Here is a 57,671-nt window from a genome sequence, read left to right on the forward strand (position 1 = left end):
TGGCAGGTGGCTGGTATTCAGCAGACTCATTAATTTGCGGATTTTTAAACGCTAAAAGCGAGATTAATATGCAACGATGGTTAAGTAAGAAAACAGTTTTTAACCTGCTAACGCTGGGCTTAATAAGCAGCTTTTTGTTGCTGGGTGCTTGTTCAAAAGCCCCGGTGACGTTAACCAGTGCTCAAATTGTAGGCAGCTTGGATAAAGGTTCGGGTAACTTTGACCGCGTCTTGCAAATTTGCTTTAAAGAGCCGTTAAAAAGTGACTACTTTCATAAGGTGGTCATTATCACTAAAGAAGATGTAAAAATTACGGGTGAAGGCATGTTGCGCCCACTTGCGTCAGATCCTGATAACAAGTGTCACTTGCGTAACGTGTACTTGTACATTCATAAAGATTCGCCCGTAGATGCCCGTCAACTTATTAAAGATTATGTGGTGCCAGGTAATGTGCGCCAAGTGTTGGTTCAGGTTTTAATGATAAACCTGTTGGCAAAGAGTTGCCGATTGCCGAAAAAGTCTTTAACGATTTGTAAAAGTATAGTTAGCTTTTAGTTTTAGTTTTTATCTGTTTGACCAGGCCTGGTAGCTTTACCAGGCTTTTTTTTTATTTTTTAACGGCTGTTTTATTAAGAGACCTTTGCACGAATAAGGTGTCAAGATTGCAATAAATCAGTGAGAAACAAAAGAGCTTAAAAGAGGTGATGCATGCAAACTAACCAAAGCTTACTGGCCTATGCCTATGGCGTGCCGCTGGTTCAGGGAGTGTACAAAGTATTGCCCGAGGACTTTAGGGTTGAAGAGCAAATTGGCTACCCATTAAGCGGTGACGGTGAGCACTTATGGTGTTGGGTTGAAAAAACCGGTGAAAACACCGATTGGGTGTTACAGCAGTTGGCTAAGTGGGCCAATGTGCCTAGCTCGCGGGTGGGCGTGGCGGGACAAAAAGACCGTCATGCCGTTACGCGACAGTGGTTTAGCATTCAGTTACCAGGCCTGGTCAATCCGGATTTTGCAGCGTTTAATGTTCCAAACGTTCGCATTTTAAAGTGGCTGCGTCATGGACGAAAGCTGCAAACTGGCGGGTTGTCGGGCAATAAATTTACCTTAGTGGTGCGCGATGTGCAAAATCACGTGCAAGACGATACTCAAGACGACGTGCAAGGCAGTGCGCAAAGCAATGTGGTCAAGGTGCAAAACCTCTTAGACACACGTTTAGCGTGTATTGCCCAGCACGGCGTGCCCAATTATTTTGGTGAGCAACGTTTTGGCCATTTTGGGCACAATTTAAAACAGGCACAACGCCTGTTTGCCGGAGAATTAACCCGCGTTAAACCCAATCAAAAAAGCCTGTATTTATCGGCGGTTCGTTCGCAGCTCTTTAATCTTATGCTGAGTGAGCGCGTGGCCGATGGTTCTTGGAACCAGCTGCTGGCGGGCGATGTACTGCAGCTCGAAGGTTCTAATAAATGGTTTTTAGAAGACGGCAGTGCCAACTTAGCGCAACGTATGCTTGATTTAGATGTGCATCCTACTGGGTTACTGGCCTCTGATGGTGTTAGTCAAGCTGAGCATTCGGTTAAGGTGTTAGAAGAGCGAGTTTGTGCCCAGTATCCCGATTGGATTAAAGGCTTAACACAATTAGGCTTAAAATCAGATAGACGTGCTTTGCGCGTTAAGCCGCTGGATTTTAGTTGGCATTGGCTACCAACGCCTGATAAGAATCTTATGTTACAGGTTAGTTTTACCTTGCGTCCGGGCAGTTACGCCACCATGGTGCTGCGTGAAATTATGCACACCCTAGACGCACAAGCCCCAACGCACGCAGCCAATGCTTAACCGCTAATACCTGATTGCTAATACCTGAATTGCTAGGGCATGTTGCGCTCGTGGCGTTAAATATACGGATAAGCGTTTGTGTTTTATGTGGGGTTGATGCAAAATAATTTTTCATCCCAAATTGTTTAATCTTTGGGTCATCATAGAGCCATTTAAAAATGGCCGTTTTAGATGCTGCTTTACAGATGAGTCCATTAATGAAAGCGATGCTTAGCCACTTAAGTCTATTGGTAACTTCTTTTTTAACGCCTGCGATTGGCATGTTTGCGATTGTGTGGTTTTTGGTGGTGGTGTTGGCATCGTGGTATTTGGTACAGCAACATCAGCAGCGTCAACAAGAAGCGGCGGTTATTTCGGTCAAAGGTTTGTCGAGTTTAATTCAAAGCAAAGTAAACAACTATCGCCTTGTTTCCCGTTCAATTTCTAATCATCATCAAGACCGTATTTTGATCTTTCAGAAGGTGGAGGGTATCCATACGAGTTTTCAGAGGTTTCCGAAGAGATTTTTACATTGTTTGCTGATGCACAACAATTTGTAATTTTAAATGATCTTGGCATTCCGGTAATTGGCAGCCCCAATTATTTACTGGGCCCGCGGTGTCTAGAGCAAATTGATAATGTGCTAAAGGCCGAGGATACGCCCAATGTTTTAGAGGTGCATGAACACAATGGACAGTACCGACATTACGATATTATTACTAAACTAGAGCGCGGCTCGCAGCAAGCCATGCTGTTAATTAGTTTTTCTTTAGACGGCTTTAGTCATCTGTTAGACGACTTTAGCACGGCTGAAACTGAGTTTTTGTTAGTCGATTCGCATTCAATTGAAAACGTAATTTCAGCTACTAGCGCGCATATTCCGAGTATTCAAGGGCGTATTTTGCCCAGAATGTTGGCCTCTGAGCCCATTGCAGATACCGCATGGCAGGTGGTCGGGTTGCACAAAGTAGGCTCTTTAAACGGTTACGAAAAACAGGTGCTGTGGTTGGCAACGTTGTTGTTTGTAATGGTGCTGGTGGTGGTGGCGTTGGTGTGGCGACACTTTAATAAAGTGACGTTAGCGCGCAAAAAACTGCAAGAATCCTCACGCCATGACGCCATGTTTAACGCCGGCCCTACTGTGCTGTTTGAAAAAGATGCACAGCACAATATGGCCGTGCGTTACGTGTCGCCCAATGTAAACACCCTGTTGGGTTGCGATGCGACCAGCTTAATTGAACAGCGCGGATTTATGGATTTGGTGCATCCTGACGACATTGATGCCGTGAGTGTTTTGATTAATCAGGCCATAATGGCCGGCAAAACCGAGGTGGAGTTAGAATACCGGTTAATGCATCAGGTAGATTGGAGCTTTAGATGGGTTTACGATTTAACCCATATTTTATACGACGCGGCAGGTCAAGTTGTGGGTTTGCAAGGTTATGTAACCTCGGTGCACGAGCAAAAGTTAGCCGAACAACGCGCCAACGATTTAATTGAAAACTCACCCGACGCTATGGTGGTAAGCAATGAGCTCGGCGAGATTATTTTGGTCAATCAAGCCTTAGAAGAAACCTTTGAATACACGCGTGCCGAATTAATAGGTCGGTCGATTGACTTGTTTGTGCCCAACAGCAAACGCGATGCTCACGTGCGGTATCGCCAACAGTATTTAAGCATGCAAGACGTTAAACGCTATCAAATGGGGCAAGAGCGTGAGTTGTTTGGTGTGACTAAATCGGGAAGACTTATACCCGTTGCGGTCGATTTAAGCCGCATGCAAACTCCCGATGGGGTGTTGATTTTAAGTATTATTCGCGACATTACCGTGCAAAAAGCCGCGCAAGCGCAAATGCAAACGGCCAAAGAAACCGCCGAATCGTTAGCCAAAGCCCGCAGTCGATTTTTGGCCACCATGAGCCACGAAATTCGCACCCCAATGAACGGCGTGCTGGGCATGACCGACTTATTACACGACACCGCGCTAGACACTACACAACGTAATTATTTAAATGCCATTAAGCAAAGTGGCCAGGCCTTATTGGGCATTATTAACGAGATATTGGATTTTTCAAAACTCGATGAGGGCGAAATGCGCCTAGAATCTCAGCCGTTTGATTTGTACGATGTGGTCAACGCAAGCGTGCAATTGCTGATGCCTCAAGCGCACAATGCCAAAGTAGAGGTTAATTACCATTTTGAACACATTTGCCCCAAACAGTTTAACGGCGATGCCGGGCGTATTAGACAAGTGGTGCTTAATTTATTAAGCAATGCAATTAAGTTTGCCCAAGAAGGTCAAGTAGATGTAGGTGTGAAACTGCTTAATTTAACCCCAGAAGGCGCGCAGATAGAGCTGTCTGTTACCGATAACGGAATAGGCATTGCGCCAGATTATCAAGCCAAACTGTTTGATTTTTTTACCCAAGCCGACGATTCAACCACCCGAAAATACGGCGGCACAGGATTGGGCTTAGCCATTACTAAACAGTTGGTAGAGCTAATGGGCGGTACGATTGGGGTAGAATCTGAGCAAGATAAAGGCAGTACGTTTTGGGTTAAGTTGCCGATTTTACTGCATCAAGTGTCTGAAAGTACCGACAGTAAATCATTGGATGAATCGGACGCGTTAAGGGCTTTAGAAGAAGCAAACAGTGTAGACGGTGTAGACAGCATGGATAATGTGGACAGCTCGGGCGTTCAAGTTATTGAAAGCGACAAGCCATTGCTAAATCGCAGGGTGTTGTTGGTAGAAGACAATCTTATCAATCAAATGTTGGCGGTAAGCTTGCTTGAAAAACTCGGAGCCACGGTAGACGTCGCCAATAATGGCTTAGAGGGTTTAGAAAGCTGGCGCTTGCACGGCAAAAAATATTGTGTGGTGTTAATGGATTGTCAAATGCCACTTATTGACGGTTATGAGGCCACCACGTTGATTCGTCAAGAAGAAGAGTCGAGCGATGAGAAGTTTCCTATTCCTATTGTGGCCTTAACCGCCAACGCCATGAAAGAAGATAGGGAGATGTGTTTTGCTGTGGGAATGAGTGACTTTTTAGCCAAACCCATTAACATAGCCCAGTTTAACGCCGCGGTCGTTAAGTGGGCTATTATTGGATTTAACCGACATTAATTGCGATGCGGTTTAAGCGTTTAACCAGGCCTGGTCATTACGGTTAAGCACCACAAAAGCCCCGTCATTGCGGGCTTGACCCGCAATCTACTGCGGTTACGGCGTTAGATGCCGTGTCGTGGCACGGCATGACGGTAATGTGGATTGAAGATGAGCCAATCAAGATAACCAGGCCTGGTTAAATCCACTTTTCAAAGATGTTTATACAGTTCTTTGGGGTCAATCAGCGGATTGCTGTTTATGGTGGCGGTTTGGCCGTTTACGGTGGTGTAAAAACAGCTTTTGCGGCCGGTGTGACACGCTGGCCCGGTTTGGTCTACTAGCAGTAAAATGGCATCGCCGTCGCAGTCTAAACGCAACTCTTTTAGTAATTGCACTTGTCCCGATTCTTCGCCTTTGCGCCAGTAGTTTTGGCGTGAGCGTGACCAGTAACAGACCCGCCCCGTTTGCAAGGTTTCGGCCAGCGACTGGGCGTTCATCCACGCCATCATTAATATTTCTTTGCTGTCAAACTGCTGGGCAATGGCCGGAATTAAACCGTTTTCGTCAAACTTAACCTGGTCTTTTAAACGCGCCCAATCAATGTGTTGGCCTTGTTGTGCGTTTTCGAGTTGTTTAAAGCCAACGGCGTCGGCAGCCAACAAATCAAGAGGCTGAGTGGGGTTTGACATAATAAAGTTCCAAGTAAACGCACGCTAAAGGCGCGCTAAAAAAGTGTGCTAAGGCTTACTTACCTTGCGCTTTGGCAAACGCGGCGGCAAACGGGTTGTTGGTAATGGCTTGGCTTTGCGCTTTGGCGGCGGGTTTAAGCGCCACATCGGATTGTTTGCCTTTTAACAATAAGGCGTTAAACAGTTCAACCGTGGCGCGGGCGTCGGCCAGGGCGTCGTGCGCGTCGCCCGGAAAAGGTCTGCCCAAGGTAAGCTCGAAAGCGGCGGTGAGTTTGGGTGTTTTGTAGAACCAGTACATGCGTTCACTGTGCCAACGCATCGCGCCCATTAAATCGGTGCTTAGTTGGGCGGCGTCCAGCCAGGTGTTGTAGTCGAGTTCAAAGGGCAAGATTTTTTTCTCGGCACTTTTTTCAAGATACATAAAATCGCTTTCGGTGCTGTAAGCCAACACCACATCGGCGTCTTTTAATACCGCGTGAATGGCGTCCCAGGCTTGCGCCAAGGTGGGTTGGCCTTGCACCATGTCGGTGGTAATGTTGTGTTTTTCGTTGTCGGGAATGTCGTAACCTGGGTTAATCAGCTGGTTAAACAGCTCGTTGCCTTCTAAGTCGCAGGCCGACAATTGAATAATGTCGGCGTCGGGATCGGTGCAAATATTGGTGGCTTCGATGTCGATGCACACCACCTTTTTACCTTTTAAACTGTCGTTAAGTTCTTTGAGTTTGTACAGCGCGTCGTTGCGGCGTTCTTGAATTAGACCAACCACTTCGGACTGACAAAACTCTTGCAATAACTCTTCTATTTTTTTGCGTAATTTGACCATCGATTTGGTCAAGGCATCGCGCACAGCCTGCTCTTCGGAGCAACGTTCAATAAATTGGGCAATGCTCAAAGACTCTTCTTCAATCATGACATTCGCCAACACCGCATCGACCAATTTGGGGACGTTAAAATCGTAGGTTTCCAGCGCCGGAATCACCACATTGGCGTTGAGCAACGATTTTTCGCCTTTGGCGGGCGAGGCCATGATTTCGACCCCTTTTATATTGAGTCCATCGGATGCGGCGACGGCCACAAGGTACTCTTTAAGGGGTTGATTGCGTTTGTCGATTAGGATTAATTGGGCATGGCTCATGTGGGATTCATTTTGGCAGTTAAAAGAAGGCGCTCATTTTAACAGGTGTGGCTAAGAGTACGAAGTTAATTGTTAAGGCGCGTTTAAGTTTGACCAGGCCTGGTGAGTGAGTTTGCCGTGCCACAATTACCGTCATGCCGTGCCACGACACGGCATCTGCCCCGTGCGCCGTATCGGCAATAGATTGCGGGTCAAGCCCGCAATGACGTGGTTTTTGGTTTTGAATTCAACTAATAATTGTAATGACCAGGCCTGGTTATACATTAAGGTGCTTTAAAGTCTACCCAATGAATGAGCGAAATCTGGCCGTCGTGGTCTTCCACCAACGCCGTACACGATTCAACCCAGTCGCCGCAGTTGTAGTAAGTAAGCTCGGGGCTTAGGGCGCGAATTTCGGCGTGGTGAATGTGTCCGCAGACCACGCCGTCCATGCCTTTTTCGGCGGCGGCTTTGCCCAAAGCGTCTTCAAAGGCCGAGATAAAATTAACCGCGCGTTTCACCTTGTGTTTTAAATACGCCGATAACGACCAATAGCCAAAGCCCATTTTATGGCGCAGATGGTTGTACCAGCGATTGACGTGCAGCATGGTTTCATACAGACCGTCGCCCAAAAAAGCCAGCCAGCGATGACATTGAATCACGCCATCAAATTGGTCGCCGTGAATGCACCAGAGTTTTTTGCCCGTTGCGGTGGTGTGTTGGTATTCGTCTACCAGATGAATGTTGCCCAAGGTTAAGCCCGAGTAACGGCGCAGCATGTCGTCGTGATTGCCGGTAATGTAGACAATTTTGGTGCCCCGTTTGGCGCGGGTTAAAATGCGCCGAATCACATTGGTGTAGCTTTGTGGCCAAAAGACTTTTTTGCGCATACGCCAACCGTCAATAATGTCGCCCACCAAAATGAGGGTGTCGCAGTCGTTGTGTTTTAAAAAGTCGCTTAAAAAGTCGGCTTTGCAGCCTTTTGAGCCTAAATGGGTGTCGGATATCCAAATGGTGCGATAGTGGTGTACGGCGGTTTCGTCTGGAGCAAGCCCGCCATGCGTTTGGGAGCCATCAGGCTCTGGAATGGTTTGATTGTGTAATTGAGTCACTAATTTAATAACCGACTGGGGTTCAAGGTGCATGCAGACTCGCTTAAATTTCGTGTGATTGAAGCAGTTTGGGGCCAAAGGTACGCATGATTTTGGCCAGGCCTGTTAAGGTGGTTTTTTGTACCCAGGGCAAATGTTTAACGTACAGAGCCGTGTATTCCACCTCGGGTTTCCCACCTCGTCGCCGTTTAAACTCGCCAGCACCCGAGCTTAGGTTCATGGTTTGACCGCGTTCAAACGTGATTTTTAACAAGGTTGCCATCAGCAAACGATACAGCCCTAGTTCTTTGGGTTGTTGCGTGTCGTAGCCCACAATGGGCGTGGTAATAATGTCTTGCTGGGTAAGCAGACCGATGGTGGCGATGATGCGACCTTGCGGGTTTCTAAAACTGTAAAACTCAACGAGTTGCTGTTGGTGCAAAAATTCAAAATATTGCTCAGTAAAGTTGGGGTTGTAAGCCGAATGTTTTTCAATAAATAGCTGATGAAAACACTGCGCCATATCGGCAAAGTCTTCACTTAAATGTTCGTGCGGCAACACTTTGGTTAAAAGGGTTTTACGCAACAAGCGTTGGTCGTTTTGGGTGTTATTGCACTTCCACCAAGTGGGGTTGTGTTTGTCAAACAAATACACTTGGCGAGCTGGCATCAAAATCCACCCTTGCTGGGTTAAGGTGTGCATTAACTCAGGGTTGGTTTGGACGTTGAGCGAGCGAATAGAAAAATTATGTGAAGGATAGCGGTCAATTAAATTAAACGTTAGGGTTTGCACTGTTTCGGGTGACCATTCGGGCAGTAGATTGGTGGACACCAACCAATTGTTAATAGACACCGAACGGTTGATTTTGCCAACTTTTAAAACCACCGATGTAACGCCAATCACCCCGCGCAACACAGCTTCTAACAATGGGTTTTTAAGCACGCTTAATTCATTGCGCGCATACGTAATGTAAGCGGTGTAGGCCGAGCAGACATAGCTGTTGTCGTAATCGGTGCTGTTAATGGTTAAGGGCACATCATCGTTGCCTACACGCAGGGTTTGCAGCTCGGTTTTAACATTGGCGATGTTGTTGCTTACCCCGGTAAGTTGAAAATAATGCGTCCATAACTTGGCCAACGAGGGACGCGGAGGCTCTGTTTGCGCTGAATCGGTTTGGGCAAAATGATACGGCATGCCAAAAGAATTATTGTGCGTGGACATACACATGCACCCCGCCGTAAATTCCTGAACGGTCTTGCTCGGTAAACTCGTGGTTTATGTTCGTGTCGGTGCGCCAGTGGCTTAATAATGCGCTTGGTAAATTTTCTTCTAATGGAGAGGTAATACCCGCTGTTCTAAACACAACGCGCGCATTGGGTTGAGCAGTACGATTAACTTCTTGCCACAGCTCGGTCAGTTGTTGGGCGTCCATCCAGTCTTGCGCGTCTAAAAACAAATACGCGTTTAAGCTCTGCGCGGGCATGGCTTTTAAGCGTTCGGTCATAGACTGGTGAAACACCTCTACATTGCTTTGCCCTTGGCTTACGGCTTTAAAATGCGGGGCTTGCAAATAGCGCGGCACAGCTTGGAGGTGTTCTATATCGTATTGGCGATTAAACGCCTGCCATGCAAAATAGTTGGTTTTAAGGTCAAACTGACACGCCAAGCGTCGAGCGCGCGTTTGCAGTAAAAGGTGCATGCCTTGGTTTTGCTGGTTAGATTGTTCAACCATTTCGTTAAACTGCGCGGGCGGAATTCCTAGGCTGTACAAGACCACTGGGCGGTTGGATAAAAACTTTATTAAACGGGTTTCAAACACCGGGGCGACATGCTCATCAAACAGGCGTGTTTGCTCGGCCAAGGTACGCGCTTGCATCACTTTACTGATGTCGTAGCCTAATTGGCGCGAGGTCCAATGAATTAAGCCAATAAATTGCCCCAATAAGCCGTGGTTGTAAAAGCCATCGGTAAAAAATTCAATGCGCTTTTTGCCCCAAACGCGCTCTTTGCCTTCCCAATAAGCCAAGGTTTGTGAGTCTAGGTTGGGTTTTAAATAGGCGTGGTAATGGTCTATGTTTTTGGGCAAATTAGCGCGGCCAAAAAAGTCAAAAAACGCTTCAAAATCAGGTAAATGTTTTAACGCCGCGAGTTTTAAACGAATTAACGCAATGTGCGCTTCGTTTAAATCGACCACGGTAATGTGTTCGGGTTGCACGCTTAAATAATTGAGTGCGTTGCAGCCACCCGAAGAAATAGTAAATATTCTTGAGTGTGCATTTAGGTTAAGTGCCGCAATATCCACCTCGGGATCTTCCCAAATTTGTGGGTACACTAAGCGATTAAACCAACGGGCAAATAAGCGGTTTTGTAAGCCTTTGAGTGAAAAAATTGAGGTGTTGTGCACCGCATTGTCCAGCAAGTTTTGGGTAGAAGGCGTGGCGGTGGAGGTGTTAAGGCTATCGGCTGTTTGTGAAGTAAGAGAGCGTGTAAAGTTCATAAGAGTGCACCATTAAATTAAGTGGCTCTATGCTAAAACCCACCGCTAAATATCGTGTGAACTTTACATAATAGTTACGTAACAGAAATATGACGAACCTGAGTTTTTCAACTTAACTTAACCAGGCCTGGTAGGCCTGGTTAAGTTAAGTTAGGTTAATAGAAGTGCCTAAAAGCTTACCTCTCTTTAAGTTAAGGCTCGCTAAATTCGTAGTAGGGTTTAAGTTGGCCTTCAAACGCATAGGTAAATTGATACGCTGTTTGCGGTTGCGATGATGGTTTTTGTAAGCCTGTAATATGAGTGGGCGTGTGGGTGGTAAGGCGAGCGGGTGCGGTTAAGGAAATATTTTCTTCAACAATCATGGGAAAATAGCCGTCAAAAAACTTACGCATATACGGCCCACGCTGCACCGCAAATCCGTTGGCTACGCGAATTAAGGTTTGGCTTTGGCCTTTAATGCAAATGTGCGCTCCGCGACTTACATTAGACAGCACCACCACGTTTTCTTGGGTAATGGCCTGTTCAATGCCTTGTGACGAAACAACGTTTAAATTGCGGGTGCGCTGTGCGTTATAAGCCACCTCGACTTTAGAAATGGGGTCAAGCTGATAGTGGCATTGCGAAAAATCAATCCAGCCGCTGGCCAAACTGTTGTGGTCGATTTTAAGGTCGTTTTTAAGCCAATAACTCTCTTTATTGGCTTTGTCACTCCACGCAAACCCTTCGGAGGCCACATGAGCCGTAACCGACTTTAAGCCAGAATCGTCTAATAGCCAGGCTTTTTCAGCCTCGGTTAAGCCTTCTAGACTTTGACTGATTTCAATTTGAGCCATAGCCACAGAATAAGGCGATAGTAACAAAAGGCTTAGAGCAATTTTAGCCACTCTAGCCATCTTAGAAATCTTGGCAGTCGCAGTATCAGCCGTCGCAATGTAAGTAAAAAGAGTCATAAAATAAGTCCAGGTTTGGTGTAGTTGTGCATTTACTTTAGCACAATTGTGTCTTTCTGTACCGCGCTTGCACTGAAAATGTATAGTTTTTGGCTGGTTATTGTATAATTTTTTTAAAGGAGAAACACGATGAAAAAAATGAGTAATTAAGATGTTGCCTAGAATGATAAACAAAACTCTATTTGACCCCGATCCCGCATTGTCACGACAGCCACAAATTGTGGCGAGCGTATTAACGTATTTGGGTACGCTGCCTTTTTTATATGGTGTGTTGTGGGCGTTAAATGTGGTGGCAACGCCGCCTTTGCCGTTTTCGATTGAAGCGGCTTTAATGGGTTACACAGTGGTAATTATTAGCTTTATTGCGGGGATTCACTGGGGTTTGGCGGTGAGTTTTTACAGTCACCGTTCAACGCAGCAATGGCACAGTAATGCTAGGCCATTAGACGATGACACCGAATTTTGTAGCCTAACACGTCAGCAAAACTCAAAGCATTTTAGCGAATCTAATTTTTCGATTATGGCGTTATTTATCAGCTCTAATGTTATGGCGTTGTGGGCTTGGCTTATGTTGCTTTTATGGTTTGTGTCAACTCAACAGGCCTGGTCAAGTTGGCTAAGCTGGTTGGGCTTAGCCATGGCGTTTGCAGTATTGTTAACGGTTGATTACGTCTGGGCCAGAGTCAATGATACGCACTCATGGCTTTGGTTGTTACGCTGGCAAGCCAGCAGTGTGGCCATTGTGTCTATGTTTGCAATGGCCTTTAAAACGGCTTAAAAACGAACTGCAAAGGTCTTATTAGGTCTGAAATGTTAAACGTTAAGTGTTTAGCGTTAACTTAAATCGTTAATTTAAACCTTTAACTTTTCAACAGAAATAATTAATTCCTCGGTCGCTCTTTTCATTTGCTCTGTCGTGGCATAATTTTCTTCAACCAAGGCGGCGTTTTGCTGAGTTACATCGTCAATGCTTGAAATTGCTTTGTTAATTTCAGCAACGCCTTTGGCTTGTTCGTGCGAAGACTGTCCAATTTGTATAACCACCGAGCGCATTTTTTGAGTTTCGGCGGTAATTTGCTCAAGATAGGAATTAACGCGGTTTACTTTTTCTACACCGCCCTCAATGGCTTGCGATGTTTTAACCGTTAACTGGTTAATCTCTTTTGCAGCGTCGGCTGATTTGCCCGCTAAGTTACGAACTTCACCTGCCACAACGGCAAAACCTCGACCATGCTCACCGGCTCTGGCGGCTTCAACGGCGGCGTTTAAAGCCAGCAAGTTTGTTTGAAACGCAATAGAGTCAATTAAGCTGGTTATATTTTGAATTTGCGACGATGCGGTTTGAATATCATGCATAGCAGATTGTGTTTGATGCATGGTTTCGTTAGCGTCATTTAATACAATAACTTGGCTTTCGGCAATGGCAACAGCCGATTGCGTTGATTCAAGATTGCTTTGAACCTGAGACGATGTTTGCTCCATAGCGGAAGAGGTTTCTTCTAAAGAAGCCGCTTGTTCTTGGGTTCGTTCATTTAATGACAATGTGCCAGAGGCAACAATATCAACCGCCTCATTAACATCATTTGTAACCGATTTTACATGGTTAATGATTTCTCTTAGGCCCGTTACGGCTTTGTTTAGCGCCTCTTTTGCCTCAAGAATTTTGTATTCATACGGGTTGGTAATAAGCGTTCTAAAATCGCCTTCGGCCAATCGTTGTGCGGCAATCACCACGTCATCAAAGCCTTTTGATAGGTTCACCAACGAGTCGTTAATAATATTAGACAGCTTTTTAATATCGCCCTTTGTTTGCGACTCAATTCTAAGTGAAAAATCGCCTTTAGACACTTGCAACATAACGTCATCAATCTCTTTAAACACCAGCGATAAATCGTGCATGGTGTTTTTAGCCGATTCGACAATGTCAAAGTACTGGCCTTTTAAATCATTTGAATGCGTATTGCCAAATTGACCTTCGCGCAAGTCGGTTAACACTTCGTTAATGCGTTTAAAAGTGTTTTGCAGACCGTCTACGGTGCTGTTAAGTTGGTTTTGAATGACTTTAAAATCGGCTTTGTATTCTTGGTCTAATCGAGTGGTTAACTCGCCTTTTAAAATATTGCTAAGCGACAAAGACACATCATTAAACGCTTGTTGAAACTTGCTTACCTGGTCGTTATAGGCAAGCGCAAGAGCGGCCATTTCATTGTTGCCTACGCTTTCAACGCGAGCAAATAAATCGCTAGAATCTACCGCCGCTTGAATCTGTTTTTCCATGCGAGCAATAGGACGAATTAATAAAAGCCAGGTTAAAAACAGCAAAGACAAAGACGTGATTAAGGTCGCGGTAATGACACTGTAAAAGGTGTTTTTTACCACCGCTAAATTTCCATCCAAATACGTTTGATAAGTCGATGCATTAAGGCTGGTAACCGAGTAGCCAATAATCTCACCGCGAATGTCTTTGATTTCGGATGTGGTGTGAATGTAATCGCCTTGGTGAATGGTTTTCTCAAGCGCCAACGCCGTTATGTCAACGTCTGCTAACACTTTCAAATGGTCAGCCGTGATTTTGCAGGTTGTCGCTTCCTTGCTTGAGCACACTCTAAATTGTTCATCTTTACCGATGGTTTGGTTGTCTTTATTGGCTTCAAATACTTTAGGGGGTGCTTGTTTGATGTAGTCGTTTTTAATGGCAATTAAAAATAGTGACCACTATTGGCTTCAAGCTCTTTTTTAACCGATTGAAAACGTTGCGTCATCTCAGCAAGACCAATAAAACTCCCTTGATCTAAAACCGGTACCAGCGATTTGATGCTTAAGCCTTGCTCGTCAAACACAAAGTAGGATTTTTTAGTTTTGTTTTTAAGCATGTCTTTAACGTAACCGCGGCCTGATGGCGATACGGTTTGTTCGTGGTCTTGAACCCAAGAGCGATAAATTGAATTACCTTGTGGATCATAAAGTTGCACAACGACATTTTTTAAATCACTGCTTTCTCGGTAGTGCGCAGAAACCCCGCTTAATTCTTTAATTAAGGTGGCTGTGTCTAAGGTTTTAATGGCTGTTTTTAATTCAGAGGATTTAGTAATGCCCACTAAATTGGTTTCACCAATCACTTCTTTTTGCGCAATCATGCCGTCAATTTGAGTGTTGGCCGCGTTGGCGTAGGTCATTAAAGATGACTTTTTAACAAGCGCTGTTTGAGTTTGCTCGTACACATAAGCGCCGGCAAGAATAGAACCGGTCGTTATAACCGCGACAGCAATCATCATGGGCAAGCTTTTTAGCTTAAACACATTGCCAAACGTGCGCATGTAAAATTTGTTTTTAATAACGCCATTGTTAATAACAGAATGACCTTTGGCTAACGAGTCCATTCGGGTTTTAATGTCGGTTACTTCTACCGGAGTAAGGGCGCGCTTTATGGCGGTATAGCCTTTGTATTGACCGGCCGTGCCTAGCGGAATAAGGGTCATGGCAAGGTAAATGTCCTGGCCGTTGGCCATCGTTTCAATTGTAAAGCCAGTGTACGGATGGTTTGAGCTGATGATGCGCACAATATCGTCTTGAATCGCCGAAGGAAAGTTTCGTGAGCGAAATTCACCAATTTTATGCTCAACCATGTCATTGTCTGTGCGATACCCAAGCAGGTCTAAATAGTCTTTATTAACCGATAAGATAACGCCGTGTTCGTTGATTTTTGCGGTGGCTCTTAAATTTGCACTCATGTTTATTCCCGATATTTATCTGTATTTGTTTTATTGCACTAATGAATGGTTTTATTGGGTGCGTATCACAACGGTTTTTTAGTGCAAAAACCGATTGTCAACCTGGCTGAATTTACTGAATTTGGTGAACTTTACTCAATGCCTAATAGAGCGTAGTTTTTAGCTTGGTAGTTTACATAATTATCAACGAAGTCCTACAAGGTAACGCGAATAAACATCTAAAAATAAGCCTATGGTTGAGTTTATGTACGTTAATGATAGGCATAAATTACATAATTTCCATTTAAATTTAACAAAAATTAATTAAATGAGACCTTTGCACGAGTCAGGTGCGAAAGAAAAATGAGGAAAAATTCACCTGATTGAGGCGGAAAACGCAGTGAATAGCTGGCTATTCACAAGATTTTCAACAAAAATCAGATGAATTTTAACCATTTTTATTCGTGCATTGACTCGTGCAAAGGTCTCAAATAATAAACAAACCCACCGGCACGCACTGGATTATGCCCAAGCGGTAAACGCAATGCGAGTATTGCAAGCATCAACCAGGCCAGTTTGTTTACCGCGCCACGATTACCGTCATGCCGTGCCACGACACGGCATCTAACGCCGTATTGGCAATAGATTGCGGGTCAAGCCCGCAATGACGATGGAGTTGTTGGTAGTGACCAGGCCTGGTGAGTTTGTTTGCTGTGGAAGATGATCGTCATGCCGTGCCACGACACGGCATCTAACGCCGTATTGGCAATAGATTGCGGGTCAAGCCCGCAATGACGAGGTTGTGTGGGGTTTAATAATGACCAGGCCTGGTTATCTTAAAACGGCTGATTCTAAGTTATTGAACAGGGTTTTCAACATCGTTTGCGGTAATTATAGGCTATGAAACCCTACAGATTCATTTGACCATTACAGTTTTGATGGTGTGGTCTTGAAAGGTCAAAGTAAAAATAAATTCAGAATTAGAAAACGTTAACAGTTTCATTTTTTATTTACCGAACCACTTAGTTGAGCATAGCGTTGAAACAGGTGGTTGACTCGTTCGAGTGGGGTTTTGAAGCCGTTGCTGGAATAGAGTTTATCGACCGCTTTGTCGAGGGTTTGGTGGGCTTTGCGTAAAGTGCTAGGCATGAGATTGGGGTCGTAAAGGTCGGCCAGGCTGGTGTTGGGGTCTTGGGTAAATTCTTCGGCACGCGCATCCAAAATGGTTTGGGCGAGTTTTTCAATGTGGGCGGTTTGTTCGAGCGTGACATCTGGCCAAGGGAAGTTGTTGTAAACTAGTTTGGCGGAATAATTAAATCGACTTTCTAATCTACCCGTCACCACGCTCATCCAGTCGTAATGCATTTTGGAATTGAGAATGCCAAACTCATAAAGCGTGGCATTGGGAATCATTTGATTGCGGTCGGTTGTGATGGTATCTGATGTTAAAAATGCCATAGGCACATATTCACGGCGCTCAGAGGAAACTCTGGGTACAAGAATATAACTGCCCGTTTTGGGTTGGCGAATTTCATCAAATAGCCATGATTTATTGGCAGATTCTTGAGTTTTGGCTTTGGTACTTGCCAAACGCATGGTTTTCACGCCTTCAATCCGGGTTTTAATTTCGGGGATTTGCATGAGGTCACGCAGTTGCTTGGTGCTGGCGTCGGCTAACCATAAACAATAGCGTTCACCGTTATTTAAAAACTCATCAGCGCCTAGAATTTTCTTGATAAATTCAACCAGGCCTGGTTGTTTTTGCAGCAACTCTTGCCTTTCTTGCGGAGTTAAAAACAAAAATCCGCCATCTACTGGTTTATTGCCATACACCATTGGCGTTACTTTACTAATAGGTTTACTGCGATTGTCTATCACTACATTGGGCGCATCAATCAAATAGGGGTTAATGTTATTGACCGCAATTTCAAGCGGTTCGCCTTGTATGTCTGGGTAGTCATAAATAATTTTATTGGGCAGGTTGGTGTGGCAAAAGCCGATAATGACACAATGCACGGCGGCTTTGCCGTGGGCTTCGTTGTGCCATTGAAAAGTGCGGTGGGCAAAGTTAAGGTGAATGCCCATGTCTAACAGCGGTTGCCAAAGGGTGGCCACTTGTTCGCCCATGGTAATGGAATTAGTGGAAACCAAAGCGCATTGGGCGTGTGTGCCTTGGGTAAATTGAGCGGCCTTCATAAACCAGCTGGTGACAAAATCGAGCGACTTCCAGCTTTTAACAATGCCTTTAAATACACATTCTTGACTGGCTTCTTGTGCTTTTGAGCGAAAATTTTTACCCACAAACGGCGGATTGCCAATTAAATAATCCAGCTTTTGCGCTTCAATCACCTGCGCCCAATCCAGTTCCAACGCATTGGCATGATGAATTTGGGCGTGTTCTTTGAGCGGCAATAAATCGGGTTCAAAACCAAACACCTTGGCAAACTCCACGTTCATTTGGTGTTGCGTTAGCCACATCGCCACCTCGGCAATGCGGGCCGGCCATTCGTCAATCTCAATGCCATAAAATTATTTAAAGGGATGGCGGGTTGAATCTCTAACTCAATATGCCCTTGGCTTTGATCGGTGCGTTGGACGTGGAGTATTTGCAGTTCTAGGCGGCGCAATTCTCGGTAAGTAATAATCAAAAAGTTGCCACAGCCACAGGCGGGGTCTAAAAAAGTCAGGTGGCGAATTTGTGTGGTCAGTGCTTGCAGTTTTTGGTTGCGGGCTTTGTCGCTTTTAAGTTTTAGCGCGTCATTCAACTGGGTTTTTAAGCGTGTTAAAAACAGCGGTTCAATCGTTTTTAAAATATTGGCTTCACTGGTGTAATGTGCGCCCAAATTGCGCCGTGCAGTTTTATCCATAATACTCTGAAACAAACTGCCAAAAATGGCGGGGCTGATGTCGCGCCAATTAAACAAACAGCATTCAATTAAGGTGTTGCGCATTTGGCTGGTAAAAAACGGCATATCAATGCGCTCTTTAAACAGGTGTCCGTTTACATACGGAAAGGCTTGCAACTCGGGCATCAGGTTTTTATTGCGTTGGTCGGGGGCTTGGTCCAGCACTTGAAACAGGCGTTGTAGGTGCATTTCGGTGTCGTTACCGGTATCGCAGGTAAACTTGAGCAAATATTGGGTAAATTGGTGGCGGTTAAACACGCCGGTGTCTTCGGCAAACAGACAAAACAGCACGCGCACCATAAACACTTGCAGGTCGTGGCCGCTAAAACCGCTTTGTTCTAACGCATCGTGCAAATCGCCTAACAGGTCGGCGGCTTTGATATTAAGTTCTACCTCGCTGATGTCTTGCACGGCTTTGCCTTGCATAAAGTCAAACAGGTGCAGGTTGTCGGGCAGTTGGTCTAAGGCAAAGGTGTAGTCGGTGCGGCCTTCTAGGTCGTAAAGTTTAAAGGTGTTGAGGTCACACACCATAATATAGCGCGGCAAATCTTGGTCTTTAAGCCCTTTAAAGTAGCCCACACCTTGTTGGTAGGCGTTGCTTAAACTTTGCCCGGTCGATTTCATCTCGACCAACAACACGCCTGGCCAAAAGAGGTCGATGCGCTTGGTGCCTTTTTCGTCGGTTTTAACGGGTTGTTCAAAACTGGCCACGCGCTTGCGGTTTACACCAAAAATGGCAAAAAAGTCGTTTAAAAAACTTTGGCTTTCGGCGTTTTCTTTAACGGCTTGGGTGTAGTCCATTACAAATTGATGGGCGTGGTTTTTAATGTCTTGAAACGATAAGGGCATGGGATGGCTTTGATTTATGAGAAGATGAAGGGTGTGGTATTAGGCGGCTTTGTTGTCTAAATTTATGTTTAACATGGCTTCGATGCTTAGGTGGTAGTCTAAAGATTCCCACTCTATTCCTGTGGCATCGCAGATAAGCGTGTACGTTTTAATTTGTGCAATACTGGCTTTTTCAAGCGTTGGATACCAACTTAGTGGCGTAGAGATACGCCGACCATCTATTAAATCGACATGTAAAAATTGGTCGTCTACATGTACGGCTTTACCGGCTAAACCATTCATTCCATTTCTCCTTGAATTGGGTTTGATGTTGTTTGGTTAATTCTAAGGCCTTTTTGAGCTCTTTTGAATTTAAGGTTGAGTAAATCACTTGTAGCGTTTGCAAATCTATTTTTGCCCATCGATTTTCTTTAACAATATGGACATGTGCCGGGGGGGTGGTCGTTGGCATAAAACAAGAATTTTAAACCTTCGTAATTAAGCAGTGTTGGCATTAACCGTCCTTTAAGAGACTTTTTGATGAGTGAATGCACGTATTAAAACGCAATGCCACATTGTAAACAATTTAAGGCTGTTTATCACGTTAACCAGGCCTGGTAACTTTGTTTAATGAGACCTTTGCACGAGTGGGGTGCGAGAAAAAAATAGGCGTAAGTACCCCTTGAGGGTAAAAAATTGTCCTGATTAAGGCGGGAAACGCAGTGAATAGCTGGCTATTCACAAGTTTTCCAACGAAAAGCAGGAAAATTTTAACCATTTTTGGCCGTACATCCACTCGTGCAAAGGTCTCAATGTATTTAGCGCGTAGCGATTACCGTCATGCCGTGCCACGATACGGCATCTACTCTCTACCGTCTACCCCGTGCGCCGTAACCGCAATAGATTACGGGTTAAGCCGGCAATGACGGGGCTTTTGTGGTGTTTAATGGTAATGACCAGGCCTGGTTAGCTGGGTTTTTGTGTGCTTAATGCCAGCAGGTTTACGATGGCGTGCAGGGTGTTTTGTAAATTGATGGGGGCGTTTTGTAGGGCGCTAATCAGGTCAATGGGTTGTGGGGTGATGCTAAACAGGGCGTCAAATGCGCTGAGTGGATTGGTTGGTGCGTGGGTGCTTGAGTGGGCGCTCAAGTCAATCGCGCCGCATACACCAATGGTGATGGGGGCGGGGCTGTGGGCTTTGGCCAGTTGGGCTAGGCGCAAAGGCAGTTTGCCGTATTGGGTTTGGGTGTCTATTTTGCCTTCGCCGGTAATGAGGTAATCAATGCGGTGTTGGGCAAACAGGGCGTTTAGGTTTAGGGTTTGGTTGAGTACCTCAAACCCCGGTTGCATGCGGGCGTTTAGCAAACCCATAAATCCGGCGGCCATGCCTCCGGCGGCACCTGCGCCCGCTAAGTCGTGAGTGGCCACGCCGGTTTTGGTTTGTATGCAGTCGGCAAAGTGGCTTAGGGCGTGTTCAAGGGCGTCCATTTGTTGCGGTTGCGCGCCTTTTTGGGGCGCAAATACGCGGGTAGCGCCGTGTTGACCCAAGAGCGGATTGGTGACGTCGCAGGCGATGAGCCAGTCAATGTGGGTTAAGTGCGCGGGAATATCGCCAATGCGGTGCAGTTGACGCAACGCTTGTGCGCCCAGGCCAATGGGCTGGCCTTTTATGTCGAAAAGCTCGATGCCTAGGGCTTGCAGCGCGGCCGCACCGCCGTCGTTGGTGGCTGAGCCGCCTAGGCCAAGGACAATTTTTTTGGCACCTAAGTTAAGCGCGGCGTTAATCAGTTGCCCTGTGCCGTAGGTGTGGGTTTGCATGGGGTTAAGTTCGGGCGGGCGCAGTTTGGTGAGTCCCGAGGCTTGTGCCATCTCGATAATGGCGGTTTGAGTGTGCGGCGCCCAGGCAAAGCGGGCTTTGACTTTACGTCCCAACGGATTGGCGACCCACAGACTATGAGGGCTGTAGGTTTCAAAGGGCTGTGTTACGTTGGCGGCTAAAAAAGCGTCTACAAAACCTTCGCCACCGTCCGACATGGGACGGCTTATGACGGTGGCATTGGGCAATCGGTCTTTAATAACGCGTTGGGCAATGGCGCAAAACTCGGTGGCGCTTAACGAGCCTTTAAAGCTGTCGGGGGCAATTAAAAACGTCGGCGCATGGGCTTGGTTTTGCGGTGGCTGTGTCATGTGCGTTAACGCCATTTTATCGAACAACCCATGCTCGGAATTTGCTCTTGCGGGCCTTGTCCGGTTTGGGCAACTTGTTTTAGGGCTTCTAATAGGTCACGGCGTACGCCTTGGGGCGCGGTTTCTTTGCGTGATTCGTCTAAGCGGCCGCGGTATTGCAGTTGCAATTGGGCGTTGTAGCCAAAAAAGTCGGGCGTGCACACTGCGCCATAGGCTTTGGCTGTCTCTTGCGTGGGGTCAATGACATAGGCAAACGGAAATTGCCAATTTTGAGCGACGGTTTGCATGTTTTCGTAGGCGTCTTCGGGGTATTGGGTGGTGTCGTTGGACATGATGGCTAAGCTGTTAATGCCAAATTGGTCGCGCAAAATTTGTGTGTCTTGCACTAAGCGTGCGTGTATCGCCTTTACGTACGGGCAATGGTTGCTTATAAACATAATTAATAGACCATTTTGGCCGCGCGCTTTGTCAAGCGTCCAGTATTGGCCGTCTACACCCAATAGATTAAATTGGGGCGCGGGTTGGTTAAAGTCACAAATGGGGGTGGTTAAACTGGCCATAATAAAATCCTGGTTGCGTAAAGGTCTCAAGGCTAAAAAAATAATCAAAAAAAACCCTGCTGTATTATGAGCAGGGTTAGATGCGTCTTACCATCGTTACATTAAGTTTAGCGTGGTATGAAGTTTACTTTGCGGCTGAATACAGTTCAGACACTTTGTTCCAGTTAACCACGTCCCACCAGGCCTGCATGTAGGCTGGGCGTAAGTTTTGGTAACGTAGGTAGTAGGCGTGTTCCCACACGTCTAACCCTAAAATGGGCGTGCCTTTTACATCGGCGCAATCCATTAATGGGTTGTCTTGGTTTGGAGTAGATGAAATTTGCAACGCGCCGTCGGCGGCCACGCTTAACCATGCCCAGCCAGAACCAAAACGGGTTGCGCCGGCAGTGTTAAATTTTTCTTTCATGGCGTCAAAGCCGCCAAAGGTGGCGTTAATGTCGTCGGCCAACGCACCAGTGGGCGCGCCCATGCTGTCGCCGGTCATAATGTCCCAAAAAAATGAGTGGTTGTAGTGTCCGCCGCCGTTGTTACGGACAGCGGGCGCTAAGGTGCCGGCCACGGCGCAAAGTTGTTCGATGGTTTTGTCTTCTAGCTCGGTGCCGGCAATCGCGTTATTGACGTTGGTGATGTAGGCTTGGTGGTGTTTGGTGTGGTGAATTTCCATGGTGCGAGCGTCAATAGACACTTCTAAAGCGTTGTAATCGTAAGGTAGAGCGGGTAGCGTAAAGGCCATGATAAATTCCTATTTAAAAGAGTCGTTAAAGGATGAATAGGGTTCTATTGTATTCACTATGGGTAAATTGTAAATAGTTGAGTGTTTTAATAGGGTATTACAGCGTTTGTTAACAAATGTTGTCTAAGCGCTCGGGTGGAGGTGCCATATTGCCGGCTTTTTCGATTTCATTGGGCGGCATTTGCATAAAATAACCTTTGCTGTGCAGGGCGGCCAAAATTGTGTCGGCGTCGCCACGCGGCATTTTACGCTCTAGGCTAAGGTCAAAATCAATTACGTGCTTGGGTTCACCAAACATCACCAGCAACTCTTTGGGCAGCTTGGTTAAGCCATCGCTTTGCGGCACAAATAAAAACAGTTGATCTTTTTTAGGACTTTTATAACTGGATACGGTAATGGGGTTCACGCGGTGATCTCTTTTTAAAACAGCAAAAAATGAACTGCATTGTATCAAAAAAAACCGTCGCCCCATAAATGCTAACGCGCTAAATTTAACGCCTAAGCGTTTGAAAAACTTGACCAGGCCTGGTCATTTACTTATTCTTATGGGCTTTGAATAACACAATTGGATTTTAGCGCCATGTTAGGAAACAACGTTACAGTGTTTGGTGGGTCGGGATTTGTTGGCCGTGAAGTGGTTAATGCGCTGTCTAAAGCCGGTTATGTGGTCACTTTGGTGGTGCGCAGACCCGAGCGCTTTCGTGAGTTTGCGCTGTTTCCTAATACCAAGGTGGTGGCGTTAAGTGGTTACGATAAAGCCGATGAGTTGTACGCCACCTTGCAACACGCCGACATTATGGTTAACCTAACCGCCGACCGTTTAACCGGTACCGAAAAGGTGGAAGAGGCTGATTTGGTCGGTGTAGCGCAAAAACTTAAGGCCGCTGCCGAACACATGGGCGTTAAGCGCGTGTTGAGTTTGTCACTCATTGGCGCGTCGTCAACCAAGGGTGACAACGATTGGTTGCGCCATTTGGGCGAAGCCGATGGCTTAATGATGGGCGTGGTAAAAGCCGATGTCACCGTATTGCGCGCGGGTTTATTAATTGGGCCAAACGACGGCGTGACCAGTGCGTTTATTAAACAGTTAGACCGCATGGCGTTATTAATGGTGGCCAATGCCGACACCGTTGTGCAGCCGTTATGGGTTAAAGATTTTGCCCAAGCTTTTGTGCAAGCCATTCCACAAAAAGCGTTGTTTAACCAAAAAATTGAAGTGGCCGGCGAAGAGCGTTTAAGCGTGAAAGAGCTGGGCGAGTTGGTGGCCGAAATCAAACAAAAAACCGCTATTGTGTTTCCAATGTGCCGGTTAAACGCCAAGTTTATGGTGTTTTTGGGGGCGTTAGCGCCGTTTGCGTCGGTTAGTGCGCAGCAGTTGTTAACCTTAAAAGAAGACAGCGACACCGATCAAGATTTTGCCACGCGCTTTGGCTTTATGCCCAGCAGTTTAGAGTGGGTTATTGCCAGCTACGCGACGGTGCATCACATTAGAGAGCGGTATAATTTTTACCGCAGAGAAGCCGGGCGCAATTCGCGCGAATTAGTATAGCGAGACCTCTGCACGAGTGGATGTACGGCCAAAAATGGTTAAATTTCCCCTGCTTTTCGTTAGAAAACTTGTGAATAGCCAGCTATTCACTCCGTTTCCCGCCTCAATCAGGTAAAATTTTTCGCATTTTTTTCTCGTACCCCACTCGTGCAAAGGTCTCGTAGCGTTTTTTATTGCGCGTAACGCGTAACGTGTCTGTTTAAAAGCCGTCTTTTTAGACGGCTTTTTTGTTGTATCTGGAGGCAACGCAATGAATCAACAAGTGTATTTAGTCGGTGGCGCAGTGCGGGATGCTCTGTTGGGAGTAGCTGTTTACGACCGTGACTGGGTGGTAGTGGGCTCAACCCCAGAGCAGATGTTGGCTCAAGGGTTTGTGCAGGTGGGCAAAGATTTTCCGGTTTTTTTGCACCCTAAAAGCCGTGAAGAATATGCTTTGGCGCGTACCGAACGTAAATCGGGGGTGGGGTATCATGGTTTTGACATAGCCGCCTCGCCCAATGTCACGTTAGAAGAAGATTTGCAACGCCGCGACTTAACCATAAACGCCATGGCGCAAGACGCGCAGGGTCACATTATTGACCCGTACGGCGGCCAGGCCGATTTAACCCAGCGGGTGTTGCGCCATGTGTCGGCCGCCTTTAGCGAAGATCCGTTGAGAGTATTACGAGTAGCGCGTTTTGCCGCTAAATTACAGCCGTTTGGTTTTACGATTCATCCCGATACCTTGGCGTTAATGCAGGCCATGGTACAAAGCTGCGAACTGGCGCATTTAACCCCCGAACGCGTCTGGCAAGAGGTGGTAAAAGCCTTAAGTTGCGATAAACCCAGTGTGTTTTTTAGCGTGTTACGTCAGGTCGGGGCGCTGGCGGTGTTGTTTCCGGAGCTTGAGCGTTTGTTTGCAGTGCCGCAACCGCCCCAACATCACCCCGAGGGCGATGCGGGCGTGCACACGTTAATGGTGTTGGATGCCGCTTGCGCGTTAAGCGATAGCTTAGAAGTGCGGTTTGGTGCGCTTATGCACGATTTAGGTAAGGGTGTTACGCCCGAGGCGCTTTGGCCAAAGCATCACGGTCATGAAGCCGCCGGCGTGCCCTTGGTAAGCGCCTTATGCGAACGCTATCGCGTGCCTAAAAAAATGCAAAGTTTTGCCGAAAAAGTCACCTTATGGCATGGAATTATTCACACTGCACTGGACCAACAAGGTGCGCCCTATTTAAAAGCCAAAACGGTTTTAAAAGTGCTTAAAGGTTGTGGGGCGTTAAAAGACCCCGAAGGCTTTAACAAGATACTCTTAGCGTGTGAGGCCGATGCCAAAGGGCGTACTGGGTTTGAACACATTGACTACAAACCCACCGCGTTTTGGTTGGGGGTGTTGGCGGCGGTAAGCCAGCTGAACAATCAAGAAATTTTAGCCCAAGGCTTGAGTGGTGCGGCCATTGGTGAGGCGATTGACGCCAAGCAGTTGCAATTGGCGCACGAATACATGAGCGCGATAACCGCTTAATTTATGCGCGTTAATAACGTTATTAATGTTTTTAACGCTTTGACCAGGCCTGGTCAACCTGATTTTTGGTTTGCAATTTTAAACACAAAAAAGCCGCGTTAACCCAGTTGGATTAACGCGGCTTTTAAAAGGTTTTAAAAGCTTTTTAAGGCTTCTAATTACAGCTTAGTTTGCTTAAAGCTAAACGCACCACGAATTTGCCCTAACTGGTAGTCAACGGCTTTATCAGTAGGATAATGTTCAGTAATTTTTTGTTTAACCGCCGCAGGTATCGCGGTGCCGTGGCAGGTTAAGCACACTTCGGCGGTGCCAACGGCTTTCATGTAACGGTAAGTGTCTTGGCCGTCTACTTTGACAATTTCAAATTTTTCTAAGGTTTTTACGTCTTTGCCCGCTGCCAATTCTTGGTCAAACCACTGCATGGTTTTGGTTTCCCACGCGTCAGGAGTCGCCGTAGCGCCGCGTGGTTTTAAGCTGACGCGGTTTACGTTCCAACCACTGCTTTGGCTTAAGTCGGCGGCAATTTTAGGCGCGACTTCGTGACACATGCCTACCGCATGCACCGGGCCGCCTTCTTTCATGGCTTTGCCCAGCGCGGGTTGTAACGTCTTACCAAACTCGCCAGCAATTGCGCGTGCTTCGGCCAATTTTGGGTCGGTGATTGGATCGGTGCTGGCAAACGCCGTTGCGCTTAACGTTAATGGCAGGACCAATGCGGCGCTTAATAATAGAGTCTTGTTCATGGTTATTTCCTTAATAATAAATTTTTATTAAATCTTATTTTTGCTTATGCTTATATAAGATTATTTTATACTTCGTAAATATAACATCTGCTTTCAGTTTAAACAACACTAAAAATTACAAGGTTTTTGGGGTGTGCAAATAAGCCCATTTGCCTTAAATATAAATGGTTTGCGGCCAAGGTTTTCATTAGAATGAGTGGTTCTAAAATGCCTTGGCAAAAGCTGGTTAAAGCCGAATCAAGGCGACTCAAGCCAACTAACGCTGGCTAAAGACTCAATTGGGAAAACGCATGCAAATTCAAAAACTATCACGCTTGTTTAAAAAGAGCCTTATCCCCTTACTTATTTTAGGTACGGCCATGGCCGCCTACGCTTATATGAAAGCCACTAAGCCCAAGCAAGCGCCGGTGGCCATGCAAGAAAAAACCTGGCAAGTTCATACCCTAAGCGCGCAATTTGAAAGCGCCGCACCGGTGCATACGTTATACGGTACGGTTGAATCGGCGTCGATGGTAAGTGCGGCCGCGCCCATTAGTGGTGTGGTTGAGCAGGTGCATGTTAAAACCGGCCAAGAGGTAAACGCCGGCGATGTGTTGGTGTCGATGGCCAGCGCCGATTTAAGCATTCCAGTACAACAAGCTCAAGCCGATGTGGCCGAGTTAAACGCGCAAATTAAACTGCAAAAATTGGCCGACACAGCCAACGTGCAGCGCTTAACGCACGAGAAAAATGTGTTAAAAATTAAGCAGCAGAGCGTGGCGAGGACTCAGCAATTGCTGGCCAAAGACTTGGTGTCGCGTTCAGCCTTAGACACCAATCAAGAGGCGTTAGTCAAGCAAGAGTACGCAGTGGTGGGCGCGCAGTTGGCGGTAGAAGAGAATCAATTAAAGGTAAATCAACTGGGTGCTAAATTACAAAAATCGCAAGCGGCTTTAGCGCAAGCGCGTTTAAATCAGCAGCGCGGCACGGTAGTAGCCCCTTATGCGGCGCGTGTTGCCAGTGTTGCGGCGGTCGCGGGTTCGCGGGTAAATGCCGGTGCCGAACTGGTGCGGTTTTACGCCTTTGACAGTTTAGAGTTACGCGCCAAATTGCCCCTAGACATGTTGGCGCACTATTACCAAGCGCAAGCGAAAAACCAATTCTTAAAGGCGCATTATCTGCAAGGTGAAGAGCGCATCGAACTGTCTTTAAGCCGCGTGGCGGGTGAGGCCAGCACCAGTGGCGTAGACGCGTTTTTTGCGCTTGCGCCAGGCATGCAACAGACCAGGCCTGGTGATTTGCTTGAGATTGGTTTGCAAGGCGTGCTGATGCATAACGTGATGAGCGTGCCGTTTAGCGCCATTTACGGCAGTGATAAAGTCTATGTGGTTGAAAACGAACGTTTGGTGTCTAAAACCGTCGAAATGATGGGCTCTGTTGTGCGTGACGGTAAGTTGTGGGCGTTGATTAAGCCAAGTTTTGCGGCTGGCTCAAAGGTCTGCATTACCCACTTACCCAATGCGGTGTCGGGGCTTAAAGTAACCGAGGTGGTGTTATGAAAGACGCTGAGCGCTCGTTAACGCCAGGCGATGCGGACATTATTATTCCCGAAAAGCCGTTTAAATCAAACGGCGTAATTGGGTTTTTTGCCCGTCATAAAGTCGCGCCCAATTTGCTGATGGTGATTATGTTGCTGTTGGGTGTGGTGGCGTTGTTTAAATTGAATGTGCAGTTTTTTCCTAATTTTGAACTCGATTACGCCACGGTTAAAGTGGTTTGGCCGGGTGCCAATGCCGAAGACATCGAAACCAGTGTGACCGAGCCGATTGAGCGGGTTTTACGCAATATCAATAATTTGGATGAGATTACCTCTACCTCGGCGCTGGGGTTGTCGTCTATTTCGCTTAAATTTAACGAAGGCACCGACATGATTGAGGCGCTCGATCAGGTCAATCAACGGGTAAGCGAGCTGCGAAATTTGCCGCAAGATATTGAACAGCCTGTGGTAGAACGTTTGGTGCGCTATGAGCCGGTAGCACGCATTTTGGTGGTGTCTGAGAAGGGCGATTTAAACGAATTACGCACCCAGGCTCGGCAGTTTGAGCGTGAGTTGTTGGATCGTGGGATTGATAAAATTGCTTTTACCGGTTTGCCGGCCGAAGAGTTGGCCATTGAGCTGTCGCAATCGCAGTTAGAAATTAGTCAGCTGTCGCTCGAAGGTGTGGCCAGTCAAATTGCCAATATGAGCCGAGACTTTCCCGCCGGTTCGGTGGGGCGTGACGACAGTGTGCGTGATTTGCGTGCGCTGGAGCAAAAGCGCACCGAGGTCGATTTTAATCAACTTTCGTTGGTGGCCAACGACGCCGAAAAGGTGTTGTTGGGCGATGTGGCCAATATTGAACGCCGTCCGGTAAAAGATGCGCCGTTTATAAGGGTGGGTGGACATGCGGCGGTGGAGATGTTGCTGCAACGAGCCGAAAACGGCGACACCTTAAAAGCCTCTAAAATTATGAATGAATGGCTGCTGGACACCCAACCTAATTTACCCCAAGGCACCCGTTTGCAGGTGTACGATGAAACCTGGGCGTTGGTAAACGAGCGCATTATGCTGTTGGTTAATAACGGCGTGGGTGGGCTGATTTTGGTGGTGCTCATTTTGTATATTTTTATGCACGGCCGAGTGGCTTTTTGGGTGGCGGTGGGCATTCCGGTGTCGTTTATGGCCACTTTAATGATTATTTATTTGGCCGGTGGCAGCATAAACATGATTAGTTTGTTTGGGCTGATTATGGCGTTGGGTATTATTGTGGACGATGCCATTGTGGTGGGCGAAGACGCTTTAGCCCACCACGAACGCGGTGAGTCACACTTACAGGCCGCAGAAGGCGGAGCGCATCGAATGTTAGGGCCAGTAACAGCATCATCGCTAACCACGGTAGCGGCATTTTTGCCGCTGATGCTGATTGGCGGTGAGATTGGTAATATTTTATTTGCCATTCCATTGGTGATTATTGCAGTAATTTTTGCCTCGTTAATCGAAAGTTTTACCATTTTGCCCGGGCATTTACGCTATGCCTTAGCTGGGGTAGAAAAAGCCAAACCCGGCTCTATTCGTTATCTGCTTGATTCTAATATTGACCATTTTAGACATCATCAATTTAGACAGGTCATACGCTGGGTGCTAAACAATCGCGCCATTACGTTAATGACCACCTTGGCGTTAATGATTTTTGTGATAGGTCTGCTGGCCGGTGGTCGATTGGGGTTTGTGTTTTTTCCGTCGCCCGATTCGGCTAAGTTAAACGCCGATGCACGGTTTGTGTCGGGTACTACGTCCGAACAGTCGGCGCAGTATGTTGAACAATTGTATCAAGCACTTTTAGACACCGAGCAGGCTTTGGAACCGGGGATTTTAAAAGTCGCGGTGTTGCACTTTAATAAAACCAGTACACAAACGGGTGCTAATTTTGGGGGTATTAACATTGAATTGGTCGAACCCGATCAACGCGCCACGCGCAACGCCGAATTTATAAAAGTATGGCAAGAAAAAGCCGGAAATATGCCAGGCTTGGACGTGTTAACCATTGAAGCACCGCGCTCCGGTCCACCGGGCAGTGACATTGATGTGCGGTTGTCGGGCGCCGAACCGATGAAACTAAAACAGGCCTCGTTAGATTTGCAAGGGGTGTTAACCCAAATTGCCGGTGTGAGCAGTGTGCGCGATGACTTGCCGTTTGGTCGTGAGCAGTTGGTGTATGAGTTAACCAGCCAGGGTCATGCTATGGGCTTTACCACGTTGTCGTTAGGTCGCCAATTATCTGATGCATTTTCGGGGCGTTTGGTGCAAATTTTTACCGACGCCGAGGACGAAGTTGAAGTGCGCGTGCAATATTCACGCGCCGAGCAAAATACATTGGGTACGTTAAACGCCATGCAAGTCACCGCCCCTGATGGTCGAAGAGTCGCGTTGAGTTCGGTGGCCAGTTGGTCGAGTAAAAGTGGTTTTGATGTCATGCGTCATGTGGATGGCCAGTTGGCGGTAACGGTGATTGGTGAGGTGGATAAAAATGTTAATAACGCCAACTTAATATTAGACGAGCTAAAACGCTCTACCTTGCCTGACCTGGCACAACGTTATGGCTTGCAATACAGTTTAGAGGGGCAAAATAAACGCCAGGCCGAAACCATGGCCGACATGAAAATGGGCTTAATGATTGGTTTAGCGATGATTTACATTGTGTTGGCGTGGGTGTTTGGCTCGTACGGCTGGCCGCTGGTGGTGATGATGGCCATTCCCTTTGGACTTGTAGGCGCTATTTTGGGTCATTGGTGGATGGGATTGGATATGACGATTTTGTCCTTGTTTGGCTTTTTTGGTCTGTCGGGCATTGTGGTCAATGATTCCATTATTTTAGTCAGTTTTTATAAGCAGTTACGCGCTTCGGGCTTGTCGGTTAACCAAGCGTTAGAAGAGGCCGCTGTTCAGCGAGTTAGGGCGGTTTTGCTCACGTCGCTTACCACGATTGCTGGTTTAACGCCTTTGTTGTTTGAAACATCGCTGCAGGCGCAGTTTTTAATTCCGATGGCCACGGCGATTGCGTTTGGCTTGATGTTTTCTACTTTATTGATTTTGTTGGTTATTCCCGCGTTGTTATCGGTGTATGAACGAGGGTTTGAGCGCTATTTTAAAAAACCGCCCAGTTCAGTACAAAGTCCAGTTGTTTTATAAGGGTATGCGTAAAACTTAGGTGATTGATTTTTTTATAATTTTTACTGATTTTGCCCGATAGCCGCGCAAATAGAGTGTTTGCGATAAATAAGAAAACTTGATGATTTGATGGTTTTAAGAGAGAATAATCGTCCCAAATTATATTATGGTGCGGGTTTGTGTGTAAAATTTAACCCGTAAAACGGTTTGTTTAAGCGCAATAAGCATCGTAAAAACCGAATTTTTTATAAAAATTGAGGAAGTTGTATGACAACTCGTAGAGAACTAGCAAACGCTATCCGTGCCTTAAGTATGGATGCTGTACAAAAAGCAAACTCAGGACATCCAGGCGCGCCTATGGGCATGGCAGACATCGCTGAAGTTTTGTGGAACAGCCACATGAAGTACAATCCAACCAATGCAAAATGGGCCGATCGCGACCGTTTTGTGTTGTCTAATGGACACGGTTCAATGTTGATTTACTCACTATTGCACCTAACCGGCTTTGAGTTGGGCATGGAAGATCTTAAGCAGTTCCGTCAATTACACGCTAAGACAGCCGGTCACCCAGAATACGGGTATGCCGATGGAATTGAAACCACTACGGGTCCTTTAGGGCAAGGTTTTACCAATGCTGTGGGTATGGCGATTGCTGAGCGCACGCTGGCCGCACACTTTAACCGTCCTGAGCATAACGTTGTTGATCACAATACCTACGTCTTTATGGGCGATGGTTGCTTAATGGAAGGTCTTTCTCACGAAGCGGGTGCTATGGCCGGTGCGTTGGGCTTGGGCAAATTAATTGCATTTTGGGATGACAACGATATCTCTATCGACGGTCACATTGGTGATTGGATGGAGCGTGATGTAGCTGGTCGTTTTGATTCTTACAATTGGCACGTAGTGCGTAATGTAGACGGTCACGATGCCGAAGCGATTAATAAAGCCATTTTGGAAGCCAAAGCGGTAACCGATAAGCCTTCGTTAATTTGTACCCGTACCATCATCGGTTTTGGTTCGCCAAACCTATGCGGTTCACACGATTGCCATGGCGCACCGTTAGGTGACAAAGAAATCGCCGCAGCACGTGAATTTTTAAACTGGCCGCATGCGCCGTTTGTGATTCCTGAAAACATTTACGCAGGTTGGGATCATAAAGCCGCTGGTGCGAGCGAAGAAGCTGAGTGGAACACTCGTTTTGCAGCGTATGAAGCCGAATACCCAGAATTAGCATCTGAATTTAAACGTCGTATGGCCGGTGAGTTGCCTGCTAACTTTGCAGTAGAAATGGATAAGTTTATTTCTCATACGCAAGAGCAAATGCCAAACATCGCTTCGCGTAAAGCGTCACAAAACGCCATTGAAGCAATGGGGCCATTGTTGCCTGAAATGTTTGGTGGCTCGGCTGACTTAACCGGTTCTAACCTAACCAACTGGTCTGGAACGGTTAAAGTAAATCACGATAACGCCAACGGTAACTACCTGTCGTGGGGTGTGCGTGAATTTGGTATGGCACACATGATGAACGGTATGGTGTTGCACGGTGGTTTTAAAGTCTACGGCGCCACCTTCTTTATGTTTATGGAGTTTATGCGTAACGCGTTGCGTATGTCTGCGTTGATGAAAATCGGCACAATTTATGTGTACACTCACGACTCTATTGGTTTGGGTGAAGACGGTCCTACGCATCAGCCGGTTGAACAATTGGCCACCATGCGCGTGATTCCAAACTTCCAAACTTGGCGTGGTTGTGACGCTATTGAGTCGGCAGTTTCTTGGAAAATGGCGATGCTACGCGGCAATGCGCCCACTGCATTGGTGTTTTCGCGTCAAAACCTAACGCCTATGGCGCGTACGGCTGAACAAGTTAAAAACATCGAAAAAGGTGGTTATGTATTAAAAGATTGTGCTGGCACGCCTGACATTATCTTTATTTCTACCGGTTCTGAAATTGGTTTAACCGTACTAGCGGCGGACGCAATGGATGCAAACGTTCGCGTCGTGTCGATGCCTTGCCCTGAAGCGTATGATACGCAAGATCAAGCGTATAAAGATTCGGTACTTATTCCTGGCGTTAAGCGCGTGGCGATTGAAGCCGGTGTGGCCGATTGCTGGTACAAGTACGTTGGTTTAGAAGGTGGCACTGTGTGCATGTCTACCTTTGGTGAATCGGCTCCCGCAGGCGAACTGTTTAAAGAGTTTGGCTTTACTGTTGAAAACGTGGTGGCAACCGCTAACCGTGTTTTAGGCAAGTAATCGTATAAATTCGTAAAATGAATTAATAGATTATTTTATTGGTTTTTATAAATTAACCAGGCCTGGTAAACCAGCAGGCCTGGTTAGTGTTTGTCTTTAAAAAGGCAAACCGTTAATCAGGAGTTAAAAATGACAATTAAAGTAGGTATCAACGGTTTTGGTCGTATCGGTCGTATGGCGTTCCGCGCGGCGGCAAAAGATTTTAAAAACATCGAAATCGTCGCCATTAACGATTTACTAGATCCAGAATATTTGGCATACATGCTTAAGTACGATTCAGTTCACGGACGTTTTGACGGTGAAGTGTCGGTAAAAGACGGTAACCTAATTGTTAACGGTAAGACCATTCGTATTACCGCCGAGCGCAACCCAGCAGACCTAAAGTGGGGCGATGTGGGCGCAGACTTAATCATTGAATGTACTGGTTTCTTCTTAACTGAAGAGTCTTGCCAGGCGCACATTGAAGCGGGTGCTAAAAAAGTAGTGCAATCTGCACCTTCTAAAGACCATACTCCAATGTTTGTATACGGTGTTAACCACAACGAATACAAAGGTGAGGCGATTGTTTCAGCCGCTTCTTGCACCACTAACGGTTTGGCACCTGTGGCTAAAGTGTTAAACGACAATTTTGGTATTAAGCGTGGTTTGATGACCACTGTTCACGCAGCAACCGCTACCCAAAAAACCGTTGACGGTCCATCTTCAAAAGATTGGCGCGGTGGTCGTGGTATTTTAGAAAATATCATCCCATCATCAACCGGTGCTGCCAAAGCCGTTGGCGTTGTATTGCCTGCACTTAACGGCAAATTAACGGGTATGGCGTTCCGTGTACCTACTTCTGACGTTTCTGTAGTCGATTTAACGGTTGAGTTGAATACCCCTGCTACCTACGCTGAAATTTGTGCGGCGATGAAAGCGGCTTCTGAAGGCGAAATGAAAGGCGTGTTGGGTTATACCGATGAAGCCAACGTTTCTACCGATTTCCGTGGTGATTCACGTCCGTCAATTTTTGACGCTAACGCAGGTATCGCATTAGATTCTACGTTTGTTAAAGTAGTCGCTTGGTATGACAATGAATACGGTTATACCTGTAATATGATGCGTGTTGTAGAGCACGTGGGTAAATAATTTTTAGCTATTAAATAGTTAAAACACCCTGTTTTCAAAGACTGTGTAAGCAGTCTTTGAAATAATTTTTGGTTTAGACGTTTGTCACGCTCTTTTAAATGTGTAATGCAAAAAATGAACCTTTAAACCAAAATTTATTTGCTTTAAATTAGCCTTAAATCCCCCGTTATTTTCGATTTCGAAACTAACTTTTAACCTAAAAAGAGGACTCACTATGTCTGTTATTAAGATGTCTGATCTAGATTTGGCTGGAAAACGTGTATTAATTCGTCAAGACCTAAACGTACCAGTTAAAGACGGTAAAGTAACTTCAGATGCACGTATTCGCGCTTCATTGCCGACCATTAAAATGGCGGCAGAGGCTGGCGCTAAGGTTATGCTAATGTCTCATTTGGGACGTCCAAACGAAGGTGAATATTCAGACGAGTCTTCATTAGCACCGGTAGCGGCAGATTTATCGGTCAAATTAGGCAAAGAAGTCCGTTTAATTAAAGATTATTTAAGCGGTGGTTTTGATGTAGCTGACGGTGAAGTGGTGTTACTAGAAAACGTACGTTTTAACGTGGGTGAAGGTAAAAACACAGAAGAACTTTCAAAACAATACGCGGCATTGTGTGACGTATATGTTATGGATGCATTTGGCACGGCACACCGCGCACAAGCGTCAACGCATGGTGCAGGTGCATTTGCTGACGCGGCGTGCGCTGGACCTTTATTAGCGGCCGAGTTGGATGCATTAGGCAAAGCCTTAAACAACCCAGCCCGTCCTTTGGTTGCTATTGTGGGTGGTTCTAAAGTCTCCACTAAGCTAACTGTACTAGAGTCGTTGTCTGAAAAAGTAGATCAGTTGGTTGTGGGCGGCGGTATTGCCAACACGTTTATCGAAGCGGCCGGTTACAACGTAGGTCGTTCTTTGTCTGAATCGGATTTGTTGGATACGTGCAAAAAGTTAAACGAGATTATGGAAAAACGCGGAGCCGCAATTCCTTTAGCCACGGATGTTGTATGCGGCAAAGAGTTTTCTGAAACAGCGGTTGCACAAACTAAAAATGTATCAGAAGTTCTTAATGACGATATGATTTTTGACATTGGCCCTAATACAGCGGCTGAATTAGCAAAAATTATTAAAAACGCCGGTACTGTTGTATGGAATGGTCCAGTAGGTGTATTTGAGTTTGATCAGTTTGGTGGTGGTACAAAAGCCATTGCTATGGCGATTGCAGAATCTAATGCATTCTCTATTGCGGGGGGTGGCGACACCTTGGCCGCTATTGATAAGTACGGCATTGAAGATAAAGTGTCTTACATTTCTACTGGTGGTGGAGCGTTCTTAGAGTTTTTAGAAGGCAAAAAATTGCCAGCAGTTGAAATGCTAGAAGAAGCCGCTAAAAAAGCTAAGTAAGATTTAAAAACGATTTGACCAGGCCTGGTTAAATGACCAGGCCTGGTTTCATTTTAATGTCATTTAAAGTCTGTACATTATTTTATGTTCAATGTTATTGAACGGCGTTCTGAATGAGGATGACTCGGTAAGTAAATTGTTTGATACCACAGCCAACGGATTTGGCTGTCTGGATTGGATAAATTTATTTTGCGAGACATCTTTTTTAGAATTTTGCACAGCTTAATTTATTAAGGATTTATACAGTTATGTTTAATGGTTTAAGAAGAACAAAGATTGTCGCCACTCTAGGGCCGGCTACCGATCGCGAAGGCGAAATGGAAAAAATGATTATCGCGGGTGTTGATGTCGTGCGAATCAATATGTCGCACGGCAGTCCAGAAGAGCATAAATTACGCGTACAAAATGTACGCGAACTAGCCGAAAAACTGGATCGTCAAGTCGGTGTATTAGTCGATCTTCAGGGGCCTAAAATTCGCATTGGTCGCTTCTCAGAAAATAAGATTATTTTAGCCGACGGTGATAAGTTCTCACTTGATAATAATGTGGGAAAAAACGACGGTAACCAGCGCGAAGTCGGTCTAACCTATAAAAACCTACCCTATGACGTGAAGTCTGGCCACCGTCTATTACTGGACGATGGTCGCTTGGTGTTTGAAGTAAATGACGTTGTCGGTGAGCGTGTTAACTGCACCGTAATTGTCGGTGGTGTTTTGTCTAACAATAAAGGTATTAACTTACAAGGTGGTGGCTTGTCTGCTGCAGCGTTGACCGATAAGGACAAAGAAGACATTATTACCGCCGCTGAAATGAACGCCGATTATTTGGCATTGTCGTTCCCGCGTTCGGCAGAAGACGTAGAATATTGCCGCTCACTGGCCGTAAAAGCCGGTTTAAATTGCAGTATTGTATCTAAAATTGAACGTGCAGAAGCCGTTGCCGATGACGCGACATTAGACGGAATTATTTTGGCCTCTGATGTCATTATGATTGCACGTGGCGATTTGGGTGTTGAAGTAGGCGATGCTCAATTGCCTGCCCTGCAAAAGAAAATGATTAAGCGTGCGCGCCAGCTAAATCGCGTCACCATTACCGCAACCCAAATGATGGAAACGATGATAGACAACGCTATCCCAACGCGTGCCGAAGTCTTTGACGTGGCCAACGCAGTTATGGACGGTTCGGATGCGGTGATGTTGTCTGGCGAAACCGCTACGGGCAAATCACCCAGTTTAGTGATTGAAACCATGGGGCGTATTTGTCGCGAAGCTGAAAAATCACGCACGTCGCGCGAGTCTACTCACCGTATTGATGAATCGTTTACCGCTGTGGACGAAACCATTGCGATGGCGACCATGTATGCAGCCAACCATTTTGGTGTTAAATGCATCGCGGCCTTAACCGAATCGGGTAATACACCCTTGTTAATGTCACGTATTAGTTCAGGCATGCCCATTATTGCCTTAACACCGCATTTGGCAACGCGTCGTAAAGTAACGTTGTATCGTGGTGTCTATCCTTCATCGGTCGATTACACCGGCTTGGATGACGCGCAGATTCAGGCGTCTATCATTGAAAAAATCAAAGCTTTTGGCATTGCTGAAGTGGGTGATTTGATTGTACTTACGCGCGGTGAATCTCGCGGCGCTATGGGCGGTACAAATCGCATGGAAATTGTAAAAGTATTGTAACTTCCGGGAATTTATGTATTAAGCTTTTTAAAAGCTTGTTAAAATAACGTAATTCTTTTTTTAAACTCAATATAGAGGAGTCTCGCACATGGCGATGATTACACTTCGTGAATTAATGGACTACGCAGCAGAACACAGTTTTGGTATGCCTGCGTTTAACGTAAACAACATGGAACAGGTTCGTGCAATTATGCGCGCTGCTGCCGCTGTTGACTCTCCAGTAATCCTTCAGGGTTCTGCTGGTGCGCGTAAGTACGCGGGTGAGCCCATGCTACGTCATATGATTGCTGCGGCAGTTGAAATGTACCCTAACGTTCCAGTGGTTATGCACCAAGATCACGGTTCGGATGTAGGCGTATGTTTACGCGCTATTCAATCTGGTTTTACCTCTGTGATGATGGACGGTTCTTTGATGGCCGACATGAAAACTCCAGCGTCTTATGAGTACAATGCAGGCATTACTGCAGAAGTGGTTAAGATTGCCCACGCAGGCGGTGTGTCTGTTGAAGGTGAGCTTGGGTGCTTGGGTTCTTTAGAAACCGGTATGATGGGTGAAGAAGACGGTCACGGTTCTGATCAAAAAATGGATCATTCTGCGTTGTTGACTGACCCAGAAGAAGCGGCACAATTTGTTAAAGACACCAATGTTGACTGTTTAGCGGTTGCGGTTGGAACGTCTCACGGCGCGTACAAGTTTACGTCTAAGCCTTCGGATGACGTGCTTAAGATTGACCAAATCAAAAAAATCCATGAGCGTATTCCTACGACTCACCTTGTAATGCACGGTTCTTCTTCTGTTCCAGAAGAGTGGTTAGACATTATCAACAACTACGGTGGTGACATGGGGCAAACTTACGGCGTTCCAGTTGAAGCGATTGTAGAAGGGATTAAATACGGTGTACGTAAAGTTAACATAGATACCGACCTACGTATGGCGTCTACTGGTGCAATTCGTAAGCATTTAGCTGAAAACACGTCTAACTTTGACCCACGTAAGTTCTATAACGCGGCTGAAAATGCGATGATGGAAATTTGTAAAGCACGTTTTGAAGCGTTTGGTTGTGCGGGCCACGGTTCAAAAATTAAGCCTTTAGGAATTGAAGTTATGCAAGCGCGTTACGCTGCGGGTGCATTGGATCAGAAGGTTAGATAATAACCGCTGATGCTGACCAAAAAAGCCCGATTTATTCGGGCTTTTTTGATTACGTTGGCATTGAATATTTTTTTTAGAAATGCCCAAAACTTAGTTTTAGGGCATTTTTTTTGTCAGGAGAAGCCTGTGTGTTTAGTTATATTAGCCGGAATGCTTATTTTGTTTTATGCGTTTTATGGCCAGGTTGAGAGTTATCAATTGGTGGAAATAATAGATGGTTTGGCGACACCCGCTGGGGATGGGTGGGAGATTTTATGGACATTGTGGCCAATATTAGGCTTTGTATTTTTGCTGGGCGTGCTAACGGTTCTACTGGCTTTAAAAGTATGGATGCCGCCGCGTGGATGAGTTTTCTAAGTAAAAAAACAACTACACCTTGGTTTGCATTGAATTGTCTTGATGACTGAGTAGTTCTATAAGTTTTGGGCTTAGCATAACAGGCGTTTGGCTGGGGTTGAAGGCAACGGAAAATATTGGGTAATGGGTGAACTGCGCTAAGCCTTGCGAAAAATCACCGGGTTGCAAATGGTTTACAACAATGGCCAGCAAGGATAAACCACTGGCTTCAATGGCTTCAACGGTCAGTAACGTATGATTAATGCACCCAAGCTGATTACCAACAACTAAAATAATGGGGTAACCCAATCGCATCGCCAAATTTTTATTAAAACCATCGCTCGCCATGGGCGAGTAAAATCCACCGGCACCTTCTATCAAGGCAAAATGATTATTGGGAACCGAACAGGCCTGGTATAAGTCATTAATGGTGATGTTAAGTCCCGCGTGAGCAAGGGCTAAATGCGGCGAGATGGCGGGTTCAAGAGTATAACGACCTATGACATCTAAAGGTTCCAAACTCTTGGCCGCGCATTGTAGAGCGAGCGCATCGGTTGAAAGCAAATCGCCGTTAAGTTGACGAACGCAACCCGAGGCGATGGGTTTGCGAGGCGCTACCGTAATGCCGTGCGCCACTAATGTGGCGGCCAGGCAGGCACTTATATAGGTTTTGCCCACGTCGGTGTCGGTGCCGGTTATAAAACAACCAGGCCTGGTTAAGTGCGTTTGACTTAACCAGGCCTGGTTGTTGTCTGTGGGCGTATTTGTCACGCTATAACATCACAAGTTTTCGGTTAGGCGCGCTTGCGCTTCGTGGTATTTTTCAAGCGTTTTAAGCACAATCTCTTCGGGTAAAGCCGGGCCGGTGGCGGGGTTTTTATCCCAATCTAAGGTTTCTAAGTAGTCACGAATAAACTGTTTGTCAAAACTCGGTGGGTTTTTACCTACTTTATAGCTGGCGGCGGGCCAAAAGCGTGAGCTGTCTGGCGTAAGGGCTTCGTCAATTAAATGAATCACGCCGTTTTCATCTTCGCCAAATTCAAACTTGGTGTCGGCAATAATAATGCCGCGTTGCAAAGCAAATTCAGCCGCTGCAGTGTATAGCTTTATGCTGATATCACGCACTTTGTCTGATTTTTCTTGACCCATAATGGTCACCAACTCATCAAAGCTGATGTTCTCATCGTGTTGGCCAACGGCCGCTTTGGTGGAAGGGGTAAACAAAGGTTCAGGCAGTTTTTGCGATTTTTCAAGTCCGGCTGGCAGTGGAATGCCGCACACACTTTGCGATTTTTTGTACTCTTTCCAACCCGAACCAGCTAAATAACCGCGAACAATCGCCTCGACCGGTAAGGGTTTGAGTTTACGCACAATCATGCCGCGACCGTCCAACTGTTTAAGTTCATCGGCGGTTAAATAGTCGGCCAAGTTCATGTCGGGCGCTAATTGATTGGGGACGATGTCTTGGGTTTTTTTCATCCAAAATTGTGCCGTATCGGCCAAAATTCTTCCCTTGCCAGGAATGGGTGTTGGCAAAATGGCGTCAAACGCTGAGATGCGATCGGTGGTGACAATTAATAGGTGCGACTCATCAATGTCATAAATGTCACGAACTTTACCCTTATTAATTAAAGGTAAGCTTGTTAAATGCGATTCGTAAAGTGGTTGCATTAAGATATTCCTGTGTCTCGTAATTCGTTTTTCAGAGTGTTAAAGCTGTATGCAGACTAGTCTGTTATTCGGCGTCTTTTGTTGTATGGATAATTTATGTGGCCATATCGAAGTATGAGAGTTGCAATCGTAATTAAGGTGATGGTTCCACCAACCGCAATCATTTCCCACTCACTCATCTCTTTCATATCTAAAATTAACAATCGGGCAAGTGCCACAATCGCAATGTAAAGGGGTAGGCGTATTGGTAGTTTACCGGATTCCAAATAGATAGCGACCATCGCTAATACTTCAAGGTATAAAAATAATAGCAGTAAATCACCTAAGGTTACCATTCGTGCGTTAATCATGTGCATGACTTCAATGTAACCGGCAAAAAGGGTTGCCAAAGCAATGATAACCAATCCTACGTACTCAGCGTAATGAATACCTTTAGACAGATAAATTTCGCGTTTTGGTCTAACAACTACTTTTCTATATTGTTGATAATTAGTGGCACCACCACTTTGGCGACGTTCTATTGGTTGATTTTCATCCATGATTTTAGTCCCTAAACTGAGCTTAAAGCTTGTGGTGGAGCGTAATAACCTACAAAAAACAAATTAGATGCTATTGTCGTATTCAATTTTTTGCCCATTTTATAGGATACTGTTAAAATGCACGAATTAATTTTTCAAAAATTTCTATAAGGAACATTAGCATGGCTAAGCAACAAAACTGGATTGCCCCTTCGATTTTATCAGCAGATTTCGCTCAATTGGGTAAAGATGTTAAAGATGTGTTAACCGCTGGAGCGGACATTGTTCACTTTGACGTTATGGACAATCACTATGTGCCTAATTTAACCATTGGGCCGTTGGTGTGCGAGTCGTTAAAAAAGTTTATGGTTCGTGAAGGATTAAGCGCGCCGATTGATGTGCATTTAATGGTTAAGCCTGTCGACCGTTTAATTGGTGACTTTGCCAGTGCCGGTGCTGACATTATTACCTTTCACCCCGAAGCGTCAGAGCACATTGACCGTTCACTGCAGTTAATTAAAGCCGCAGGCTGTAAAGCCGGTTTGGTGTTTAACCCAGGTACGTCGTTAAGCTATCTTGAACACGTGATGGATAAAATTGATATGATTTTGATTATGTCGGTTAATCCCGGGTTTGGCGGCCAGGCATTTATTCCCCAAGCACTTGAAAAATTGCGTGCCGCACGCAAATTGATTGACGAGTCTGGTCGTGAGATTCGTTTGGAAATTGACGGTGGCGTAAAAGCCGACAACATCGCAGAAGTGGCCGCAGCCGGTTGCGACACATTTGTATCGGGTTCTGGCTTGTTTGGTAATGTTAATCCAAACGATCCAAACCGTTACGACACCATTATTAAACAGATGCGTGCTGAACTTGCAAAAGTGTAAACACTGATCTTGTTTTTTCTAAAAACGCCGGCGGCTTATAGGGCGCTGGCGTTTTGTTATTTTATGACAAAGCACATAACAGCAAAGTACGCTCACGATTGAGTGGTTCAAACGCAAAGGAAGCCTTAGTGGAAAAGTTAAAACCGGGATTTGTGTTGTTTGATTTAGACGGCACGCTTGTCGACAGCGTACCCGATTTGGCGTATTGCGTGGATGAGATGATGGCGCAACTTGATATGCCAGTGCGCGGCGAAGATGCGGTGCGTAATTGGGTGGGCAACGGAGTGCAGCGTTTAGTAGAACGCGCCCTTGTTAATGCGGTAGAAGGCATGCCCGATGCTGATTTAATGGCTAAAGCCTATCCTATTTTTTTAGAGTTGTATAAACACAACACGTCACAGCGCAGTTGTGTGTACGACGGAGTAGTGGAAGGCATTGAGTGGCTTATTGCCAACGATTACCGTGTGGCATGTGTCACCAATAAAGCCGAGGCCTTTACCATTCCGTTATTAAAAGACAAAGGCTTGCACGATTACTTTGAAGTGATTGTCAGTGGTGACACTTGTGCCGAGAAAAAACCCAGCCCAATGCCGTTGTTGCATGCGGCACAACAGTTGGGTGTTGCGCCCGAAAACGCCTTAATGGTGGGCGATTCTAAATCGGACGTGTTGGCTGCACGCGCCGCTGGGTTTCACATTTTTTGTATGCCTTATGGCTACAACCACGGTGAAGACATTCGCAACTACCACCCAGATGTCATTATGGAATCGATGGTGGAATTGGCCGATTATTTAGACGCTAAGTCTTGATTTAAACTGCGTTGTTGAACCATGTTAAGCATAAACGACCAGGCCTGGTCGTTTGTGTTTTTGGTTTTTGAATGCAATCATTATTAAATAAAAACCTTAGAAATTTATAATCACACTGTTTTACTCAGAGACCTTTGCACATGCGTTTTATTAAAGCATTGTTATTAGAAATTTTTAGACCCATAGTGTGTTCTGTGGCCGGCATTAGCCGTGCCATTGCGTTTAAACGACTTGAACACCGTGCGGCCAAGCCGCTCAAGACTATCAAGGCAGACCCCAATGAATAATGCACATTTTGCCAATTTAGCCCAGCAAGGGTATCGCCGTGCTCCGGTCATGCGCACGGTTCTGTCCGATTACGATACGCCCTTGAGCGTTTACCATAAGTTGGCCAATGGCGCGTATTCGTATCTGTTTGAGTCGGTACAAGGCGGCGATAAATGGGGCCGTTACTCTATTATTGGTTTGCCTTGCCATACCCGTATTCAAATTTGCGGCCAGCATATTAAAGAGTTTGTAGGCGGGTCGGTGGTGCAACATCAAGTGGTCGATGACCCATTGGCGTGGGTTGAAGCCTATCAGGCCACTTTTAAAGTCTATCCGCAACCAGGCCTGCCCAAGTTTACCGGCGGTTTAGTGGGGTACTTTGGCTACGACACCATTCGCTATGTAGAAGCGCGTTTAAAAAACACCGCACCGCAACAGGATAATATTGGCGCGCCCGATATTGAACTGTTGGTGTCCGAAGAGTTGGTGGTGTTTGATAACCTAAGCGGTCAGGTGCACGTGATTGTGCACGCCGATTTAAGCCAAGCAAACGCCTATGACTTGGCGCAAACTCGCTTGGATGAGCTGGCCAAACAGTTGAGCTTGCCTATGGCGGTGCCTGCTGACCAACCCAGCGGTCGCACCCTAACCGAAGCCGATTTTAAATCGAGTTTTGGCGAGTCGGAGTTTAAAGCGGCGGTTGAAAAGGTTCAGCAATACATTTTGGCTGGGGACGCCATGCAAGTGGTTATTTCACAGCAAATGTCGGTGGCGTACAGCGAAAGCCCCATGGATTTATACCGCGCTTTGCGTTATTTAAACCCGTCGCCTTATATGTTTTATTTAAACCTGAATGAGTTGTTTATTGTCGGTTCATCGCCCGAAATTTTGGTGCGTCTAGAAGATCAGCAAGTCACCGTGCGCCCTATTGCCGGCACGCGCCGTCGCGGGGCTACCGTTGAGTTGGATGTGGCGTTAGAGCACGAATTGCTCAACGATCCTAAAGAAGTCGCAGAGCATTTAATGTTGATTGATTTGGGGCGCAATGACGTGGGGCGCATCGCCCAAATTGGCTCGGTGGCGTTAACGGAAAAAATGGTGGTCGAGCGGTATTCGCACGTCATGCACATTGTCTCTAACGTCAACGGCGTGGTTAAGCCGGGCATGAGCGCCATGGATGTGTTGCGGGCGACGTTTCCGGCCGGTACAGTGTCGGGTGCGCCCAAAATTAGAGCCATGGAAATTATTGATGAACTTGAGCCGGTTAAGCGCGGAATTTATGCCGGAGCGGTTGGCTATTTGGGTTGGCATGGCAATATGGATACCGCCATTGCGATTCGCACCGCGGTGATTAAAGACGGTACCTTGTTTGTGCAAGCCGGAGCAGGCATCGTGGCCGATTCGGTGCCGCAAATGGAGTGGGATGAAACCATGAACAAAGGGCGTGCTATTTTTAGCGCGGCGCAGTTTGTGACCGAAGGCTTGCAAACCACTAATCCACACGCTACAACTCAAACACACCAACCTAAACATAAAACATAAATAACCCAAACACACATAAGCGTAACGCTTGCTGAGGCTTTTACATGCTGTTAATGATTGATAATTACGACTCTTTTACCTTTAATTTGGTGCAGTATTTTGGCGAGCTTGGTCAGCAGGTTGAGGTCTATCGCAACGATCAAATTACCCTTGAAACCATTCAGACCCTTAATCCCGACTATTTGGTGATTTCCCCCGGGCCGTGTACGCCCAGCGAAGCAGGGATTTCGGTGGCGGCGATTCAGCATTTTGCTGGCAAAATTCCTATTATGGGCGTGTGTTTAGGTCATCAAGGCATTGGTCAGGCGTTTGGTGCAAAAATTGTGCGCGCCAAGCAGGTTATGCACGGTAAAACCTCGCCGGTGTACCATCACAATGTCGGCATGTTTAAAGACTTGCCCAATCCGGTAGAAACCACGCGTTACCATTCGTTGGTGATTGAACAGGCCTCATTGCCCGAGTGTTTAGAAATCACCGCGTGGACGCAAGATGCCAACGGTCAGCTCGATGAGATTATGGGGGTGCGCCATAAAACCCTCGCCATTGAAGGGGTGCAGTTTCATCCTGAGTCGATTTTGACCGAACAAGGTCACAAAATGTTGCAAAACTTTTTAGAACAACATCAATCGCAACCCCACGTTTTGGAGCAGGTATGAACTTAACCGTTGCCCTAGAGCAAATCTTGGCCAAAGACGATTTGCACGCCGACCAGATGGAATCGGTCATGCAAAAATTAATGTCGGGACAAGCCAGCGAAGCGCAAATTGCGGCTATTTTAGTGGCGTTACGCATGAAAGGCGAAAGCTTGGATGAGCTCACGGCGGCCGTAAAAGTCATGCGTTCTTTGGCGCATGGCGTGCATGTAAAGCAAACCGCGCATTTGGTGGACACCTGCGGTACTGGGGGGGATGGCGCCAATACCTTTAACATTTCGACCGCCAGTGCTTTTGTTGTGGCCGCCGCGGGTGGCACGGTCGCCAAGCACGGCAACCGTTCTATTTCGAGTAAATCGGGCAGCGCCGATGTGTTAGAGGCCGCCGGAGTTGATTTAAGTTTGACGCCCGAGCAAGTGGCGCATTGCATTGATTCGGTTGGGGTGGGATTTATGTTTGCCCCCGCGCATCATGGCGCGATGAAGCACGTTATTGGCACGCGAAAAGCGCTGGGTGTGCGCACCATTTTTAATTTATTAGGGCCGCTGACCAATCCGGCTAACGCGCCGTTTCAGGTGATTGGTGTATACGACAAGTCGCTCACGACGGTGTTTGCGACGGTGCTGCAACGCTTGGGTTCGGCGCATGTGATGGTGGTGCATTCGCAAGACGGCTTGGACGAAATCAGCGTTGCCGCTAAAACCTGGGTGGCTGAATTAAAACACGGTCAAATTCACGAATGGCAAATTGATCCGGCCGACTACGACATGGATCACGCCAGTTTAGACAGTTTGTCGGTGAGTTCGGCGCAGGACAGCTTAAATATTATTAAAGCGGTGTTTGCCAATAACGACGGTGCAGCCAAAGACATTGTGTGTTTAAACGCGGGTGCTGCCATTTATGTAGCCGGACTAGAACCCAGCTACGCGCAAGGCGTGGCGCGCGCACGAAAAGTCTTGGCCGACGGCTTGGTGTTACAAAAACTCAATCAATTTATAGAACAAACGCAAACGTTTAAAGCGGTGTAATGTAAGCCGACTTGCTATTGCAAACCCTCTTTTAACCAGGCCTGGTTAGTTTAAAATTTTAAACATTTAAACCTACCAGGCCTGGTCAATTCATTTTAAAACGTTAAACACTAATAACGTTAAACAATATAGCGTTAAGGAAAACGGCATGAGTGCAACGCCCACTATTTTAAAAAAAATTATCTTTCGCAAATTGGAAGAGATTCAACAAGGCTGTGAAGCCATTCCGTTACGTGAAATGAAGCAACGCGCCATGCTGGCGCCACCCGCGCGTGACTTTGTGGCGGCCATGCAAGCCAAGTTAGCTGCGGGTCAATCAGCGGTGATTGCCGAAATTAAAAAAGCTTCGCCCAGTAAAGGTGTGTTGCGTGAGCCGTTTGATCCGGTTGAAATTGCCAAAAGCTACGCTCAGCACGGCGCGGCGTGTTTGTCGGTGCTGACCGACGTCGATTTTTTTCAAGGCTCTAACGCCTATTTGCAAAGTGTGCGCGCCGCAGTTGATTTACCTATTATTCGTAAAGACTTTATTGTGGACGATTACCAAGTGTACGAAGCCCGCGCCATTGGTGCCGACTGCATTTTATTAATAGCCGCCGCCATTGGCGACGCACAAATGTACGAGCTCACCCAAGTGGCGTTGCAGCTGGGTATGGATGTGCTGATTGAAGTGCATAACGAAGATGAATTAGAGCGCGCTTTGCGTCTGCCCTTGCCAATGATTGGCATCAATAACCGCGATTTGCACAACTTTGAGGTGTCACTGGACACCACGTTGCGTATGTTGGATAAAATTCCGGATGACCGAATTGTCATTACCGAAAGCGGCATTTTAACTCCAGCGGATGTGCAAAAAATGCGCGCGCATCACGTCAATAGTTTTTTAGTGGGCGAAACCTTTATGCGGGCTGAAAATCCGGGTGAAAAACTTGCTGAACTTTTTAGTTAAATCAGTCACTTGGCGTTGTCGGTTTTAGACACAATCTAAAAAAATAAACTTGCAATGCCACCCAAAAAGTGAATAATACGCTCTCCTTTTTTTCCCTCTTGAAAAAATGGTTAAAACCTCACGTTATTTTAGAACGTGGCTGGGGTTCATCAAGCTAGCCTTGTCTTGACGAATTTTTGTTAATCATTCATCTGTCTTTTACAACATAAGCGGATGTTTTAGTAAGGTACTTCCAATGCCAAATTCAGAAAACATACTGGTCACCAGTAACGATCACTTTGAAGTGATTGAAAAAACCACCCTTATTGACGCCTCTTGGCCAACCCACGAACAAGCCGTTGAAGATTTAACCCTTGATCACTTTATTTGCCGTGACGGCAAAGTGTACGCAGGCACACACATTATTGCCGACTTTTGGGGCGCGAGTCGTTTAGACGATTTACAACTCATGGAGCGTGCTTTGCGCGAGGGTATTAAAAAAGCCAACGCCACTTTATTGCATATTCATTTACACCACTTTACCCCCAATGGCGGAATTTCTGGGGTAGCGGTATTGGCCGAATCGCATATTAGTGTGCATTCTTGGCCAGAACGTAATTACGCGGCGTTTGACGTGTTTATGTGCGGTGATTCGGATCCGATGATGGCCATTGAGGTGTTAAAAGAAGCCTTTACGCCCGACAACGTTATCATTGATACGCTGTTGCGTGGCGAAGTTGCCGACATACATGAGGTTGCAAGCGGTGAGCAGTAACCAGGCCTGGTCAAATAAAAGTTCACAAAACGGTCGCAAAACCTATTTAGAAACGTTGTACCCTGCATGGGGTCAACAGTTTGTAATAGACGAAGTGTTGTTTGAGGCTCAAACCGAGCACCAACATTTGGTGATTTTTAATAACGCCCAATGGGGTTCTGTGATGGCGCTGGACGGCGTAATTCAAACCACTGAAAAGGACGAGTTTGTTTATCATGAGATGATGGTGCATGTGCCATTATTGGCGCACGGTCACGCAAAGTCGGTGTTGATTATTGGCGGCGGCGATGGTGGTATTTTGCGTGAGGTGCTTAAACACTCGGCGTTAGAGCATGTGACTCAAGTAGAAATTGATCAACAAGTTATTGATTTGTGTCGTGAGCATTTACCCAATCATTCAGCGGGGGCTTACGATCATCCTAAGGCGCATATTGTGATTGGCGATGGGGTTGAATTTGTTACTAAAACGACACAAAAATTTGATATCATCATTTCCGATTCGACCGACCCCATGGGGCCTGGAGAAGTTTTGTTTACGTCACGTTTTTATCAAGGCATTCAGCGTTGTCTAAATTCGGGCGGTGTGTTTGTGGCACAAAATGGGGTGAGCTTTTTGCAAACCACCGAGGTGACCACCACGCACAAGCGTTTATCGCCGTTATTTAAAGAAGCCAGTTTTTACAGCGCGGCAGTGCCAACCTATGTGGGAGGTATTATGATGTTTGCGTGGGCAACCGATGATATGGCATTAAAAAATGTGGATTTAGCCACGCTACAGGCGCGTTTTACACAAGCAGAGATTAAAACGCGTTTTTATACCCCTTTGTTGCACCAGGCCTGCTTTGCCTTACCGCAATACATTATGGAAGCTTTAAAATAATGGATAAACAAACTATCGTCGAATCTTTTGCAGAACAGTCGCATCCAGACGTTCTAGAACAATTTGACCGCGCCAGTCTGACCGATTTAGTCGCCAAACACGAAACACCGTTTATGGTGTTGGATTTAGAAGAAATCGACTACCAATATAAGTCACTGCAAGCGGCATTGCCCGGCGTACAACTTTTTTACGCTTTAAAAGCGTTATCGCATCCCGAGCTTATTAAGCGGTTAAAAAAATTAGGCAGCAGTTTTGACCTAGCCACCATTGGTGAAGTTGAGCTGGTTGAGTCTTTAGGCATTAAGGGCAATCAGTGTATTCACACGCATCCTATAAAAAAGGATAAAGAAATCGCGCGTGCTTTAGAATTTGGGTGCACACGTTTTGTCGTAGATAACGTCGAAGAGATGAAAAAATTCTACAAATACGCGGGTCAAGTAGAGTTGATTATTCGTGTCAGCTTCCGCAGTCGTCAGGCGGTGGTCGATTTATCACGTAAATTTGGTTGCGCGCTAGAAGAGTTGCCCATTTTGGTCGAAATGGCGCAGCAAAACGGCATTGATGTGGTGGGCTTGTCCTTTCACGTCGGCTCACAATCGCTTTCACCTATGACCCAAGTCAACGCAATTCGTTCGAGTATTGCGGCTATGAAAGTGATGAACAATGTTAAATGGAAGTTTCTAGACATTGGTGGTAGTTTTCCGGTGTCATACCAAGAAGCGGTGTTGCCCATTGCAGATTTTTGTGCACCTGTTATGGAAGCCCTAAGTGAATTGCCTGAAGGGGTAGAAGTGTTTGCTGAGCCGGGGCGTTTTATTTCGGCGCCGTCCATGATTGAAGTGGTCTCCATTGTAGGCAAAGCCAAGCGCGGTGCTAGAATGTGGTATTACTTAGACGACGGTGTGTACGGTGGGTTTAGTGGTCAGATGTTTGATCACGCGATTTATCCATTAGCGCCGCTTAAGCCATTTGACCCAACGGGTGTGTTTTTACCCAGCGTCTTGGCCGGGCCTACTTGCGACAGCGTAGACGTGATTGCCGAAGACATTGAATTACCTGAAATGGAAATTGGCGACATTTTAATTGGCAAGCAAATGGGCGCGTATACTTTGGCATCGGCCACCGAGTTTAACTACTATCCAAAGCCTAAAGTCATTGTGGTTGAAGATATTTTTGACCCAGAAACTGAAGCGCTTTAAACCCAGTATTGTTAATTTAAAGGATGTGAACATGTCAATTTCAATTAAATGGCAAGGTAAAAAAGCGTTTGAAGCGACCTCTTCAACCGGGCACAAAGTGATGATGGACGCCTCTAAAGAAGTGGGTGGAGAAGATCGTGGCTCGCGCCCTATGGAGTTATTGCTGATGGGTTTGGGCGGCTGTTCGGGAATCGATGTGGTGATGATGCTCGAAAAGGGCGGTCAAACCGTTACCGATTGTCAAATTGAGGTTGACGCCGAACGTGCCGACGGCATTCCGGCGGTTTACACCAAAATTCATGCGCATTACAAAGTGTTTGGGCAGGCGTTAAATGAGAAAAAAGTTCAGCGTGCAGTTGAGCTGTCGGCCGAAAAATATTGTTCGGTGTCTAAAATGCTCGAAAAAACTGCCGAAATAACTCACAGCTTTGAGATTATTGAAGCGTAATTGATTTATTTTTGGCTGTTTGTCAGTTTGTCTGTTAAAAAAACCAGTCCTCGGACTGGTTTTTTTATGTCCAAAATAAAGTGACCAGGCCTGGTTAGTTTTTAAATTTGCGCAATGCTTAAGGTTTGACCAGGCCTGGTCAAGACCTGTTTAACCGCATTAATTAATGCATCGGTAAGTGTTTGTAGGTCTTCTTTTGCAATGTTAAACGCCGGCATGGTGTACACCAAGTTGCCGAACGGTCTTAACCATGCACCGTGTTGCAGTGCGATGGTTTGAATTTGTAGACCCAAATCGTTACGTTCCAGTTCAACCACCCCAATCGCGCCCAAGACGCGAACATCTACAACCCCCGGCAGGGTTTTTAAGGGGTTAAGGTGTTGGCTAAAATGCGCAGTGATGTACGTAATCTGTGTTTGCCAAGGGCTGTTTAGCAGCACGTTAATGCTTGCCAACGCGGCTGCACACGCCAGCGGATTGGCCATGAACGTGGGGCCGTGCATGAGCAAACCGGGTTGACCCTGGCTTACGCCGTCGCTAACGTTTTGGGTGCATAAGGTGGCGGCTAAACTTACCGTGCCGCCTGTTAAGGCTTTGCCAATGCACATAATGTCTGGGGTAATGCCCGCCCATTCGCTCGCAAAGAGCTTGCCGGTGCGCCCAAAGCCCGTAGCAATTTCGTCCACAATCAGCAATACGTTGTATTGGGTGCACAGCGCACGTACTTGTTTTAGATAGTCGGGGCGATAAAATCGCATGCCACCCGCCCCTTGCACAATTGGCTCAATGGTGACGGCGGCAATGTGGGGGTGATGTTGAGAAAGTAACGCTTCAAAGGCGGCGATGTCGCTGTCGCTGTCGTCTTCTGAACAGTCAAAGCCAAGATGGGGCGCGGGGGCAAACAGATGCGGGGTAAGTAAGTGACCAAATAACGGGTGCATGCCGCTGTCTGGGTCGCAAACGGCCATAGTGGCAAAGGTGTCGCCGTGATAGCCGTTGCGAACGGTTAACAGGCGGTTTTTATCAGGACGTAGTTGGCTAATCCAATATTGTAATGCCATTTTTATGGCGACTTCCATGGCTACCGAACCGGAATCGCTGTAAAACACTTTGTCCAGGCCTGGTGGAACGATGTTTAACAGGGCTTTGGTAAGTGCAATGGCCGGTTCATGAGTAAGCCCACCAAACATAATGTGCGGCATGGTGTCAATTTGTTGGTGCATGGCCGCGCAAATGTCAGGGTGGTTGTAGCCATGAATGGCCGCCCACCAAGAGGACATGCCATCCACCACCACCTGCTGATTAGCCAATGTAATGTGAGAGCCGCTGGTGCTGATAACGCCCAACACGTTGAGAGGGTTGGGAACTTTTGCATAAGGGTGCCAAATATGTTGGCGATCAAATTCCAGTAAGCTTTGCCAGTGTGCCGATGCTGCGGTGTTGTGGGTGAGTGTCATGTTTAAATATCCAAATTACCGTTGTTAATTAGTGAGCGTTAAAGTGGTGTGTAAAGCCCAATGCGTCGAGCGCAATTTGAAATGAGGGTTCGGGCGGGCAGTGCAGTGCCACGGTTTGCTGGCTAACCGGGTGAATAAAACTTAATTGAGTGGCGGCCAGGTAAAGGCGATGTTGTCCAAGCCAGTCATTAAAAAAATGATTATGATGCCGATCGCCGTGGCTAACATCGCCAATAATGGGGTGGCTAATGTAGTTTAAATGACGTCTTAACTGGTGCTTGCGGCCAGTTGTGGGGTTAAGCTCTAATAGACTGTAACGCGCGGTTGGGTACTGACCAATTTGCTGGGAAATACTTGTTTTTTGAAGGCAGGAGAAGTGGGTCAAAGCTTCTTGATCTGCTTTGTCCAAGCGCGCGTCTTTATCGGCTATTTTATCGTAATGAACTTTTAGTGGGGTATTGATGCTTCCATGCGTTGTTGGCCAACCACGGACAATGGCGTGGTACGTTTTTTGAAGGTCATGCTGGCTAAACTGTAAACCCAGTTGTTGAGCGATAGTTGGTGACAGGGCAAACAGTAAAATGCCAGAAGTAGCTTTGTCTAAGCGATGCAGGGTATAAACCACCTGACCGATTAAGTCGCGCGTCATTTGCATGGCAAACTGCGTTTCATGGCGATCTAATGCGGTGCGATGCACTAATAAACCAGCAGGTTTATGGATCGCAACCATCCATTCGTCTTGATAAAGTATTGTAAAGCTGGATAAGTCGGTGTGTGTTTGCATGATTTCAGTATGAGTTTAATAAGGATTATGAAAAATAATGGTAAACAGTATACCAGCCCTAAATGCCTATGAGGTCGAACGTGAATCCATCGTTAGAAGCAAAAACTCAAATTTAATGTATTTATTTTAAATGTAAGGGTTGACAGTCAATAAATAATCTATAAAATACGCACTCACAAATTGGAGGGTTTCCCGAGCGGCCAAAGGGGGCAGACTGTAAATCTGCTGGCTCAGCCTTCGGTGGTTCGAATCCACCACCCTCCACCATGCGGGTATCGTATATTGGCTATTACCTCGGCCTTCCAAGCCGATGAGAGGAGTTCGATTCTCCTTACCCGCTCCAAATTCTAAAAAGGCTCTCTTTGTTGGCAAGTTTAACGCTAATGCAGAGGGCCTTTTTAACATAACTTGCTCTTATAGCTCAGTCGGTAGAGCGCATCCATGGTAAGGATGAGGTCATCGGTTCGATTCCGATTAAGAGCTCCAATTTTATAGTCTTGGCACCGAACGCTAGCGTCGCTGCTTTAATGGAGTTTGCATCATGGCAAAAGCAAAATTTGAACGCGCGAAACTGCATGTGAATGTTGGAACCATCGGTCACGTTGACCATGGTAAGACAACTCTAACAGCGGCTTTAACAATCGTGCAAGGAAAGAAATTTGGTGGCGACATCAAAGACTTCGCATCAATCGATAACGCACCAGAAGAAAGAGAGCGTGGAATCACAATCTCTACTTCACACGTAGAATACGAATCAGAAACGCGTCACTATGCACACGTAGATTGCCCAGGTCACGCCGACTATGTAAAAAACATGATCACCGGTGCAGCGCAGATGGACGGAGCGATTCTAGTTTGTTCAGCCGCTGATGGCCCGATGCCACAAACGCGTGAACACATCCTGTTATCACGTCAAGTAGGCGTACCGTACATCGTAGTATTTCTAAACAAAGCCGACATGGTAGATGACGAAGAACTACTAGAGCTTGTAGAAATGGAAGTACGTGAGCTGTTAGACATGTACGAATTCCCAGGTGATGACACGCCCGTTATCATTGGTTCAGCCACACTAGCCATCGCTGGAGACACCTCGGAAATTGGTGCCCCTTCAGTAGAGCGTCTAGTAGCTGCATTAGATACCTACATTCCAGATCCAGTACGTGACACAGACAAGCCATTCCTAATGCCAGTAGAAGATATTTTCTCTATCCAAGGCCGTGGAACAGTAGCGACTGGTCGTATTGAAACAGGCATTGTAAAAGTAGGCGAAACAATTCAAATCGTCGGAATTCGTGACACGCAAGAAACCACGGTTACCGGTGTAGAAATGTTCCGCAAGCTACTTGATCAAGGACAAGCTGGAGACAACGTAGGTGTTCTACTACGTGGAACCAAGCGTGACGACATCGAGCGTGGACAAGTATTGGCGCACAAAGGCACAATCAAACCACACAATAAGTTTGAAGCTGAAATCTATGTATTATCAAAAGACGAAGGTGGGCGTCATACTCCATTCTTCAACGGCTACCGCCCACAGTTCTACTTCCGTACTACGGACGTAACAGGCGCATGTGAATTACCAGCAGGAATCGAAATGGTTATGCCAGGTGATAACGTACAGATGACTATTGAACTCATCAACCCGATCGCAATGGACGAAGGTCTACGTTTTGCGATACGTGAAGGTGGACGTACAGTAGGCGCTGGTGTAGTTGCCAAAATTCTTGCTTAATTGCAGGTAGTTGTAAAATTAAAAAAAGGGTGTATAATGCCCTTTTTTTATAAACACATTCCAGGGGTATAGCTCCAATTGGTAGAGCAGCGGATTCCAAATCCGCGTGTTGGGAGTTCGAATCTCTCTACCCCTGCCACATTCTAACGACCTGCATTTGAAAGGGTGCAGGTCGTTTTTCAATTAAGCTGATGGATTTATGAGTAAAGAAGCAAACAGTCAAAGTGTCTCTGGTTCGCTTGATACGGCCAAAATGTTATTAGCCATTGTTGTTTTGGTGGGTTCTTTATTAGGGTATTACCTATTTAAAGATTTGCATGCCGTCGTTAGGGTTCTAGGGGTTGTTGCCGGTGTTGCGTTGGCTATATTTATTATGTATCAGACGACCGTTGGCAAAAACTGGTTTCATTACTTAACGCAAGCAAAGCGTGAAGTTAAGTTAGTAGTTTGGCCGACGCGCCCTGAAACTGTTCAAATGACATTAATCGTCTTTGTAGTAGTTATTCTGATGGGTATCTTTTTGTGGTTGATTGACATGTTCTTTTTATGGGCAGTAAAACTATTAACAGGACAAGGTGGTTAACTATGGCACAAAGATGGTACGTCGTTCATGCTTATTCAGGTTATGAAAATAAAGTAAAAAAGAGTTTAACGGACTATGTTGAACGGGCTGGATTGCAAGATCAGTTTGGGGATGTTTTAGTTCCGTCTGAAGAAGTTATAGAAATTAGAGACGGAAAAAAAGAACCAGTGAGCGTAAGTTTTTTCCGGGTTACGTTTTAGTGCAAATGGAAATGACGGAAGAGTCATGGCATTTGGTTAAAAGCGTACCACAGGTTTTAGGATTTATTGGCGGCACTAGTGATCGCCCAGCCCCAATATCGCAAAAAGAAGTCGATCGTATTTTACAAAGAGTAGAAACGAGTGTCGATAAGCCGCGTCCTAAAGTTATGTATGAGCCTGGAGAAATGGTTCGAGTGGTCGATGGGCCGTTTAATGATTTTGAAGCGATTGTTGAAAATGTCGATTATGACAAAAATAAGTTACAAGTTTCAGTGTTAATCTTTGGTCGTTCAACACCGGTTGAGCTTGAGTTTACTCAGGTTGCTAAAGTTTAATCTGATTTTTTAATCTACTGGGAAGCTTAACGGCGCTATACCCATAAGGAGCAAGACATGGCTAAGAAAATTGCAGCCTATATTAAGTTACAAGTAAAAGCTGGGGAAGCAAACCCTAGTCCACCGGTTGGTCCTGCTTTAGGACAAAAAGGTGTTAATATCATGGAATTCTGTAAGGCGTTTAACGCTCAGACAGCGGGTCTAGAAAAAGGCTTGCCAATTCCAGTTGTTATCTCTGTTTACAGCGATAAAAGTTTTACATTTATTACCAAAACACCACCTGCTTCAGTATTGCTTAAAAAGGCAGCTGGCATTAAAAGTGGTAGCCCAATTCCTAACTTAAATAAAGTTGGAACGGTAACTCTGGCGCAAATTGAAGAAATTGCGAAAACTAAAATGGCCGATTTAAATGCAAATGATTTAGATGCAGCAGTCAAGACTATCTCGGGTTCTGCTCGAAGTATGGGTCTAGTGGTAGAGGGTTGATAAAATGGCAAAACTAACTAAAAAACAAAAAGTTAACGCAGCGCGTATTGACACTAATGCTTCTTATAATTTTATTGAAGGTATCGATTTACTAAAAGAATTAGCAACTGCTAAATTTACAGAGTCAGTTGATGTTTCAATTCGTTTAGGAATTGACCCACGTAAATCAGATCAAGTGGTGCGTGGCGCTACTGTTATGCCAAACGGAACTGGTAAAACAGTTCGCGTAGCTGTATTTACCGGTGAATCTAATCATGCAGCGGCTAAAGCTGCGGGTGCTGATTTTGTTGGTATGGAAGATTTGGCTGATGAAATCAAGAAAGGCATGATGGATTTTGACGTTGTCATTGCGTCTCCTGATGCTATGCGTGTTGTGGGTATGTTAGGTCAGGTTCTTGGACCACGTGGTTTAATGCCTAACCCAAAAACAGGTACTGTAACACCTGATGTCGTAACAGCTATTAAAAACGCTAAAGCAGGCCAAGTGCGCTACCGTGCCGACAAGGCCGGTATTATTCATGCTGCCATTGGTACTGTTAAATTTGATGCTGACAAATTACAAGAAAATTTAAAAGCTCTTCTTGAAGACTTAGTAAAAGCGAAGCCCGCTTCTGCTAAAGGTGTCTACATGAAGAAAGTGACTATTTCTACTACTATGGGCCCAGGCCTGTTGGTTGATCAGTCTTCAATATAATGATTTCTGCATTCCTAAGGGGTGCAGATATTATTTGCGAATTGGGACTCTTTAAAACAAATTATGTTTGTAGTGAAGAGCGCCCATCGCAGACCGTAGGCGAACGCTAAGGTGCGTTCTTAATAGATTTAAGCCTACGTAGATGGAAGAGTTTAATAGCCGCAATGCTATTAAACTGTTTGGAGGTTATATGGCGCTCAATATCGAAGATAAAAAGCTAGTCGTTGAAGAAGTTTCTGCTGTTGTGGCGGGTGCGGGTTCAGTGGTTGCAGCTGAATATCGTGGTTTGACGGTAGAGAAAATGACCCAACTTCGTGCAGCTGGTCGCAAGTCAAATGTTAAGATTCGTGTAATCAAAAACACTTTGGCTCGTCGTGCTGTTGCAGGCACTAAATTTGAAGACATGTCTGACACATTTGTTGGTCCGTTGGTTTTTGCTTTCTCTGGTGAAGAGTTAGGAAACGCTGCGCGTGTTCTAAAAGAATTTGCTAAAACGAATAATGCATTAGTGGTTAAGTCACTTTCAATTGGTGAAGGCGTTATGGACGCAAGCCATTTAGATTTAGTGGCAGCTCTACCTACTTACAACGAAGCTCTAAGTAAACTATTGTTTGTGATGAAAGAACCGGTTGCTAAATTGGCACGTGGTTTGGTTGCTGTTAAAGAACAGAAAGAATCAGAAGCAGCTTAAATTTTACTTAAGCGTTATAAATATGAAACATAATTAAATTTTGGAGATAAACATGTCTGTATCAAAAGAAGATATTTTAGAAGCCGTTGCTAATATGTCAGTAATGGATGTAGTTGCTTTAGTAGCTGCTATGGAAGAGAAGTTTGGTGTTTCTGCAGCAGCTGTTGCAGTTGCAGGTCCTGCGGCTGCTGCGGCAGAAGTTGAAGAGCAAACTGAATTTAACGTAGTTCTAACTGGAGCTGGATCTAACAAAGTTGGCGCAATCAAAGCGGTTCGTGCAGCAACTGGTTTAGGCTTAAAAGAAGCTAAAGATGCAGTAGAAAGCGTTCCTTTCACATTGAAAGAAGGTGTTTCTAAAGCTGAAGCTGAAGCATTAGCTAACGAGCTTAAAGAAGCTGGTGCAGAAGTAGAAATCAAATAATATTGGTTTTAGCTGTTTACAGCAGAGAGATGGCTGGTGCTT

Annotated in this window: 55 protein-coding genes, 4 tRNA genes and 2 pseudogenes (1 of these 61 running past the window's edge); 38 read left to right on the forward strand and 23 right to left on the reverse strand. The window is 46.0% G+C overall.

The genetic code is table 11. The annotated features are described in order from the left end of the window. The 5 genes from EP181_RS01175 to EP181_RS01195 form a co-directional block, all read left to right on the forward strand. Positions 1–33 carry the 3' portion of a Tim44 domain-containing protein gene (locus EP181_RS01175; protein WP_127470033.1) on the forward strand. 957 nt of this gene lie to the left of the window's left edge, so 33 of the gene's 990 nt are visible here — the last part of the coding sequence; its start codon lies beyond the left edge, outside the window; its stop codon occupies positions 31–33. 35 nt (positions 34–68) lie between these two features. Beyond that, a complete protein-coding gene (locus EP181_RS01180; protein ID WP_232023471.1) occupies positions 69–554 on the forward strand; it encodes a hypothetical protein in 486 nt (161 codons plus the stop codon). A gap of 153 nt (positions 555–707) precedes the next feature. Next, entirely contained in the window at positions 708–1,838 is a 1,131-nt protein-coding gene (gene truD / locus EP181_RS01185; protein WP_127470034.1) for a tRNA pseudouridine(13) synthase TruD, read from the forward strand. 158 nt (positions 1,839–1,996) lie between these two features. Further along, a complete protein-coding gene (locus EP181_RS01190; protein ID WP_127470035.1) occupies positions 1,997–2,377 on the forward strand; it encodes a hypothetical protein in 381 nt (126 codons plus the stop codon). Further along, positions 2,350–4,947, forward strand: a complete 2,598-nt coding sequence (locus EP181_RS01195) for an ATP-binding protein (RefSeq protein ID WP_127470036.1) — start codon at positions 2,350–2,352, stop codon at positions 4,945–4,947. Before EP181_RS01190 ends, EP181_RS01195 begins: the two co-directional genes overlap by 28 nt. A gap of 191 nt (positions 4,948–5,138) precedes the next feature. Here EP181_RS01195 and hisI read toward each other — a convergent pair whose 3' ends face one another. The 6 genes from hisI to EP181_RS01225 all read right to left on the reverse strand — a co-directional run bounded on the left by hisI (position 5,139) and on the right by EP181_RS01225 (position 11,271). Further along, entirely contained in the window at positions 5,139–5,618 is a 480-nt protein-coding gene (hisI, locus tag EP181_RS01200) for a phosphoribosyl-AMP cyclohydrolase (RefSeq protein ID WP_127470037.1), read from the reverse strand. Positions 5,619–5,673: 55 nt separating this feature from the next. Beyond that, positions 5,674–6,753, reverse strand: a complete 1,080-nt coding sequence (locus tag EP181_RS01205; protein WP_127470038.1) for a 3'-5' exonuclease — start codon at positions 6,751–6,753, stop codon at positions 5,674–5,676. 263 nt (positions 6,754–7,016) lie between these two features. Next, on the reverse strand, positions 7,017–7,877 hold the full coding sequence (locus EP181_RS01210; protein ID WP_127470039.1) for a UDP-2,3-diacylglucosamine diphosphatase: 861 nt from the start codon (positions 7,875–7,877) through the stop codon (positions 7,017–7,019). A 10-nt stretch (positions 7,878–7,887) separates the two neighbouring features. After that, a complete protein-coding gene (locus tag EP181_RS01215; RefSeq protein ID WP_172959655.1) occupies positions 7,888–9,045 on the reverse strand; it encodes a GNAT family N-acetyltransferase in 1,158 nt (385 codons plus the stop codon). Further along, positions 9,029–10,321 (reverse strand): BtaA family protein, encoded by a 1,293-nt coding sequence (locus tag EP181_RS01220; RefSeq protein ID WP_127470041.1) that lies wholly within the window; start codon positions 10,319–10,321, stop codon positions 9,029–9,031. The genes EP181_RS01215 and EP181_RS01220 overlap by 17 nt, the downstream gene beginning before the upstream one ends. 191 nt (positions 10,322–10,512) lie before the next feature. Then, positions 10,513–11,271: a hypothetical protein gene (locus EP181_RS01225; RefSeq protein WP_127470042.1), complete on the reverse strand. Its 759-nt coding sequence runs from the start codon at positions 11,269–11,271 to the stop codon at positions 10,513–10,515. A gap of 163 nt (positions 11,272–11,434) precedes the next feature. Between EP181_RS01225 and EP181_RS01230 the strand changes: the two genes are divergently transcribed. Then, positions 11,435–12,049 (forward strand): DUF3429 domain-containing protein, encoded by a 615-nt coding sequence (locus tag EP181_RS01230; protein ID WP_172959656.1) that lies wholly within the window; start codon positions 11,435–11,437, stop codon positions 12,047–12,049. Between the two features lie 74 nt (positions 12,050–12,123). Here EP181_RS01230 and EP181_RS01235 read toward each other — a convergent pair whose 3' ends face one another. From EP181_RS01235 to EP181_RS01275, 11 genes and pseudogenes are all read right to left on the reverse strand, one after another. Further along, positions 12,124–13,821, reverse strand: coding sequence for a methyl-accepting chemotaxis protein (locus tag EP181_RS01235; protein WP_232023552.1), 1,698 nt, complete (start codon positions 13,819–13,821; stop codon positions 12,124–12,126). A 149-nt stretch (positions 13,822–13,970) separates the two neighbouring features. Further along, the gene (locus EP181_RS01240) at positions 13,971–15,002 is read right to left on the reverse strand and encodes a cache domain-containing protein (protein WP_127470045.1); all 1,032 of its coding nucleotides are present in this window, start codon (positions 15,000–15,002) and stop codon (positions 13,971–13,973) included. A 437-nt stretch (positions 15,003–15,439) separates the two neighbouring features. Next, positions 15,440–15,595, reverse strand: coding sequence for a hypothetical protein (locus EP181_RS11850; RefSeq protein WP_172959657.1), 156 nt, complete (start codon positions 15,593–15,595; stop codon positions 15,440–15,442). 385 nt (positions 15,596–15,980) lie between these two features. Next, positions 15,981–16,817: a type IIL restriction-modification enzyme MmeI gene (locus tag EP181_RS12830; protein WP_420824413.1), complete on the reverse strand. Its 837-nt coding sequence runs from the start codon at positions 16,815–16,817 to the stop codon at positions 15,981–15,983. A gap of 183 nt (positions 16,818–17,000) precedes the next feature. Beyond that, a pseudogene (locus EP181_RS12000) lies at positions 17,001–18,736 on the reverse strand (DNA methyltransferase); the annotation flags it as partial. Positions 18,737–18,775: 39 nt separating this feature from the next. Continuing rightward, complete coding sequence (locus EP181_RS01250) at positions 18,776–19,018, reverse strand: DUF2442 domain-containing protein (RefSeq protein ID WP_127470046.1); 243 nt, start codon at positions 19,016–19,018, stop codon at positions 18,776–18,778. Then, positions 18,999–19,187 (reverse strand): DUF4160 domain-containing protein, encoded by a 189-nt coding sequence (locus EP181_RS12835; RefSeq protein ID WP_197723386.1) that lies wholly within the window; start codon positions 19,185–19,187, stop codon positions 18,999–19,001. The genes EP181_RS01250 and EP181_RS12835 overlap by 20 nt, the downstream gene beginning before the upstream one ends. 494 nt (positions 19,188–19,681) lie before the next feature. Further along, positions 19,682–20,902 carry a glycerate kinase gene (locus EP181_RS01260; protein ID WP_127470047.1) on the reverse strand — a complete coding sequence of 407 codons (1,221 nt, stop codon included), beginning with the start codon at positions 20,900–20,902 and terminating at the stop codon, positions 19,682–19,684. A gap of 5 nt (positions 20,903–20,907) precedes the next feature. Continuing rightward, positions 20,908–21,462, reverse strand: coding sequence for a thioredoxin family protein (locus EP181_RS01265; protein ID WP_127470048.1), 555 nt, complete (start codon positions 21,460–21,462; stop codon positions 20,908–20,910). 124 nt (positions 21,463–21,586) lie between these two features. Then, positions 21,587–22,195 (reverse strand): superoxide dismutase, encoded by a 609-nt coding sequence (locus EP181_RS01270; RefSeq protein ID WP_127470049.1) that lies wholly within the window; start codon positions 22,193–22,195, stop codon positions 21,587–21,589. A gap of 109 nt (positions 22,196–22,304) precedes the next feature. Then, entirely contained in the window at positions 22,305–22,601 is a 297-nt protein-coding gene (locus tag EP181_RS01275; RefSeq protein ID WP_232023472.1) for a YcgL domain-containing protein, read from the reverse strand. A gap of 174 nt (positions 22,602–22,775) precedes the next feature. On the opposite strand from EP181_RS01275, the gene EP181_RS01280 reads away from it, so the two are divergent. Beyond that, positions 22,776–23,744, forward strand: coding sequence for an NAD(P)H-binding protein (locus tag EP181_RS01280; protein ID WP_127470051.1), 969 nt, complete (start codon positions 22,776–22,778; stop codon positions 23,742–23,744). 250 nt (positions 23,745–23,994) lie between these two features. Beyond that, complete coding sequence (locus EP181_RS01285) at positions 23,995–25,248, forward strand: multifunctional CCA addition/repair protein (protein ID WP_127470052.1); 1,254 nt, start codon at positions 23,995–23,997, stop codon at positions 25,246–25,248. Between the two features lie 158 nt (positions 25,249–25,406). Here the strand turns inward: EP181_RS01285 and EP181_RS01290 are convergent, their stop codons facing one another. Continuing rightward, positions 25,407–25,991: a Tll0287-like domain-containing protein gene (locus EP181_RS01290; RefSeq protein WP_127470053.1), complete on the reverse strand. Its 585-nt coding sequence runs from the start codon at positions 25,989–25,991 to the stop codon at positions 25,407–25,409. A 290-nt stretch (positions 25,992–26,281) separates the two neighbouring features. On the opposite strand from EP181_RS01290, the gene EP181_RS01295 reads away from it, so the two are divergent. The 8 genes from EP181_RS01295 to EP181_RS01330 all read left to right on the forward strand — a co-directional run bounded on the left by EP181_RS01295 (position 26,282) and on the right by EP181_RS01330 (position 38,656). Beyond that, the gene (locus EP181_RS01295; RefSeq protein WP_127470054.1) at positions 26,282–27,529 is read left to right on the forward strand and encodes an efflux RND transporter periplasmic adaptor subunit; all 1,248 of its coding nucleotides are present in this window, start codon (positions 26,282–26,284) and stop codon (positions 27,527–27,529) included. After that, a complete protein-coding gene (locus tag EP181_RS01300; RefSeq protein ID WP_127470055.1) occupies positions 27,526–30,699 on the forward strand; it encodes an efflux RND transporter permease subunit in 3,174 nt (1,057 codons plus the stop codon). The genes EP181_RS01295 and EP181_RS01300 overlap by 4 nt, the downstream gene beginning before the upstream one ends. Positions 30,700–30,945: 246 nt before the next feature. After that, a complete protein-coding gene (tkt, locus tag EP181_RS01305; protein ID WP_127470056.1) occupies positions 30,946–32,934 on the forward strand; it encodes a transketolase in 1,989 nt (662 codons plus the stop codon). Between the two features lie 129 nt (positions 32,935–33,063). Continuing rightward, entirely contained in the window at positions 33,064–34,062 is a 999-nt protein-coding gene (gene gap, locus EP181_RS01310) for a type I glyceraldehyde-3-phosphate dehydrogenase (RefSeq protein ID WP_127470057.1), read from the forward strand. A gap of 214 nt (positions 34,063–34,276) precedes the next feature. Next, entirely contained in the window at positions 34,277–35,464 is a 1,188-nt protein-coding gene (locus EP181_RS01315; RefSeq protein ID WP_127470058.1) for a phosphoglycerate kinase, read from the forward strand. A 248-nt stretch (positions 35,465–35,712) separates the two neighbouring features. Then, positions 35,713–37,155: a pyruvate kinase gene (gene pyk / locus EP181_RS01320; RefSeq protein WP_127470059.1), complete on the forward strand. Its 1,443-nt coding sequence runs from the start codon at positions 35,713–35,715 to the stop codon at positions 37,153–37,155. A gap of 88 nt (positions 37,156–37,243) precedes the next feature. Continuing rightward, positions 37,244–38,308 (forward strand): class II fructose-bisphosphate aldolase, encoded by a 1,065-nt coding sequence (gene fba / locus EP181_RS01325; RefSeq protein ID WP_127470060.1) that lies wholly within the window; start codon positions 37,244–37,246, stop codon positions 38,306–38,308. A 126-nt stretch (positions 38,309–38,434) separates the two neighbouring features. After that, the gene (locus tag EP181_RS01330; protein WP_127470061.1) at positions 38,435–38,656 is read left to right on the forward strand and encodes a hypothetical protein; all 222 of its coding nucleotides are present in this window, start codon (positions 38,435–38,437) and stop codon (positions 38,654–38,656) included. 21 nt (positions 38,657–38,677) lie between these two features. Here EP181_RS01330 and bioD read toward each other — a convergent pair whose 3' ends face one another. The 3 genes from bioD to EP181_RS01345 are packed head-to-tail and all read right to left on the reverse strand — an operon-like array spanning position 38,678 to position 40,854. Then, complete coding sequence (bioD, locus tag EP181_RS01335) at positions 38,678–39,415, reverse strand: dethiobiotin synthase (protein ID WP_127470062.1); 738 nt, start codon at positions 39,413–39,415, stop codon at positions 38,678–38,680. 9 nt (positions 39,416–39,424) lie between these two features. After that, positions 39,425–40,315, reverse strand: a complete 891-nt coding sequence (locus EP181_RS01340) for a phosphoribosylaminoimidazolesuccinocarboxamide synthase (protein WP_127470063.1) — start codon at positions 40,313–40,315, stop codon at positions 39,425–39,427. Positions 40,316–40,371: 56 nt separating this feature from the next. Beyond that, the gene (locus tag EP181_RS01345) at positions 40,372–40,854 is read right to left on the reverse strand and encodes a phosphate-starvation-inducible protein PsiE (RefSeq protein ID WP_127470064.1); all 483 of its coding nucleotides are present in this window, start codon (positions 40,852–40,854) and stop codon (positions 40,372–40,374) included. Between the two features lie 161 nt (positions 40,855–41,015). Between EP181_RS01345 and rpe the strand changes: the two genes are divergently transcribed. The 11 genes from rpe (at position 41,016) to EP181_RS01395 (ending at position 50,246) form a co-directional block, all read left to right on the forward strand. Then, positions 41,016–41,720, forward strand: coding sequence for a ribulose-phosphate 3-epimerase (gene rpe, locus EP181_RS01350; RefSeq protein WP_127470065.1), 705 nt, complete (start codon positions 41,016–41,018; stop codon positions 41,718–41,720). Between the two features lie 128 nt (positions 41,721–41,848). After that, positions 41,849–42,529 carry a phosphoglycolate phosphatase gene (locus tag EP181_RS01355; RefSeq protein WP_127470066.1) on the forward strand — a complete coding sequence of 227 codons (681 nt, stop codon included), beginning with the start codon at positions 41,849–41,851 and terminating at the stop codon, positions 42,527–42,529. A 140-nt stretch (positions 42,530–42,669) separates the two neighbouring features. Next, the gene (locus tag EP181_RS11855; protein ID WP_172959658.1) at positions 42,670–42,816 is read left to right on the forward strand and encodes a hypothetical protein; all 147 of its coding nucleotides are present in this window, start codon (positions 42,670–42,672) and stop codon (positions 42,814–42,816) included. After that, on the forward strand, positions 42,809–44,338 hold the full coding sequence (gene trpE, locus EP181_RS01360) for an anthranilate synthase component I (protein ID WP_127470067.1): 1,530 nt from the start codon (positions 42,809–42,811) through the stop codon (positions 44,336–44,338). Before EP181_RS11855 ends, trpE begins: the two co-directional genes overlap by 8 nt. 44 nt (positions 44,339–44,382) lie before the next feature. Further along, on the forward strand, positions 44,383–44,994 hold the full coding sequence (locus EP181_RS01365; RefSeq protein WP_127470068.1) for an anthranilate synthase component II: 612 nt from the start codon (positions 44,383–44,385) through the stop codon (positions 44,992–44,994). Next, a complete protein-coding gene (trpD, locus tag EP181_RS01370; protein ID WP_127470069.1) occupies positions 44,991–46,019 on the forward strand; it encodes an anthranilate phosphoribosyltransferase in 1,029 nt (342 codons plus the stop codon). The genes EP181_RS01365 and trpD overlap by 4 nt, the downstream gene beginning before the upstream one ends. 148 nt (positions 46,020–46,167) lie before the next feature. Then, complete coding sequence (trpC, locus tag EP181_RS01375) at positions 46,168–46,965, forward strand: indole-3-glycerol phosphate synthase TrpC (RefSeq protein WP_127470070.1); 798 nt, start codon at positions 46,168–46,170, stop codon at positions 46,963–46,965. Positions 46,966–47,200: 235 nt separating this feature from the next. After that, entirely contained in the window at positions 47,201–47,719 is a 519-nt protein-coding gene (speD, locus tag EP181_RS01380; RefSeq protein WP_127470071.1) for an adenosylmethionine decarboxylase, read from the forward strand. After that, positions 47,694–48,599 carry a polyamine aminopropyltransferase gene (gene speE / locus EP181_RS01385; protein ID WP_127470072.1) on the forward strand — a complete coding sequence of 302 codons (906 nt, stop codon included), beginning with the start codon at positions 47,694–47,696 and terminating at the stop codon, positions 48,597–48,599. Before speD ends, speE begins: the two co-directional genes overlap by 26 nt. Beyond that, positions 48,599–49,798: a type III PLP-dependent enzyme gene (locus tag EP181_RS01390; RefSeq protein ID WP_127470073.1), complete on the forward strand. Its 1,200-nt coding sequence runs from the start codon at positions 48,599–48,601 to the stop codon at positions 49,796–49,798. The genes speE and EP181_RS01390 overlap by 1 nt, the downstream gene beginning before the upstream one ends. Before the next feature lie 31 nt (positions 49,799–49,829). Beyond that, complete coding sequence (locus tag EP181_RS01395) at positions 49,830–50,246, forward strand: OsmC family protein (RefSeq protein WP_127470074.1); 417 nt, start codon at positions 49,830–49,832, stop codon at positions 50,244–50,246. Positions 50,247–50,347: 101 nt separating this feature from the next. Here the strand turns inward: EP181_RS01395 and EP181_RS01400 are convergent, their stop codons facing one another. Next, complete coding sequence (locus EP181_RS01400) at positions 50,348–51,703, reverse strand: adenosylmethionine--8-amino-7-oxononanoate transaminase (protein WP_127470075.1); 1,356 nt, start codon at positions 51,701–51,703, stop codon at positions 50,348–50,350. Between the two features lie 28 nt (positions 51,704–51,731). Continuing rightward, the gene (locus EP181_RS01405) at positions 51,732–52,487 is read right to left on the reverse strand and encodes a pseudouridine synthase (RefSeq protein WP_127470076.1); all 756 of its coding nucleotides are present in this window, start codon (positions 52,485–52,487) and stop codon (positions 51,732–51,734) included. Between the two features lie 182 nt (positions 52,488–52,669). Here EP181_RS01405 and EP181_RS01410 point away from each other — a divergent pair. From EP181_RS01410 to rplL, 11 genes and pseudogenes are all read left to right on the forward strand, one after another. Further along, positions 52,670–52,754: transfer RNA gene (locus EP181_RS01410), tRNA-Tyr, on the forward strand. A gap of 1 nt (position 52,755) precedes the next feature. Beyond that, positions 52,756–52,830, forward strand: a tRNA-Gly gene (locus EP181_RS01415). A gap of 67 nt (positions 52,831–52,897) precedes the next feature. Further along, positions 52,898–52,973: transfer RNA gene (locus EP181_RS01420), tRNA-Thr, on the forward strand. 55 nt (positions 52,974–53,028) lie between these two features. Beyond that, positions 53,029–54,219, forward strand: a complete 1,191-nt coding sequence (tuf, locus tag EP181_RS01425; RefSeq protein WP_127470077.1) for an elongation factor Tu — start codon at positions 53,029–53,031, stop codon at positions 54,217–54,219. 62 nt (positions 54,220–54,281) lie between these two features. Then, positions 54,282–54,358 (forward strand) — tRNA-Trp (locus EP181_RS01430). Positions 54,359–54,418: 60 nt separating this feature from the next. Then, the gene (gene secE, locus EP181_RS01435; protein WP_127470078.1) at positions 54,419–54,802 is read left to right on the forward strand and encodes a preprotein translocase subunit SecE; all 384 of its coding nucleotides are present in this window, start codon (positions 54,419–54,421) and stop codon (positions 54,800–54,802) included. Positions 54,803–54,804: 2 nt separating this feature from the next. Then, positions 54,805–55,337 (forward strand): annotated as a pseudogene (gene nusG / locus EP181_RS01440) (transcription termination/antitermination protein NusG). A gap of 57 nt (positions 55,338–55,394) precedes the next feature. Then, positions 55,395–55,823 (forward strand): 50S ribosomal protein L11, encoded by a 429-nt coding sequence (gene rplK / locus EP181_RS01445; protein ID WP_127470079.1) that lies wholly within the window; start codon positions 55,395–55,397, stop codon positions 55,821–55,823. Positions 55,824–55,827: 4 nt separating this feature from the next. Next, entirely contained in the window at positions 55,828–56,517 is a 690-nt protein-coding gene (gene rplA, locus EP181_RS01450; protein WP_127470080.1) for a 50S ribosomal protein L1, read from the forward strand. 190 nt (positions 56,518–56,707) lie between these two features. After that, positions 56,708–57,208, forward strand: coding sequence for a 50S ribosomal protein L10 (rplJ, locus tag EP181_RS01455; protein WP_127471726.1), 501 nt, complete (start codon positions 56,708–56,710; stop codon positions 57,206–57,208). 52 nt (positions 57,209–57,260) lie between these two features. Beyond that, on the forward strand, positions 57,261–57,629 hold the full coding sequence (gene rplL, locus EP181_RS01460; RefSeq protein ID WP_127470081.1) for a 50S ribosomal protein L7/L12: 369 nt from the start codon (positions 57,261–57,263) through the stop codon (positions 57,627–57,629). Positions 57,630–57,671 lie beyond the last annotated feature (42 nt).

Source organism: Thiomicrorhabdus aquaedulcis (assembly GCF_004001325.1).
Taxonomy (GTDB): Bacteria; Pseudomonadota; Gammaproteobacteria; order Thiomicrospirales; family Thiomicrospiraceae; genus Thiomicrorhabdus; species Thiomicrorhabdus aquaedulcis.

Excerpts from the sequence above, each read along its gene's own strand:
- EP181_RS01365 (WP_127470068.1), top strand. The coding sequence starts at position 44,383 with ATGCTGTTAATGATTGATAATTACGACTCTTTTACCTTTAATTTGGTG.
- fba (WP_127470060.1), top strand. The coding sequence starts at position 37,244 with ATGGCGATGATTACACTTCGTGAATTAATGGACTACGCAGCAGAACAC.
- tkt (WP_127470056.1), top strand. The coding sequence starts at position 30,946 with ATGACAACTCGTAGAGAACTAGCAAACGCTATCCGTGCCTTAAGTATG.
- gap (WP_127470057.1), top strand. The coding sequence starts at position 33,064 with ATGACAATTAAAGTAGGTATCAACGGTTTTGGTCGTATCGGTCGTATG.
- EP181_RS01395 (WP_127470074.1), top strand. The coding sequence starts at position 49,830 with ATGTCAATTTCAATTAAATGGCAAGGTAAAAAAGCGTTTGAAGCGACC.
- speE (WP_127470072.1), top strand. The coding sequence starts at position 47,694 with ATGAGGTTGCAAGCGGTGAGCAGTAACCAGGCCTGGTCAAATAAAAGT.
- EP181_RS01290 (WP_127470053.1), bottom strand. The coding sequence starts at position 25,991 with ATGAACAAGACTCTATTATTAAGCGCCGCATTGGTCCTGCCATTAACG.
- EP181_RS01260 (WP_127470047.1), bottom strand. The coding sequence starts at position 20,902 with ATGACACAGCCACCGCAAAACCAAGCCCATGCGCCGACGTTTTTAATT.
- EP181_RS11855 (WP_172959658.1), top strand. The coding sequence starts at position 42,670 with ATGCGTTTTATTAAAGCATTGTTATTAGAAATTTTTAGACCCATAGTG.
- EP181_RS01400 (WP_127470075.1), bottom strand. The coding sequence starts at position 51,703 with ATGACACTCACCCACAACACCGCAGCATCGGCACACTGGCAAAGCTTA.
- secE (WP_127470078.1), top strand. The coding sequence starts at position 54,419 with ATGAGTAAAGAAGCAAACAGTCAAAGTGTCTCTGGTTCGCTTGATACG.
- rplJ (WP_127471726.1), top strand. The coding sequence starts at position 56,708 with ATGGCGCTCAATATCGAAGATAAAAAGCTAGTCGTTGAAGAAGTTTCT.
- EP181_RS01205 (WP_127470038.1), bottom strand. The coding sequence starts at position 6,753 with ATGAGCCATGCCCAATTAATCCTAATCGACAAACGCAATCAACCCCTT.
- EP181_RS01280 (WP_127470051.1), top strand. The coding sequence starts at position 22,776 with ATGTTAGGAAACAACGTTACAGTGTTTGGTGGGTCGGGATTTGTTGGC.
- EP181_RS01300 (WP_127470055.1), top strand. The coding sequence starts at position 27,526 with ATGAAAGACGCTGAGCGCTCGTTAACGCCAGGCGATGCGGACATTATT.
- EP181_RS01210 (WP_127470039.1), bottom strand. The coding sequence starts at position 7,877 with ATGCACCTTGAACCCCAGTCGGTTATTAAATTAGTGACTCAATTACAC.
- speD (WP_127470071.1), top strand. The coding sequence starts at position 47,201 with ATGCCAAATTCAGAAAACATACTGGTCACCAGTAACGATCACTTTGAA.
- EP181_RS01220 (WP_127470041.1), bottom strand. The coding sequence starts at position 10,321 with ATGAACTTTACACGCTCTCTTACTTCACAAACAGCCGATAGCCTTAAC.
- EP181_RS01240 (WP_127470045.1), bottom strand. The coding sequence starts at position 15,002 with ATGAGTGCAAATTTAAGAGCCACCGCAAAAATCAACGAACACGGCGTT.
- EP181_RS01285 (WP_127470052.1), top strand. The coding sequence starts at position 23,995 with ATGAATCAACAAGTGTATTTAGTCGGTGGCGCAGTGCGGGATGCTCTG.
- trpE (WP_127470067.1), top strand. The coding sequence starts at position 42,809 with ATGAATAATGCACATTTTGCCAATTTAGCCCAGCAAGGGTATCGCCGT.
- EP181_RS01295 (WP_127470054.1), top strand. The coding sequence starts at position 26,282 with ATGCAAATTCAAAAACTATCACGCTTGTTTAAAAAGAGCCTTATCCCC.
- EP181_RS01230 (WP_172959656.1), top strand. The coding sequence starts at position 11,435 with ATGATAAACAAAACTCTATTTGACCCCGATCCCGCATTGTCACGACAG.
- EP181_RS01180 (WP_232023471.1), top strand. The coding sequence starts at position 69 with ATGCAACGATGGTTAAGTAAGAAAACAGTTTTTAACCTGCTAACGCTG.
- tuf (WP_127470077.1), top strand. The coding sequence starts at position 53,029 with ATGGCAAAAGCAAAATTTGAACGCGCGAAACTGCATGTGAATGTTGGA.
- truD (WP_127470034.1), top strand. The coding sequence starts at position 708 with ATGCAAACTAACCAAAGCTTACTGGCCTATGCCTATGGCGTGCCGCTG.
- EP181_RS01215 (WP_172959655.1), bottom strand. The coding sequence starts at position 9,045 with ATGTCCACGCACAATAATTCTTTTGGCATGCCGTATCATTTTGCCCAA.
- rplK (WP_127470079.1), top strand. The coding sequence starts at position 55,395 with ATGGCTAAGAAAATTGCAGCCTATATTAAGTTACAAGTAAAAGCTGGG.
- EP181_RS01390 (WP_127470073.1), top strand. The coding sequence starts at position 48,599 with ATGGATAAACAAACTATCGTCGAATCTTTTGCAGAACAGTCGCATCCA.
- EP181_RS01225 (WP_127470042.1), bottom strand. The coding sequence starts at position 11,271 with ATGACTCTTTTTACTTACATTGCGACGGCTGATACTGCGACTGCCAAG.
- hisI (WP_127470037.1), bottom strand. The coding sequence starts at position 5,618 with ATGTCAAACCCCACTCAGCCTCTTGATTTGTTGGCTGCCGACGCCGTT.
- EP181_RS12835 (WP_197723386.1), bottom strand. The coding sequence starts at position 19,187 with ATGCCAACGACCACCCCCCCGGCACATGTCCATATTGTTAAAGAAAAT.
- trpD (WP_127470069.1), top strand. The coding sequence starts at position 44,991 with ATGAACTTAACCGTTGCCCTAGAGCAAATCTTGGCCAAAGACGATTTG.
- EP181_RS01265 (WP_127470048.1), bottom strand. The coding sequence starts at position 21,462 with ATGGCCAGTTTAACCACCCCCATTTGTGACTTTAACCAACCCGCGCCC.
- EP181_RS01405 (WP_127470076.1), bottom strand. The coding sequence starts at position 52,487 with ATGCAAACACACACCGACTTATCCAGCTTTACAATACTTTATCAAGAC.
- EP181_RS01270 (WP_127470049.1), bottom strand. The coding sequence starts at position 22,195 with ATGGCCTTTACGCTACCCGCTCTACCTTACGATTACAACGCTTTAGAA.
- rpe (WP_127470065.1), top strand. The coding sequence starts at position 41,016 with ATGGCTAAGCAACAAAACTGGATTGCCCCTTCGATTTTATCAGCAGAT.
- EP181_RS01345 (WP_127470064.1), bottom strand. The coding sequence starts at position 40,854 with ATGGATGAAAATCAACCAATAGAACGTCGCCAAAGTGGTGGTGCCACT.
- EP181_RS12830 (WP_420824413.1), bottom strand. The coding sequence starts at position 16,817 with ATGGTGTATGGCAATAAACCAGTAGATGGCGGATTTTTGTTTTTAACT.
- rplA (WP_127470080.1), top strand. The coding sequence starts at position 55,828 with ATGGCAAAACTAACTAAAAAACAAAAAGTTAACGCAGCGCGTATTGAC.
- EP181_RS01340 (WP_127470063.1), bottom strand. The coding sequence starts at position 40,315 with ATGCAACCACTTTACGAATCGCATTTAACAAGCTTACCTTTAATTAAT.
- EP181_RS01250 (WP_127470046.1), bottom strand. The coding sequence starts at position 19,018 with ATGAATGGTTTAGCCGGTAAAGCCGTACATGTAGACGACCAATTTTTA.
- EP181_RS01190 (WP_127470035.1), top strand. The coding sequence starts at position 1,997 with ATGGCCGTTTTAGATGCTGCTTTACAGATGAGTCCATTAATGAAAGCG.
- rplL (WP_127470081.1), top strand. The coding sequence starts at position 57,261 with ATGTCTGTATCAAAAGAAGATATTTTAGAAGCCGTTGCTAATATGTCA.
- pyk (WP_127470059.1), top strand. The coding sequence starts at position 35,713 with ATGTTTAATGGTTTAAGAAGAACAAAGATTGTCGCCACTCTAGGGCCG.
- EP181_RS01315 (WP_127470058.1), top strand. The coding sequence starts at position 34,277 with ATGTCTGTTATTAAGATGTCTGATCTAGATTTGGCTGGAAAACGTGTA.
- trpC (WP_127470070.1), top strand. The coding sequence starts at position 46,168 with ATGAGTGCAACGCCCACTATTTTAAAAAAAATTATCTTTCGCAAATTG.